Source organism: Rothia sp. 32237D007AR, from assembly GCF_053544675.1.
In genome coordinates this window covers 173,014-224,962 of sequence record NZ_JBPPUO010000003.1, presented here as the reverse complement: position 1 = coordinate 224,962, position 51,949 = coordinate 173,014, and the positions used below count along the sequence as shown (strand labels likewise).

Sequence of the window (51,949 nt, the reverse complement as noted above, 5' to 3'; positions counted from 1 at the left end):
TTGTATGGGCGGGTGTTTGCGGTGGTGCGGGGGTTGGTGTTTTTGGCTGCGGGTGGGACTTTTGAATAAGCCTCTACTTCTTCTCGAGATAAAACAACCAAGTTTGAGGCTTGGAAAGCTCAGTACGAGAGCGCTAAAAAATCCAAAAATAATGACGATTTCATAGCGCACCATACTCTTGTCTACAAGACAGAAATTCCTGTGTGGGCAGCACTAGAAATTTTGTCCTTTGGAACCCTAATTCACTTTTATCTTTTGATGAAGGTAGAAGACCAAAATGATGTGGCAAGAAAGTTCGGGGTTCGACAAGGCACCAAGTTTGGCTCCTGGCTACTTGCAATCATGGATTTAAGAAACGACTGCGCTCATGGCGCAAGAGTTTTCAATAAGAGCATGAAGAGAAATGTATCTGTTCCTCCAAACTCTTACTTCAAAATATATCTAAAGCATATAGATAAGACGCTCCCAGCCGACAAAGTTTACATGCCGTGTGTCTTACTTGCCCACATGCTTAGATGCCATGAATCTGGAACTAATTGGCACAACACGTTCAAAACACAGGTTAAAAAGCTACCCCAAATATATTTGAAAGAGCTATCTGAACCGCTTATTACTGCCGAACGTAACATGGGTTTTCCTGGCAACTGGCAAGAATTAGAAATCTGGAATAACTAATATTCCACAAAGGTGGAGGAGCTGAGCCACTAGAGATTGTGGGACATCTTAGAGAGCAAGCTCTCCGCCACCTGCTCCACACCCAGGCGGTACTGTGCAGAATCACGATCTGCACGACGCACATCCGTTAAATCAAGGACAGCCCTACTCTGTTCCTCTGGAATCTTAGAGTTAGCAATCCACAGAACCGGCACAACGTTCTTACTGTCTAACACAGACAAGTCACTTATTTGCTTTACCCAGCGAGGCGTCACCAAAGCCAAGCCAACATGAGGTAGCTGCTCGTCAGCGTCCGCCCCAAAGGTATCGGCCAGGCCTGTCGAATCATCATCAAAGATGAGCTCAACATTCAAACCAGATAGGCCCTCAACAGCATCAGCAACGTCTTCAGCAAAGCCACGAATATTCCCTGCTAACGCAGAGCCCCCATCAGCCGCAGCGAAACTAGCAACGACACGCAGGTCAACATCGCCAGTGTTCTTAGAGGGCTCAAGCTCTGCCCGTGGCTCAATCGCAGTTGCGCGCGCTCTGTTCATCAGCCCCTGCCACAAACTAGCGTCCCATAAGGCGGCCAAGGGAAGTGCCCATATGTTCTCACCTAAAGGCACAGGCTGAGCCACATTACAAACGACGAAACCCCGAGCTACCCTGTCACCATACAATTCTTGAAAGGCCTTTAGCCCCTTCAAGAATTCAGGTTTTACACGCGCAGAAGCTTTCACTTCCACAGCAATGAGAGAGCCCGCAGAATCACGCAAGACTACATCGACCTCAACGTCCTTGTTCTTAATCCGCTGTCGCCAATGGAATATCTCCACACTACGCTCAGCCCATCCAGCATGGGCGCGTACCTGCTGCATGACCAGCGTCTCGACCAGGCGCCCTCGTACATCTGCATCAACTAACTGTGCATCACTCGTACTCACCAAAGACCGGGCGGATAAAGCCACATCTGCGGGGAAAAACTTAGCTGAAGACCGCAGAGACCTCTTTGAAGCCCGGTGTAGGTTAGGAACCTCATAGATTAAGAAACGTTTTTCGAGAGCGTCGAGATAAGAATCAACTGTGCGGCGATCCATTGAGAGTTCTCTGCCCATTTCAGAGATATTTAGCTCTGAAGCAGGGTGCCTTAAAACATAAGCCAAAATCTCGTGTGCACGCACCTGATCAAACGACTCACCTGGCTTTACCCGCTGAGTTAAGATGCTTCTTATACCCTCGTCAATAGCCAGCCCTAAAGTAGAGGTCGCTGAATAACCAGCAAACCGACGATACTGGGGCATACCTCCTAGAACAATCGCATCAGATTCAATATCCAGAGGTTGTACTTGTTCCCCTGTAATCGGATGTGCATCAAATAGTGCATCTATCACAGACCACGGCTGCTGATGGGGAGAGCTGATTTCTGCCTCACTCAAAGGCTCTAATGATACTCGTAAAGCCCTGCGTGCCAGAGGGTCAGTGCCGCCAAAGCCGCTTTGCCCGATGCTTGAAGAACCGGTAAGAACCAGACGAATTGAGTCCTGGTTCTCATCGAGAACCTGTTTCACAGCAACCGGCAGCTCAGGGACCAGCTGAGCTTCGTCGATTGCGCAGGGCCACTCTAAACCACGGAGCCAACCCACTGTATCAGCCTCAACCACTGCTCGCAGACCGGTATCAGCCATGGAATAAACTGCCTTGAGGTACCCCTCATGAACTAGTTTATTCACCAAGCTTGTCTTCCCCACAGCGCGAGCGCCTTCGATAATTACGACAGGCGCAACAGAAAGTAAGTCAAGTATCTTGGGCTCAAGGAATCTGGTATAGAAGGTCATAGGTCAAATTGTACATTCGATGTACAAAATTTTGTACATCGAATGTACAAGTTGTTAAAAGTACGGTGCTTTCCTACCGCACCTCGTACCCAGCCGCGCGGATGGCGTCCTTCACTTCCCCAATGCTTACTTCGCCGAAGTGGAAAATTATAGCTGCACACTAGGCTTCCGCGCCGATCTCAATGACGGGCGGGAAGTACCAGGCCAAGGCAGTTCTCGACATGGCCCAGGACTACCAGCCCTCTTCCCAGAAATAGAGTAAAAACAGCAGTCAGAAAAGCTAAAAAGGTACTAAAGACCAGTAACAAAGCTACAACTCGTCGCTCACGCACCGAACATACGCGTGGCACAGATGGGCTAACAGACGCAAAGCGGAGTATCTATGCTTTCCAGGCAAAGTCTCTCCACAACAGCCTGCCCATCAAAGACCTTGAAAAAGCATTTAGCCGTCTAGCTACAGAGAAGCGCTAAAACCATGTAAGTTTTATTTTCGAAAGTTAGCTGGGAGAGGTAAGGCAAGCCAGGCTCACAGCGAAGCTGTTGGCTCGATGAAGTGAGCGAGTGTGAGCGCGCGAGCACACAAGAGCGAACGAAATCCGCCGTCAGACGGGGAGTGCCCCCCGTGATCCAGCTAGTTCATCAAGATTGTCTTCCCCACTGTACGAGCACCCTCTATAACCACGACAGGCACAACAGCAAGTAAATCAAGTTTTTTAGGATGAAGGAGTCTGGGATAGAACGCCATAGATCAAGTTGTACATATGCGCAAGATGCCAGCTGAGCAGTTTGTCGAGTTCATGCTCGATATAAACTGCTAGATGGGCTCTGTACGGTTTACTCGTAGTGGGTCCACATCTTTAGCACATGGATGGTGTGTTCCTCTTCGAACACGTCATACACAAGTCTGTGCTGAACGTTGATTCGTCTGGAATACAAGCCCGCCATGTCTCCAACGAGTTTTTCGTAGCGTGGAGGGTTCTGCCAAGGGTTTTCAGCAATTACCTCTAGCAGCTTCTGAGCCTTAGGTTGTAAGCCAGAACGTTTAAGTTTGAGTGCATCCTTTTGCGCTTGCTTGGAGTAAATCAGTTTCCAGCTCACCAAGGAAGCTCCGTGCTGCCTTCGCTCAGAGGCTCCTTGCGAGCCTGCTGGATACTTTCTCGGATTTCAGGGATAGAGCTGAGGTATAGAGTTTCTTGGATAGCCAGCCAATCATCTTCGCCAATTAACACAGCGTTACCTCGCTTTCCTGCAATGGTGACAGGGTGCGAGTCAGCGTTGACCTGGTCAACCAACTGGTAGAGATCGCTACGGGCATTAGTTACTGAAATCGTAGTCATACCCCAATAATACGGAATTACGTACGCCTCAGCAAGAGGGTATCTGCTTGGCTTTCACCACCATGATGGAGTTTTTCTATCAGCCAAAGGGTATTTATATTCTTAATAGACGCTAAACGGATGCAGGTTTTATTTTCGAAATTTGGCTGGCAGAGGTAAGGCAAACCAGGCTCACAGCGAAGCTGCTGGCGCGGGGCTGGCGTGAATCGCCTGTGAGCGCTAGCGAACCGGCGAGAGGGTCGGCAGCGAGCGTGAGCCTGGTGTGTCTTACTTGTCTTCCCCTACCGCACTTCGTACCCAGCCGCGCGGATGGCGTCCTTCACTTCTCCGATGCTTACTTCGCCGAAGTGGAAGATGGAAGCGGCCAGCACAGCGTCCGCCCCGGCCTCGATAGCGGGTGGGAAGTGCTCGGCGGCGCCCGCGCCGCCCGAAGCAATCAGGGGCACCGACACAACGGAGCGCACCGCACGAATCATGGGCAAATCAAAACCGGCCTTAGTGCCGTCGGCATCAATGGAGTTCAGCAGGATCTCCCCCACCCCACGCTCAGCGGCCTCCGCAGCCCACTCCAGCAGATCAAGGCCGGTGGAAGTACGCCCGCCGTGGGTGGTCACCTCATAGCCAGAAGGGGTGGCATCCGACTTCTTGGCATCGGCAGAGAGCACCAAAACCTGGGAGCCAAACCGCTCGGTAATCTCGTTGATCACCTCAGGGCGGGCAATCGCCGCAGTATTGATAGAGGCCTTATCGGCGCCGGTGCGCAGCAGGCGGTCAACGTCTTCAGCGGTGCGCACTCCCCCTCCCACGGTCAGCGGGATAAAGACCTGCTCGGCGGTGGAAGCGACCACATCAAAGGTGGTCTGCCGGTCAGAAGAAGAGGCGGTAACATCCAGGAAGGTCAGCTCATCGGCGCCCTCAGCGTTATAGCGTTTGGCCAGTTCTACCGGGTCACCGGCGTCGCGCAGGCCCTCAAATTTGACGCCCTTGACCACGCGGCCGGCGTCCACATCAAGACACGGAATAACACGAATGGCAACACCCACGGGTGCGCCCCCTTTCCTTGAGTTTAAAAAATTAAAGCGGCGGCGTCCACCCCAAGATAGACAGGGTGAGGACGCCGCCGAGAAACTTTACAGGCGGGCAGCCTGAATAGCGGTCACAAGAATACCGCGGCCACCAATCTCGTAGAGAGAGTCCATGACCTTATTAGCGGCCTTACGCTGCACCATGGAGCGCACAGCAACCCAACCATCACGGGAGAGCGGGGAGATAGTGGGGGCTTCCAGGCCGGGGGTGAGCTTAGTAGCGGCCTCAAGGTTAGCTTCTTCGACGTTGTAGTCAATCATCACGTACTGGCGGGCAATGAGCACACCTTGCAGGCGGCGCTGCAGACGCTCCAGCCCAGTGTGGTCTTCAACGCCGGGGCGCTTAATGAGCAGAGCCTCAGAGCGCATAATCGGCTCACCAAAGGGTTCTAGGCCAGCAGCGCGCATGGTGTTGCCGGTTTCGACCACATCGGCGATAGCGTCCGCAACACCCAGGCGAATCGAGGACTCAATCGCACCGTCTAGACGCACCACCGAGGCCTTGATACCGGAGCGTTCCAGGTAGTCAGTGAGCAGGCGCTTGTAGCTGGTGGCGATGCGCTTACCTTCTAGCTCAGCAGGGTCAGCGAAAGTACCAGCGGGCCCGGCTAGGCGGAAGGTGGAGCGGGCAAAGTCAAGGTTGAGGGCTTCTTCGGCGTGGGTGCCTGAGTCCATGAGCAGGTCGCGGCCGGTGATACCCACATCCAGGGTGCCTTCACCCACGTAGACGGCGATGTCACGGGGGCGCAGGTAGAAGAATTCGACCTCATTTTCTTGGTCGACGAGTACTAGTTCACGGGAGTCGCGGCGCTGGAGGTAGCCGGCTTCGGTGAGCATGGTTGAGGCAGCCTGAGAGAGCATACCTTTGTTGGGGACTGCAACACGCAGCATATGTTTTTCCTTTGCGGTGATGATGTTTTAGAGGTACTTGTAGATATCTTCGGGAGTCAGTCCCTTGGCGATCATCATGCACTGCAAATGGTAAATCAGTTGTGAAGCTTCTTCAGCGAATTCGGCGTCGGACTGGAATTCAGCGGCCATCCAGACCTCTGCGGCTTCTTCTACGATTTTCTTGCCGATAAAGTGCACGCCCTTGTCAAGCTCCGTCACGGTGCCCGAGCCCTCAGGGCGGGTTTCAGCCTTCTCGGTCAGTTCTGCGAATAGGGTTTCAAAGTTCTTCACAGTCTCTAGATTACCTCTCTTTGCGCCCCTGGCGGGGTTACCGCGCAGGGGCAGGTTTCACGTTCTAGCTCACAGGCCTAGAGTCCGCGCAGTGCCACCACTGTTTCGAGGGCGGCGGCCATGGCCTCGTAGCCCTTATCTTCAGTGGAGCCGGGCAGGCCAGCGCGGTCGATGCCTTGCTCTTCGGTGTCGCAGGTCAGCACGCCAAAACCGACGGGGGTTTTAGTGCTAATAGATACCTGGGTCAGGCCGCTGGTGGCGGCGTCACAGACATATTCAAAGTGTGGGGTGCCACCGCGAATGACCACGCCCAGGGCGACCAGGGCGTCGTATTTGTCGGCCAGGGTGGCTGCGGCGACGGGCAGTTCGAAGGTGCCGGGTACGCGCACGATGGTCGGTTCGATACCGGCGTCCGCTGCGGCGCGGCGGGCGCCATCAAGCAGGCCGTCCATGATTTGGGTGTGCCAGGACGCCGCAATCACGGCGACTTTCAGACCTGCAGTGTGGGTGGGGTTGAGTTGGGGGGCGGGTGCTCCTGCTCCGCTCATGGTGTTCTCCTTAGGGTTGGGTTCGGGGTGGGTACCAGCTAATTCAGAAATGACCACAAACTAGATGGGTTTTTCTGGCTCAGATGGTACCTAGTTGAGGATGTGGCGCATGCGGTCGCGTTTGGTAGCTAGGTAGCGCTCATTTTCGGGGCGGGGGGCGATCACATCAGGGACAAGACCGGTTACATGCACGCCTAATTCGGTGAGGGCTTCAGCTTTTGCCGGGTTGTTGGTCAGTAGGCGGATGCGGGTGAGCCCTGCCGCTTTTAAGATGGCGGACGCCTGGGTGTAGTCTCTGGCGTCGGCGGGGAAGCCTAGGTGTAGGTTAGCGTCGAGGGTGTCGTCCCCGGCATCTTGTAGGGCATAGGCGCGTAGCTTATTGACCAGGCCGATGCCGCGGCCCTCATGCCCGCGTAGGTAGAGCACGGACCCGCCGAGTTCTTGGACGGTGGCTAGGGCTTTTTCTAGTTGTGGGCCGCAGTCACAGCGGTAGGAGCCGAGTAGGTCACCGGTGGCGCATTCGGAGTGGATACGGACGAGGTGGTCCTGGTCTTGGTCCCTGGAGGTGGTGGGGTGCCCGTCCGCGCTGACGGCGGTAGCTAGCATGTGTTCGGTGCCATCGGCAAAGGAGTACCCAGAGACAGCGAATACACCGTAGGGGGTGGGAACTAGCACCGGCTCACTGCTAGCGGTGAGAATGTTTTTATCGTTCACTCTCATGCTCCTGCAGGTAGGCTACCAGGTCAGCGATGGATATCATGGGCAGCTTGTGTTCGGTGGCAAAGGCCCGTAGGGCGTCAAAGCGCATCATGGTGCCGTCGTCGTGGACGATTTCTGAGATTACGCCTACCCCTGAGAGGCCCGCTAGGGTGGTGAGTTCGACGGCGGCTTCGGTGTGGCCGGGGCGTTGGCGCGCTCCCCCGTCTACGGCCCGTAGGGGTAGCACGTGGCCGGGGCGGGTCAGGCACCTTGCGGTTGAGGTGGGGCTGGCAAGAACCTGGACGGTGCGGGCCCGGTCGGCGGCAGAGATGCCGGTGGTGACCCCTTCGCGGGCGTCGCAGGTGACGGTGTAGGCGGTGCCTTTGGCGTCCTCATTGACTGCGACCATGGGTGGTAGCCCCAGGGTGTCGGCTCGGGCGGCGCTCATGGGGGCGCAGATAACACCTGAGGTGTAGCGGATGGTGAAGCCCATGAGTTCGGCGGTAGCGTGTTCGGCGGCAAAGATAATATCGCCTTCGTTTTCGCGGTCTTCGTCATCCACCACAACCACTGCCCCGCCCTGGGCAATGTGGGCCACAGCCTGCTCGATGGAATCAAGGGCGGTGGTAGGCTGCTGCCAGGTGCCGGTGCCCCCGGCTGGGGTGGTACCTAGCCCGGCTGGTGAGCCTGAAACAGCCAGGATGCGCTGCACATACTTAGCCAGGGCATCAGTTTCGAGGTTGACGGTATCGCCTGCGGTTAGCTTACCGAGGGTGGTGGCTTCTAAGGTTGCAGGGATGAGGCCTACCTCGAACCAGTGGGTATCAGCGTGCGGGTGGGAGACAGCGGTAACGGTCAGTGATGCCCCTGAGACTGTGATAGAGCCCTTTTCGGTCAGGTGTGCTGCCATATCGTGGGGCACGCGTACGCGCACGGTACGCCAGGATTCGTGGTCTTCTACCTTTACCACGGTGCCTAGCCCGTCCACGTGCCCTTGGACCACGTGCCCATCAAAACGGCCACCGGCTGGCATGCAACGCTCTAGGTTCACGCGGTCCCCTGGTTTTAGCTGCCCCAGGTTGGTGCGGCCTAGGGTTTCACCCATCATGTCGGCGGCAAAATAGCCCGGTGCGAGTTCACGCGTGCGGGTGGCTGTCAGGCAGACCCCGTTGACGGCTAGGGAGCCGCCGTGTTCAAGGTCGTCAATGAGCGGGCCTGCTTTGATGGTCAGGACGGCTGATTCAGCCTGCCCTGAGCTATCCACCACAGGTTGAAGAGATTCTACGGTGCCAACGGCGGCAATGATTCCGGTAAACATGAGGTCCTTAGGTGAGATGGTGAGGCCGATAGACGCAGCCCCGCGTGTTGGCGTGGGGCTGGCACGAATCATGTCCAGCGCCCCGGCGCGAGACATGAGAGGGTCACACGCGGCTGCGTCTATCGGGCGCACCTTGTCGAGTTTCTATTCGTTTGCTGGCACAAGCCGGGTGCGGACGTCCGCCCCCAGGGTTTGCACTGCCGGGTGGTAGGTGAGGTGGTCAAGCTGCCAGCGCCCTGCCTGGCTCAGGCTGGAGATTCCCAGCTCCCCCAGGGCTGGTTTCCCTGCCCCGAGGAGTAGTGGGGCCCGGTACCAGTAGAGTTCATCGACCAGGTTAGCCCGTATTAGGGCGGTGATGAGGGTGGGCCCGCCTTCTACCATGAGGTGGCTAATACCCCTGGCGTGCAGGTCAGTGAGGGCCTCAGCTAGGTCGCGGGTGCGGTAGTGCAGGGCTTGCCCGGCCTGGACGGCCTGGCCCAGGTGGCTACCTGCGGGCAGGGGCCTTTCCCCGACCACCACACGCAGGGGCTGGTTTTCTGCTAGCTGCCCGGCATCCGTCCGCGCGGTGAGCTGGGGGTTATCAGCTTCTAGGGTGCCGGTACCAACCATGATGGCATCAGCCCGGGCGCGCAGGGTGTGCCCGTCGGCGCGGGCTTCAGCCCCGGTAATCCATTGACTGCTGCCATCGGCTGCAGCAATGTAGCCATCGAGGGAGCTAGCAATTTTTGCGGTGATGAAAGGGCGCCGCCCAGTTGCTGCTGCAAACCAGCGGGCGTTGAGGTCGTAGGCTTGGCTCTCTAGCAGACCCCCGCGCACGTCTATGCCCTGTGAGCGCAGGTAGGCTGCTCCCCCGGCGGCGTGTTCTGTGGTATCTGAGTAGGCGTAGATGACCTGGCCGATGCCTGCTTGGGCGATGGCTTGGGAGCAGGGGCCGGTGCGTCCGGTGTGGTTACAAGGTTCGAGGGTGACATACATGCGGGCCCCGCGCACATCGATGCCGGCTGCTTGAGCTTGTGCGAGGGCGTGGGCTTCGGCATGGGGTGTGCCTGCGCCTTGGTGCCAGCCGGTAGCCAGGTGCTGCCCGGCACTGTTGACGATAACTGCCCCGACGAGAGGGTTGGCTCCGCGCACCCCATGGCAGGCGGCTGTGAGAGCCAGGGCCATGGCTTGGGTGTCTGTGAGGGTTTGCATGGGTTAGCGGATGTCTACAGTGGGGTCGGGGAAGGCAGTTTCTACTTGGACCTTATGAGCTTCTTGGTTGCGGGTGCGCCACCAGATGAAGAATCCGGTGAGGGTGAAGGCCCCGTAGAAGAGGTACATGAAGGCGCTGGCGTAGTAGCCTGCTGACCAGAGCAGGGGTACACCGACGATGTCTACGGCCACCCAGACCAGCCAAAATTCGACCCAGCCTTTAGCCATACCGTAGGTGGCCAGCAGGGAGCCGGTGAAGATCCAGGCGTCTGACCATACGGGTTCGTAGGAGCCGAGGGCGCGAAAGATGGGGGTGAGTAGGCCGGTGCCTAGGAGCATGAAGAGGATCATGAAGATTCGTTCGCGTCCGCTAGCCCATTGGGGGATCACTGCTGCCTGACTGGTGGTGCTGTCTTTGCGGGTTTGGTTCCAGCGGTACCAGCCCCAGATGGAGACGGCGATGAACATGATCTGCCGCCCGGCTTGCCCTAGGAGGTTTGCGGTGCCGTAGGTGGAGCCGAAGAGGGTACCGAGGAAGACGGTGAGTAGAAGTAGGTTCCCGATGATGCCCATGGGCCAGGCCCAGACTTTGCGGCGCATACCGCCGAGGGCTGATAGTAGACCAAAAATGTTGCCAAGGACTTCGCGCACCAGTAGGGATTGGTTGTCACCAATCGCTATTTGAGCGTCGAAGAGCCACCGCAAGAATTCCATGAAAAAACTCCCAAAGCTAGTGGCTCCGGGAGAACAAATCGAGGGTGCCCAGCCGTGGCTTGGCCCGCGCGCGTTCAGAAGTGAGGACGCACGTGGGCCAGGCTGGCGGGTAGGGCAGGTGCCAGGTGGCACCGTACGGTTTGCTCGTGCTACCTTCCATCCAGACTGTACTGTCGGTACAGGAATTTCACCTGTCAGGTCCTTGGCTCTGGTGAGCTGAGGATTAGCGGACTATCACCGCCGGTTCGGATTTTCACCGGGTCCCGGAGCACGAAATTATTGATACAAAAATTATGGCATACCCAGGGCCGTCACCGCATGTTCCATCCACTGGGTGGAGTTTTTTCTAAAGTGTGTCAGCTCCTGCTCAACAAAAGGTAATACCTTGTCATAACCGACCGTAAAGCCTTTACCTGCCCCTGCTGGTAGTTGAGCTACTACTTTCAGGTCCTGCTGGGTGAGGGCTTGTAGGTTGCTTTCTTCTACTTCGTTAGGGGTGGCTGGCCAGGCGCCGATGATAATGCCCTGGGCTTTTATGCCGCGCTGGTACAGGTAGGACTGGGTGAGGGCGGTATGGTTGAGGGTTCCTAGCCCTGCCCTGGCGATGATAAAGGTGTGCGCCTGCGGGGGTAGAAGTTCTATCAAATCAGCCTGGTTTTGGCTGGCATAGCCTGCCCCTGTCTCTAGGGGTTCAGCCAGGTCTACGGTCACTCCCCCAGCACCCTCTACCAGCACATAGTCGTACTGGTCAGCTAGCTCTTCAACCTTTGCCCGGTGCTCTTGCAAAGGCGGTAAGGTTTTCCCTTCGCGTGCCGCTGCAGCAACCGGTGCCATGGGGTGGAGCATGCGGGCACCCTCATAGGGTGTGGCCCCTGAGAGTGCGGCAGCGTACTGCACATCACCTATCTCCTGGGGGCGCACCCCGGTTTGGGCGGGCTTATAGAGGGCAACCGTCTTACCTTGGTTGATGAGGGTAGCAGCCAGGGCCGCAGTTGCTACGGTCTTACCAACATCAGTATCAGTGCCAACAATATGGATAATTTTTCCGGCGCTCATTCTTATTTCCCTTCACCGGTGCCGATGCTCAGCTCGTAGGCTGAGCGGAAGGAGAGCAGGTCAATCCACTGCGGTTCACCCTCATGGTGCAAGGTGAGGCCCTTTTCTTGGGCCCACCGGCCCCACTCGTTGATCAGCCAGGTCGATTCAGATTCTGCCAGCAGGGCACCGAGGCAGCGGTGCAGCCCCCACCCGAAGGAGAGGGAGGTATCTGGCTTATCGGGGTGAGCGGGGCGTCCAGAGAGTTGGACCAGTATTTCTGAGTCGGCCGGGTAGGTGTGCTCCCCTACGGTTGTTTCTTCTGCGACCACGCGCCGCCAGGTGGGAACCGAGGACTGGGTTTCAAGGACGCGGCGCACCAGCAGGTTAGCCTCTTCGGCATCTGCGCATTGGGTGAGGGTGATGTCTTTTTGCCCGGTCAGTGCGTAGTACATGATGCTGTTGATGAGCAAGGTGGTGGTAAATTGCCCGGCAACGGTTAGGAAGAAGGCCAGGGAAACTACCTCGGCCTCACTTTTTCCTAGGTCAAAGAGCTTGCCGTAGAGGGAGCTGGTGTCGCCCTGGCAGTGGGTGACCATCTGGCGGAGGGTGCGGTGGAGTTGTCCGACGCTGTGGGCTAGTTCTTTTTGGCGCTCGCTATCAGGCCAGCCCCAGAAGAGTTCGAGGGCATCTAGCGAGTGCACCCATAGGGTCTGGTCATCGAGGTTGATGCTGTGGCGTACTTCGGGTTTAACGCCGGTGAGTTCCCACATGAGCATGGTGGGCACCTGGTGGGAGAGTTCGTGAAAGGCGCGGGTGATCTGTTGGGGCTCTGTGCTGGTGGTAGCAAGGCGGCGGGCGACGGCGCAGCGTACTGCCCCTTCTTGTGCCCGCACGCGCGCCGGTGAGAAGAAGGAGGCTACGGTAGAGCGCACCTGCCGGTGGGCGCTGCCACTGGCGCTGGCCAGAACGGGTGGTAGCTCAAACTTGTAGCTCAACAAGATACGTAAGGACGCTGGGCTCAGGTCTACTGCTGCGGTCAGGGCGTTGGCGGGGATGAAGGTATCTGGTGCCCCTAGAATTTCTTTGACGTCTTCGGGGTCAGAGACCAGGGTGAGGGGTGTGCTGGCCTGGGTGAGACCGTAGTCGTCTTTGAGCTGGTGGAAGGGGCAGGTAGGTTGTGTTGTCATTGCGTATTTTCCTTACAGGGTGGTGGTTTCTAAAAGCTCGGTCACAAGGGCGAGAGCCTTGTTCAGAGTGGTCTGTTCTGTATCAGCGCAGGCGGTAAAGCGTAGGCGGCTGATGCCATCGGGTACTGCCGGTGGGCGGAAGCACCCTACCGATACTCCGGCAGCGGCGAGTTGGCCAGCTAGTTTTGCTGCCTGCTGTGAGCCTGCGGTGAGGGGTAGAGATTGCACGGCCCCGCTGCTTTGTTGCAGGTTCAAGGCGGAGCTAATCTTGTGGGCCTTGGTGAAAAGCTGGTGGGTCAGGTCGGTGCCTTCAGCCTGGATAATGCGGGCAGCCTGGTAGGCTGCGGCGGCGTTGGCTGGGGCTAGGGCTGTGTCGAAGATGAAGGTTCGGGCGGTATTGACGAAGTAGTCCCGGAACTCGGTGGGCCCCAGTAGCACCCCGCCCATAGAGCCTAGAGCCTTGCCTAAAGAGCTGGTAATCAGCAGGTTATTGGCCCCGGAGATTCCTTCCTGGCGGCAGATACCTGCACCTGCCCCTAGAACACCGAGGGAATGGGACTCATCAACTACCAGCACAGCCCGGTATTCGGTGGCTAGGGCTAGTAGCTCCCTCACCGGGGCGCTATCACCGAGAACAGAGAAAATGCCCTCAGTCACAATGATGCTGGGCTTTTCGCCCTGTTCTTCTAAGAGGTTGCGCAGGTGCACCAGCTTATTGTGCTCAAAGAAGGTCACTGAGGCTGCCGAGAGCCGGGCCCCATCGTGTAAGGAGGCGTGCACATGCTCGTCCATGAGCAGGCTGGTTCCGGGGCGGCCAAGGGCTGCTAAGACAGCTAAGTTGGCGGTGTAACCGGCAGAGAAAACTAGCCCGCTTTCTGTTCCGGTAAGCTGCGCCAGGGCGTCCTCTGCTTGCTGGTGGGCGGTGGTTGTGCCTGTGACGACGCGGGAGGCGCGGGCTGAGGTTCCCCACGTGCCCAGGGCGCAGTGGGCAGCTTCAATGACCCGGGGGTCTTTGGATAATCCCAGGTAGTCGTTGGAGGCCAAATCGCACCAGAGAGGGCCAGTAGGGTGAGCAGTACGTTCTATGCCCCTGCGCGAGCGCACCCGGGCTGCCTGGGTGAGGAGGGGGCTCAGGGCGTGAGGCTGGTTCATTGTGGGTAGACCTCCTTGATGGCTTCTACCAGCCCGCCGGTGAGGTGCGCGAGTTCTTCTGTGGTGCTGATGTAGGTGGGCATGGTGTAGACCAGGTTGCGGAAGGGCCTGACCCAGACTCCGCGTTCGAGGGCAGCTTGGATGATTGCTCCTGTCTTGACTGGTTTTTTGAGTTCGATGACGCCGATGCCCCCGAGGGTGCGTACATCGTGGACGGGTTCGAGTTGGCGGGCTGGTTCTAGGCCGGTGGCTAGGGCTTGGGAGAGCCTGGGGACGTTTGTTTCCCAGTGGCTTTCGGTGGGTACGGCTGCGGTGAGTAGGTCGAGGGAGGCTGATGAGACGGCGCTTGCTAGGGGGTTGCCCATGAAGGTGGGCCCGTGCATGAGGGCCTTGTAGCTGGAGGTGCTAATGACGTGGGCGACATCGGTGTGGACGATCACGGCGCCTTGGGTCATGTAGCCGCCGGTCATGGCTTTACCGACGGTCATCACGTGGGGGGTGACGTTGGCCCAGTTGGCGGCGAAGAGTTTGCCGGTGCGTCCGAAGCCGGTTGCGATTTCGTCGAAGATGAGCAGAAGTTGGTGTTCTTCGGCCCAGGTTTTGAGGCGGGTGAGGCATTGGGGGTGGTAGAAGTGCATGCCTCCGGCTCCTTGGACGATGGGTTCGACGATGATGGCGGCGCACTTGTGGGCTTGGGTGGCGATGTATTCTTCGGCGGCTTGGTCCCAGGCGGTTTGTTGGGTTTGGTCTACGGACCAGGTGTCGGTGGTGGGGTTGTAGGTGGCTGCTGGGGGTTTGGGCAGGAAGTATTGGCTTTGGACGATGTGGGTGAAGTCTTGGTGCATGCTCCCTTGGGGGTCGGAGACTCCCATGGCTCCGATGGTGTCGCCGTGGTAGCCGCCGCGTAGGGCGATGAAGCGGCCTTTGTGGGGGCGTCCTAGGGCGTTTTGGTATTGGATGGCTAGTTTGAGGGCTACTTCGACTGAGACGGAGCCGGAGTCTGCTAGGAAGATGTGGTCTAGCCCTGCGGGGGTGAGGTCGCGTAGTTTTTCGGCTAGGGTGATGGCTGGTTGGTGGGTTAGCCCGCCGAACATGACGTGGGAGAATCGTTGGATTTGTTGGGTGAGGGCCTTGTCTAAGTGGGGGTTGGTGTAGCCGTGTACTTGGCACCACCAGGAGCTCATGGCATCTAGCCCCTGGTAGGTTTTGCCGTGTTCGTCTTGGAGGGTGAGGGTGCTGCGGTGGGCGGCGGTGACGGCGTAGAGGGGGCGGGTGTTGAGGGGGGCGTAGGGGTGCCAGAGGAGGTTTCTGTCGCGGGTTACTAGGTTTTGACCTGGAAGAATATCATTTTTGAACACTGTTCAAATATTGCATACTTTGAGCCACTTTTGCCACATCTGAGAATTTCAGCACCTCATGGGCGAGTCATTTTCTGACACAAACCAGACAAGAGACCCCATAGCCCACCAGAGAAGAAGCACGCACGCTAAAGTCGAACAGGGGTTAGAGTCAGCCCAACCCACAGGCTGGGCCCCTCATAACCAGCTATCATCACCGACCAAACGCACCCGAGGTACCCATGCCCACCCACCGGCCCCCAACAGCCACACCCACCCCAGAGCACCAGCTCACCCAAGAACTCGACCAGATGCCCCTCACCGGCAAACACGCCAAACTCCTCGGCATCACCGGAATCGGCTGGTCACTCGATGCCATGGACGTTGGCCTGCTCTCCTTCGTCATCGCCGCACTGGGCGTCCACTGGCAGCTCTCCAACCAGGACGCCTCCCTCCTCGCCTCCATCGGCTTCATCGGCATGGCCATCGGGGCAACCGTCGGCGGCAAACTCTCAGACACCTTTGGCCGCCGCCACATCTTCGCCATCACCCTACTCATCTACGGTGTAGCCACCGGCCTCTCAGCCCTGGCCACCACCTTCACAGCCCTCCTGGCTCTGCGCTTCCTCATCGGCCTAGGCCTGGGTGCTGAACTGCCCGTAGCCTCAACCTACATCGCAGAATTCTCACCCCGGCGCGTGCGCGGGCGCATGGTCGTTCTCCTAGAAGCCTTCTGGGCCATCGGCTGGATCCTGGCAGCACTCATCGGAACCTACATTGTGCGCGACTCAGAAAACGGCTGGCGCTGGGCCCTTGCCATCGGTTGCATCCCCGCCCTCTACGCCCTGGTCGTGCGCCTGGGCCTACCAGAATCAGTGCGCTACCTCATCAGCAAAAACCGCACCGCAGAAGCCCAAGAAGTCATCAACTCTTTCGCAGCCTCTAAGCCCCTAGCCCTGAAAGAAAAAACTCGCCCCCAGCCTGCAAACCCACCGGCAACCACCGGCCAGCTGACGGCAGAAGCAAAGGCCACTTCCCTCTGGTCACCGGCCCTACGCCGCCGCACCGCCGCCTTCTGGGCCATCTGGTTCTGCATCAACCTCTCCTACTACGGTGCCTTCATCTGGATCCCCTCCCTGCTCGTCCAGCAGGGCTTTAGCCTCATCACCTCCTTCACCTTCACCCTAATCATGACCTGCGCCCAGCTACCTGGCTACGCAGCCAGCGCCTGGCTGATTGAACGATGGGGCCGACGCAGCACCCTAGCTATCTTCCTCACCGGCTCCGCCCTAGCCGCAGCCCTCTACGGGGCCTCCCATGAAACCACCATGCTCATTATCAGTGGCTGCCTACTCTCCTTCTTCAACCTGGGTGCCTGGGGTGCCCTCTACGCGGTAGGCCCCGAACTCTACCCCGTGCACCTGCGCGGCTCAGGCACAGGCTCCGCAGCCGGTTTTGGCCGCCTAGCCTCCATCATCGCCCCGCTGCTGGTGCCCTTCCTCATGCCCCACATCGGCATCCCCGGCCTCTTTGGAGTCTTCGCCGCAGCCTTCATCACCGCCGCAGCAGCCACCCTGCTCCTACCTGAAACCCGCGGCAGAGAGCTCACCTAAAAGAGCCACCAGCCCAACAAGAGCAGAAAAGCAAACAGGGGTTCCACCCAAAGTCGCTAGACTAGGGTGGAACCCCTATTAATACCCCTGGCATCACACTGCCCTGGCACCACGAAAGAACGCTATGACCGAGCTAAAACCCGCCAACATTCAAAAACGTGACACCACCTTCAAACAGGAACACGGCGCCGTAGCCCACCTCGTCAAACGCAAGCCCCAGCAGGCTGTCACCCGCGCTGTCAAAGGCGCCCAGAAACTCCTAGAAGAAGGCCAGAGCAAACAAGCTCTGAACGTACTCACCCTCACCAAGCCCGTCCTGGTGGCAGGTTCAGAGGACGCAACCCTCTACTACACTATGCTGGCAACCATCCACCGTTCCATGGGTAACGAGCAGGCAGCAGAACGAGCCCAAGAGCAGCTCACCGAAGGCTAACTACAGCTAGCTCTACGGCTAACTACGGCCAGTAAGTCGCTGAAGCAACTCCTTCACAAAAGCCTCATTATCAGCATCCCCTGCAGCGGCATAGTGCTCAGCAGAACGCACCAAATAGCCCTGCGCGGCGTCCGCGTCCCCTTCCTGGGCTGTCACCAAGGCCAGAAGCTGGTAAGTCTCACCCAAGAAAGCATGATCCTCAAGCTCCTGGGCCAGATCAAGGGCCTCCGTCAGGAGCGGGCGGGCAGCGTCCGTATCACCGGTAGCCAGCAGCCCCTGAGCCTGAGCATTACGCACATGCATCAGCTGAACCTTATGCCCACCGGACGCATACAGCTCATAGGCCTGGGCAAGGTAGGTTTGGGCCGCAGCCTCATCTGGGGCCTGCCGGGCAAGACCTGCCAGAGCCACCAGGTTATGAGCCTGCCCCTCAGCATTGCCTTGGGCCTCATAGCCGCGCAAACCCCGATCATACCAGGTTTTAGAGCGCTCAAAGTCGCCGAGCTCAGCGTGAAGAGAACCCACCTCAGTCGCAAAATCTGGTAGCTGCTCAGCATCAGGCTTAGCATCAGCTAGCAGGGCATGGGCACGGAGCACATCTTCCAAGGCAGGGCCAGCATGGCCCATATCCCGCTTGACCTCACTGAGAATTTTCAGGGCCAAAATCTGCCCAAAAATCTCCTGGGCACTCTCAAAACCGCCCGCAGCAGTTTCAAGGGCAGGTAAGGCATCAGCAAGCTGCCCGGCAGCAATCAGTTCCTGGGCGCGAGCAAGTTCACGGTCGGCCTCTTCAAGGGGTGTAAGTTTCTCAGTCATATCTTCCTAATGGTGGTGGGTGGACGCAGCAGCCCGGCGCAGGCCCGCAATAGCAGCTTCAACATCATCGGCCCCATAGACAGAAGAGCCAGCCACAAAACAAGTAGCCCCAGCCTCAGCTGCACGCACAATAGTTTCTTCAGTGATACCACCATCGACCTGCAAAATCACATCAGCCCCGGAGCCCTCAAGAGCGGCAGCAGCCCGCCTAATCTTCGGCACAGTAACATCAAGGAAGGACTGACCGCCAAAGCCCGGCTCAACGGTCATTAAAAGCAACATATCAATCTCGCTGAGCATATCCAGGTAAGGCTCAACACCGGTAGCCGGGCGCAAGGCCATACCAGCCTTAGCACCACTCTCACGCAAGGTACGAGCCAGCTTAATAGGGGCGATAGCGGCCTCGGCGTGGAAGGTTACCGACTCGCAGCCCACCTCAGCGTAGGCAGGGGCCCAGCGGTCAGCGTCCTCAATCATCAGGTGCACATCAAAGGGAATGGGCGAGACCTCTTTCAAACGCTTGACCACCGGTAAGCCCCAGGTCAGGTTGGGCACAAAATGGCCGTCCATCACGTCAATATGGGCGGCATCAGCAGTTGAGATAGCGGCCAGTTCCTCCCCCAGCCGAGAAAAATCGGCACTCAAAATGGAAGGGTTAATTAGGCAGGTCATAGGCGCTCCGTTCATAGTCAACTCCCCCACCACCTTACACTGACTCCCACCGGAAAAGCGGTTAGAGCATAAGGGCTATCACACCTTAATATCCGAGCCTCAGCAAGCTGAGAAAAGGTCTCAAAAGCTAGAATTTACTCATATTTATTCAAAGGTTAGGAAAATTATGAACTCGGTTCTGCTTGCGGTCCTGGTCATGCTCATCCTCTCCGCAGCACGCGTACACGTCGTCCTCGCACTCTTTATTGGAGCTCTCGTAGGTGGTCTTGTAGGCGGGCTGGATGGCACCATGGTCGCCTACCAGGAGGGCCTCTCTGGCGGTGCTATGCTAGCGCTCTCCTACGCCCTGCTCGGCGCCTTCGCCATGGCAGTTTCAAGCTCGGGCCTGCCCCAGCTCATCGCCAATGGCATCATTAACAAGGTTGGCTCAGAAAGCACGGCGGCCAACCAGCGCATCGAATTTACCGTCAAATGGGTGCTGCTAGCTGGAATTCTAGCGATGTCGGTTATGTCCCAGAACCTCATCCCGGTTCACATTGCCTTCATCCCGCTCATCATTCCGCCCCTGCTAGCTGTCTTCAACCGCTTCAAACTGGATCGACGCCTGATCGCCTGTGTGCTCACCTTCGGTCTGGTCACCACCTACATGTACGTTCCTGTAGGCTTCGGTGCCATCTTCCTGAACGACATTCTGCTGGGCAATATTGAGCGCGCCGGAATGGACACCAGCAACATCGACGTCATGCAGGCCATGGGCATCCCTGCCCTGGGCATGGTTGCAGGTTTGCTCATTGCTGTCTTCTTTAGCTACCGCAAGCCCCGCACCTACCAGGGGTTCGAAATCACCCCCGCAGAAATTGCACCTACCCAGGTCAGCCGGTTTAAGATTATCGTCGCTATTGTTGCTATCATCGCCACCTTCCTGGTGCAGGTCATTATGCAAACCATAGGCACCGAAGCTAATTCCCTACTCGTAGGTGCCCTGGTGGGTCTGACCATTTTCATGGTGACCGGTGCCGTCAAGTGGAGAGAAGCAGACGACGTTTTTACCGCCGGTATGCGCATGATGGCGCTGATTGGTTTCATCATGATTTCAGCCCAGGGTTTTGCCGCTGTTATGGACGCCACCGGGGACGTTGACCCATTGGTCACCACCGTCTCAGACCTCTTTGCTGGTAACCAGTCCGTTGCAGCTATGGCCATGCTCGTTGTTGGTCTTCTGGTGACCATGGGTATTGGTTCTTCCTTCTCAACCCTGCCCATTATCACCACCATCTATGTGCCCCTCTGCCTGGCCCTAGGGTTCTCACCCCTGGCCACTGTTTCTATCATCGGTACCGCTGGTGCCCTGGGTGATGCCGGTTCACCGGCCTCAGATTCTACCCTGGGCCCCACCGCTGGTTTGAATGTTGATGGGCAGCACGATCACATCCGTGATTCAGTGATTCCCACCTTCATCCACTACAACATCCCCCTGCTGATTGCTGGGTGGGTAGCGGCTATGGTTCTCTAATCAGCCCAGCCCTACCACTGGCCACCAGTTGAGTGCACCAGTTGAGCGCTCGACACAATAAAACGGTGTGCCCCTTTTCTTGGGGCACACCGTTTCTTTTTTCAGGCTCTATTAGCTCAAGCCCAATGCCCGCTGTTCTAGCTAGGCTTCGCGATAGCTAGTTCTTACGGAAAAGGGCGAAGAACATGGCATCAGTGCCGTGAACATGCGGCCAAAGCTGAGCGGTACTCGCCCCATCAGCTAAGGTTACCCCCTTAGGGGCTTCCGGGGTGAAGGCCGGGTCACGGTCACCGGCCAGGACGGAGGCACCCAACTCATCGACCCGGGCAACTGCCCGTAAGGCGGCCCCGGAATCCAACAAGGTCACATCGACCTTCCGGAGAATATCGTGCACAATGCTCTGGGTTTCTGCCGTGTGCGGTGAACAAGTCACATAGGCAATCAGGCCGCCGGGGCGGGTGACCGAAGCAGCAGCTGTAAAGAGCTCAAGCTGTAGAGGCAGCAACTCAGCAATATCGCGGGGGCTCTTGCGCCAGCGGGCCTCAGGGCGGCGGCGTAATGCGCCCAGGCCAGAGCAAGGAACATCAACCATCACACGGTCAAAGAGCACACCAGCAGGCATGCTCTCAGGCAGGTTCTTCCCCTCAGCCAGGGTGCGGGCAATCTGGCGCCCGTCCCCAGCGACCACCGAGTAAGAGCCCGCCGGTAGCGGGGCCAAGGAGCGGCGTACCAGTTCGGCCCGGTGCTCAGCAGCCTCATTAGCCAGCAGGCGGGCACCGCGCTGTACACCCAGGGCACCCAGCAGGGCAGCCTTACCACCGGGGCCAGCACACAGGTCAAGCCAGTTGCTGTCGCTGCCCTCAAGCGGAGCAGCAGCCAGAGCCCGGGCAACCAGCTGGGAGCCGGCGTCCTGGGCACGAACCACACCATCACGCACCGATTCGAGCCGGGCCAAATCTCCTGCCGAGTAGAGAGCTGAGCCTTCTACCAGCGGGCCGTCCTTAGCACCTGCGGCGTAAGCCTCATCCAGGTTACCCACACCGGGTAGAGCCACCAGGTTCACCACGGGCGAGAGATTATCAGCATCCAGCAGAGCCTCAACCTCACCGGGGGTACGCCCGTGCGCTGCCAGGGCCTGGCGGAAAGAACGAACCACCCAAGCAGGGTGAGACTTCTCCAAAGCCAGGCGGGTCAGCTCGTCGGGGGCCTCTTCAGCGATGAGGGCATACCAGCTCTCCGGGGTGCGCTCAGAAACCCTGCGCAACACAGCGTTCACAAAGTTAGCCGGGCCAGTTCCAATAGCGGCACGAGCCAGAGCAACCGTCTGGTTGAGTGCCGCATGGTCAGGCACCCGCATGGCCAGCAGCTGGTGCACGCCCAGGCGTAGCACCAGCAGAATCTTGGTACCAATCTTCTCTACCGGGCGGTCCACACAATGAGCCAAAATCGCATCATAGGTGCCCTGGTTCCGCAAGGTGCCGTAGGTGAGCTCAGTGGCAAAACCAGCGTCGCGGGCATCAAGCCGGGCAGCACGAATAGCCTTGGGGAGCACCAGGTTAGCGTAGGAGTCCTCTAAGGCAACAGCACTCAGCACCTCAAAGGCAACAGCACGGGCACTATCTGCGGTGCGGGCACGCTGGGAAGGAGCAGAAGCCGAAAAAGCCCTATCTTTGACCGATTTGCGGTTACGCTCATGCCCCTTGGCGTTACGGCGGGTCTCTCCCCCACCGCCGCGCTTAGCCTCAGGCTCACCACCGGGGTTGCGGTTCCCACGTGAACCGCGGGGATTGGGGGTTCCCCCGCCCTGCCCCTGCTGGGGGCGGTCATCACGCTTACGGGCCCCACTTCGGCCTTGGCCAGCCCGGTTAGCACCAGATTTATTCGCCCCGGCACGGCCCTTACCGCCGTGAGGGCGCCCGCCTGTGCCGTGTCCGCCTGCATTCATGCTCATACCAGCACCACTTTCTGTTCTGCCAGGGCCGCACCCTGACCGCGCGCCCAGTCGGCGGCATTCATCATTTTCTTACCCGCAGGTTGCACCTGGGTCAGTTCGAGGGCACCATCAGCGCAGGTGACAGCCACTTTCTTACCAGCCCAAAAGAGAGTGCCAGGCTCCCCCACAGGCTCAGCATCCAGGGCCTTGACCATACCCAGTTTGAAGCGGGCACCATCAAGTTCTGCCCAGGCACCAGGCTCAGGAGTCACCCCGCGCAACTGGGCGATAATATCAGCAGCAGGGCGAGCGAAATCAACCTTACCGTCAGCAATAGTGAGCTTAGCGGCATGGCTAGCTGGGCCGGTTTGTACAGTACCGGTAGCCCCGGCCGCAATATCGTCAAAGGTTGCAGCCAGCAGAGCCCCACCGGTTGAAGCCAGGCGGTGCAGCATATCCCCGGCAGTGTCCAGCTCCCCCACCACAGCTGATTCTGAGCGGAAGACCGGGCCAGTATCTAACCCGGCATCAATGCGGAAAGTGTTAGAGAAAATCTCCTTCTCCCCTGCCATCAGGGCCCGCTGCACAGGTGCAGCCCCACGCCAAGCAGGAAGCTGAGAAAAATGCAGGTTAATCCACCCTAAGGGCAGCAAATCCAGGGCACTTTGCGGCAAAAGGACGCCAAAAGCCACCACCGCCGCAATATCGGCACCCAGGTAGGCGACAGCGTCCGCAACCTCATCAGACCAGCGGTTAGCCTTGATAATAGGCAGACCCAGCTCCTGGGCACGGGCTGCCACCGGGGAGGCAGTAAGCACCCGCTTACGCCCGACGGGAGCGTCCTCACGGGTCAGAACCCCCACCACCTCATAGCCTGCCTCTAGTAAACCGTTCAGGGGTGCCACGGCAACCTCAGGGGTGCCAGCGTAGAGAACCTTCATGCTTCGCCTTTCCATTACACGTCAACAAACCAGCAGGTTTAGATACCAAAAGCACCAGGCTTTTGAGCGGTACGTTTTTGAGCGGCAGTCTGCTGAGCCCCGCCCGGCTGGGTGCCTACCGCACCGAAGGAACCACCCAAGGCACCAAAACCAGAGGAAGTCTTTGCAGCGCGCTCCCCCTGCACCGCAGCAGCTACCTGGTTATAGTCCGCCTGACGGATCTTACGCCAAATATTCTTCTTATCTTCACCCTCAACCCGGTCGATATACATCATGCCCTCAAGGTGGTCAGTTTCGTGCTGAAGCATACGAGCAAAAAGCCCCTCACCCTCATAGACCACAGGCTCACCCTTACAGTTCACCCCGGTCACACGGGCCCACTTCTTACGCGGAGTAGCAGCAGATAAGCCCGGCACAGACAGGCAGCCTTCACCGCCCTCCTGGGGTTCTTCCCCCACCTCAAGCACGGGGTTAATGATGTGCCCCTCCCGGCCATCAATATTGCCGAAAGTAAAGATTCGCTTAGAAATACCCACCTGGGGCCCGGCAAGACCAACACCCTCAACGTCATGCATGGTTTCAAGCATGTCAGCCACCAGTTTTTCAAGGTCAGCATCGAATACGGTGATGTCGTCGCACTTGGTACGCAGCACAGGGTCGCCTACGGTGCGAATGGGCAAAATAGTCATGCTTCTCTTTCTCGTCAGTGAGGTTAGGACGCCGCCGCGTCAGGAACATCTGTACCGGCAGCTAGCGGGGGCGGCACCACCGGCATCAGGGAATCTTCAGGGGTTTCTGAGAGGTCACGGTTAAGATCCCAGACCCGTTTGAGGGCACAAAACTTGTACCAGTTACGTTCAAGCACCTGAGGGTTGGCCTGTTGCGGCACCACCTGAGTTTCTCCCAGGGCAACGCCCATCAGAATACTGGCACCCCCATGCTTCCAGGGCTCCCAGCTGCCATGTTCAGCATCAATGAGGGCTTCTTCTGCCTTGACCCCGGCCACCAGTTGCATCACAACCTTATCGTCAAGGGGTTTAACCCTGCCTTTACGGTCGGTGCCCTTAGTCTTGTAGTCGATAATGCAGGTGTGCCCGGCAATATCAGCCACTAAATCGAGGGTGCCAGCGTAGCCAACAGTCTCGTTCCAGATCGTGACCTCAGTAGCCAACGGTTGGGGCCGGTAGAGGTCCCACCACTCATCAAACCGGTCAGCATAGGCCTGTTCCCCATGGGCAATGAGATTCTCCCGGTGCCCTTCTACTTCGTGGGGCTGGCCCATAGCGCGCAGGGCCACCTGCTCAGCATAGTTATGGACGCGATCGCCCCGCGCCGCCGCTGCATCACGGTAGCGTTCTGAGGCGGCAGCAGCGTCCCGAATGACCGCAAATTTAAGCCCCGCTGAGCTAGAGGCCCGGTAGGAACGCTGATCTTCAAGGGCAGCCCTAGCAGCCATATAGCCGTGCCAGCCTGAAAGGTCATGAGCCTGCTGCCCAATCACCGTGGTAATAGAAGGAACAAGTAGCTCCCCACCCAGTGTGCGCGCGTACATGCGACCGTGGTCGGTTGCTGACGCTAGCATGGGTGTGGTCACGCGCTCGTCCTGACGTCGGGGGAAAATCGAAAAGCGCCAAGCCTTCACAGCTTACCGGGCGCTCTATCGATTATACGCACCAGGCCCCTATCGCACGAGAGGCCCAAGGGGTTAGACCGCTTACCCTAGTCCCACTGGCGGGCCCCAGCCTCAGCAGCCCCCATAGACTCAACAATCTGCTGAACCCGGGCATTAGACTGCTGGGCGTAACCCTCATCAAGGCAGTTACTCTCAGGACGGCTGGGGGAGGTAACGCAGTAACGGTAGGCCGGGGTATCAACGATAGTGCTAGAAACCCACCGCAAATCGCGCACCTGCCAGTTGCCGTCCGCGTCCCGCTCAAAAATGGGGTTAACCATGATGCCCTCATTATTAGCCACATAGGTGGGTGAAAGCTCGGTGAGGTTATTCCCCATGCCGTAAACAATCCAGGTGCCCTGATAGTTTTCGATAGGCTGCACAGCGTGGGCGTGCTGGCCCACAATCATGTCAAATTCACCTGAATCAACCAGTGCATGGGCCACCTCTACCTGCTGGGCGTTAGGCTCATGCACATACTCATCACCGGCGTGGATATTAGCAATTACCAGGTCAGCACCCTGCTGGCGGGCACGGGTTGCCTTGGCAATCATGGTCTCAGTGTCGAGCATATCGACCTGCCAGTCAGCCTCTGGCAGGTTGCCGTTGAGACCATAAGTTCCGGTGATAATAGCAACCTTAGCCCCGTTTTCGGTAGTAAAAATATCGGGCTGGCTTGCCTCTTCTTCAGTGAGGTTGGTGCCGGTGACGCCCATACCGGCGGCCTCAACAGCCCGGTAGGTTCGCTCCAACCCAGCAGTTCCCCTATCAATGGAGTGGTTAGAGGCGGTCATGCAGACATCCCAGCCAGCCTCAGCGGCGGCCGTGAGAATCTGCGGGGGCACGTTAAAAGCCGGGTAGCCAGAAGGCTGCTCATCGGGGGCGCTGACGGGGGTTTCCATCTGACAAACAGCAAGATCAGCCCGTTCAATATAGGCTTTTTGTTCTGCCATGAGGGGGCCAAAGTCCATACCGTCTTTACCTTGGGCGGCCGCATCGGCTTTAGCCTGAGCCCAGAGCATATTGTGCATGAGGAAGTCCCCGGTAAAGAGCAGGGAAACACAGTCGTTCTCACCGCAGGCACCACCGGCTGCTGAGGCGGTTAGGGCCCCTGCACGGCTGGCCTGTGCACCCTCGTCTGTGGTCACCTGGGTCTGTGCGCCCTGCTGGGTGGTTGCGTCCGCCCCGCCCTGCCCTGGCACCTGGGGGTTGCCTTCCTGCGCCCCGCACCCTGCTAGGGCTAGGGCAGATAGGCAGAGAAATGAGAGCAGGTGTCGGCGCATGGTGGGGTCCTTTAGTTGGGGGATTTATCAGCTCAGTCTACCTAAAAGCCCCCTGGGGCAGGCGTTTATTACTTGATGGTGAGCTGTAGGGGCTTGAAGAACCTGGTCCCTGCTTCTCTCCCCCTCCCCCGCCAGATTCTGCGGGTGCACGAAAAAGCCCCCCAGCGTAGAGCTAGGGAGCTTTTCTGTGTGCGCGATACTGGGATCGAACTAGACGGAAGGAAATTTTCCGAGCTGGCGAGGAAATAAAAATTTCCTGGAGTGGTCACTGGTGAGAACCAGTGGCCACAATGCCCGCATACCATGCGTGCGCGATACTGGGATCGAACCAGTGACCCCTTCCATGTCAAGGAAGTGCGCTACCGCTGCGCCAATCGCGCGTGGAGGTGAGGACGGGACTCGAACCCGCGTACACGGTTTTGCAGACCGTTGCCTAACCACTCGACCACCTCACCACACGCTCAGACCTAAGCCTGAGATGCGAAAACGAGTTGTTTTCGTGAGAGCGGTTGACGAGACTTGAACTCGCGACATCCACCTTGGCAAGGTGGTGCTCTACCAACTGAGCTACAACCGCAACTCGCATTACTATACACGGTGTTGAATGAACTTTCAACCAGATCCCTTCCCCAGACCACCCGCCTCAGCAGCAACGCTCTCGCACCAGACGGCCTCGCACCAGACGGCCTCGCACCCGGCGGCCCGTTCCCCAGGCTTGTTAACTCGTGAGCGTGCGTCATATCGCCCAGCGTGCGGCAGGCAAGTGCACGCTGGGCGATATGACGCACGCTCGGTAAAGCTCTTGAGCTTGATTCTAAGAAACAGGCTTCAAGCCATGGCGCATGAGCAAATCCTTAAGAACCTCAGGGTGCCGAGTGAGGTCACTCCACCTCACACGCACCACAGTGTAGCCAAGTTGTTCAAGTTCCCTTTGCCGCAGATGCTCCTGCTGTATTACTTCAACTGGCTCACCGTAGGTTCCGTCATATTTCACAGCGCCATCAACTTCTAAGATGAGCATCAGCTCCTCCCACAGGAAATCTGGCCGATAGACCCTGCCTTTCACTACACATGCAGCCTGTTCTTTCGGCCGGGGAAAATTCCAATCAATTATGTGATTTCTAGCGATGGTTTCAGCAGGAGAAGCAGCATGTCTACTCATTCGTTGTGCAACGCAACGTGCTCGAGCAGCCCCGCGCCCTGTCACCTGGGTGAGTGCCTGCTGGAGTGCTGCTGATGAGCAAAGTTTGCTGTGAAGCAGGTAGTCAACGATGCACAATGCTTCAATCAGAGGTAGAGAACGGGCACAGTCCACCGCCGTCTGGGCTGGGTCAGTCAGATAAACCCCGTGATGAAGTAGCGCACTGCCGCATTCTGCTGGCCGGTTAGAAAAAATCTTATGGTGGGGCACCCTTGACCTGATATGTGCCGATGGCACACTAGCCCAGATCTGCCCGGGCAGGTTGAGCAAGGGCGCGCCCCAAAAGAGTGCCGCTGATGAATGGCTCAGCACATAGCCTGGGTGGTTTTTGCTAAAGGCATAGTGGCGAACTTTTAGTTTTTGTTCTGGGTTCAGGGTGGCCCATTCTTGGGTTAAGCAGTAGCTGTTGGGGGCGATTTTGGTGTAGGTGCCTTGTGCACAGTAGGTGCGGACGCGTGTGTGCGAGATACCTTGTGCGGCAAGTTCTTGTGAGGTTTTGACCCTCTTGTTTAGTTCTTCCATAGCGCTATTGTGAAACCTGATGCAGCAGGTATGGTTTATTTCTAAACATTTCAGCGACACTGTGGATAACCCCTGTATTTTTCTGAAAAGTCTTGGGCTGAAACCAAAGTTTTCCACACTCTGATGGCTACCTCTTCTTAGCGAGCGTGCGTCATATCGCCCAGCGTGCGGCAGGCAAGTGCACGCTGGGCGATATGACGCACGCTCGCAGGGTGAACCCCCGTTTTCAGTCAAATACTCGGGATTCTGGGCAGCGCCTACTTGGAGAGGGCAAGAGAAAAGCCCCGGTTCAGTGAACCGGGGCTTGCCTGGAGCGGTTGACGAGACTTGAACTCGCGACATCCACCTTGGCAAGGTGGTGCTCTACCAACTGAGCTACAACCGCAGATGCAATTATTTGCAGTGGATTTTCATCCAGTGCGCGATACTGGGATCGAACCAGTGACCCCTTCCATGTCAAGGAAGTGCGCTACCGCTGCGCCAATCGCGCATAACACTCGTGAGAGTGTTGCGAGCGGTTGACGAGACTTGAACTCGCGACATCCACCTTGGCAAGGTGGTGCTCTACCAACTGAGCTACAACCGCATTGTGTTTCAGTTCCTTTGGGGAACCGAACCAACGAGAAAATACTTTACACACTTTTTGAGGCTCTGCCAAATCGGGCAGCACCTTCTTGTAAACCCTTTTTTACCGCGTATTTTCGGGGTTTTTGCCGCAAGTTCTGGGTTTGACCCAAAATTTTTCTTTTATGCCTTGCACCACATTATCCTGGGGTGCGTAGACTGGGCAGAAAGTTTTCTATCGAATGTGGAGTTGGTATGCACCCCCAGCTATTAACCGAACGCTTTACCTTGCGCCCTTTACGGGAGGCTGACGCAATAGCAATCAACCAGGCCTGCCAAGACCCGGATATTCAGCGTTTTTGCCTGTCTGTTCCGCTCAATTACACAGAGCAAACAGCCCGCGATTTTATTGCTTATACGCATCAGGCCGGTGAGAGTGGGCATGAGCTGGTGTGGGGTATTGATGCCAGCGGTGTATTGGCTGGCGTGGTGAGCCTCTTTAACGTCACAGATTCTGCTGCGGAGGTGGGGTACTGGTTAGCGCCAGGTAGTCGCGGGCAGGGGCTGATAACTGAAGCCCTGGGAATGGTTGCGGGGTTTGCGCTGGACCCTCAGGGGCTTGGTCTTGACCGGCTGATTTGGAAGGCCTTGGTGGAGAACGGTTCTTCTGAGCAGGTGGTGCGCAGGGTTGGTTTTACTGATTTTCGTACTCTTCTGAAGAGTGAACCAGGCCGCCCCTTAGAGGACGGCTCTGTCCCCCTGCTCGATGTTCGGGCTGCGGAGCTGACCCGGGATCGTTGGGCTGAGTTGGGGTTCCCCGGCTAGGCTGCCTCGCTGAGCGTCCCTTGGCGGGCTAGGGCGGTCAGGCGTGAAATCGCGCGGAAGTATTTCTTTTGGTAGCCGCCGGCCATCATCTCTTCGGCAAAGACCTGGTCAAAGGGCACCCCGGAGGCGATGATGGGCAGGTCCTTGTCGTAGAGGCGGTCAGCGAGTACGACGAAGCGTAGGGCTACTGCCTGTTGGGTGATGGTGGTGACCTTGTGCCAGGCGATGGCGTCGATACCGTCGATGAGTTGGCGGTAGCGGGAGGGGTGTACGCGGGAGAGATGGTCGATGAGGGTTTCAAAGTCGTCGATGGCGACAGTTCCTAGAGTCCCGAAGCGTTCCTCAACAAGGTTTTCTAGGTCGGTGTCTGCTACGGGTGCAGGTGCAGCTGGTAGGCCGCGGTGGCGGAAGTCTTCCCCATCGACGCGGAGAACATCAAACTGGTCGGCCAGCACCTGGATTTCGCGTTTGAAGTCGGCAGCTGCGAAGCGGCCTTCACCTAGGGCGCCGGGCAGGGTGTTGGAGGTGGCAACAATTTTTACACCGGCTTCGGCTAGTTCGCGCATGAGGCGGGACATCAGGACGGTGTCACCGGGGTCATCGAGTTCAAATTCGTCGATGCAGACCAGCTTGTAGTGGGAGAGCGCTTCAAGGGTTTTGCGGAAGGTGAGGGCGCCGACCAGGTTGGTGTATTCGACGAAGGTGCCGAAGGCTTTAGGGCCTTCCACCATGTGCCAGAGGGAGGCCAGCAGGTGGGTTTTACCCACGCCGAAGCCGCCGTCTAGGTAGAGCCCTGCCTTGGTGGCGTCCTTTTTCTTGCCGCTGCCAAAGAGTTTCGAGAAGAACCCTCCCCCGCTGGCTGACCCGCTACGGTTGATGGTTTCACCGAAGACGCGCAGGGCGTCCACGGCTGCTTGTTGGGTGGGCTGGGCGGGGTCGGGGTGGTAGGTATTGAAAGACACTTCACCGAATCGTTCTGAGGGCCGGAACCCTGAGAGTAGTTCGTCGGCTGAGACGTGGGGGGTGCGGTCGGTGAGGTGGGTATAGGTTGCCACGGGCGGTCTTTCACTTGGGCGCGGCGGTGCGCTGGTGCTGGGTACACCCACAGTCTAGTAGCTGGCGGGGAGGGTTACCCAATCTTGCGACAGGTCTTAGTGGCTGACTGACTTTAAGCCGGTTGGCTTGTTCACAGATTGCTTTATCAGGCGGTGGGCGGACGCCGGTGGGCGGCTTCTCGTTTTAAGCTGGTAGGTGCAGACCGGTCATTGAGTGAAAGGATGAGAGCTGATGGCTAAGGCAAAGAAGAAGGGGGCAGCTACTGCTGCCCTGGCGCTGTTGCAGCAGTCGGGCACCGCTTTTGAGGTGCGCGAGTATGAGCATGTTGATGGTGAGACGAACTTTGGGTTGGAGGCTGCACAGAAGCTGGGCCGCTCACCTGAGCAGGTTTTTAAGACTCTCATGATTACTCATGAGAAGGATTTTGCGATTTGTGTGGTGCCGGTCGGTGGCAAGCTGAATGTGAAGGCTGCGGCGGCGGCTTTGGGTTGGAAGTCAGCGAAGATGGCTGCCCCAGATGTTGCAGAGAAACGCACCGGCTATGTGGTTGGTGGGATTTCGCCCTTGGGGCAGAAGACGGCTCACCCTACTTTGGTGGATGAGACGGCCCAGTTATTTGACACGATTTTGGTCTCTGGTGGTCGCCGTGGGCTAGATGTTGAGCTAGCTGCCGACGATTTGGTCGCCCTGACGCAGGGGGCTTACGCCGATATTGCGGCTGCTTAGCCAGTTGGTGACGGTCTCGAACCAGCGTTGGGGGTCTACGTTCCATTCGCGGGTGTGAGGGGCCTTGTCAAAGGGCACGAAGTCCACCAGGGCTGAGAGCTCTGCTAGGGCCTGGGAGGGCTGGTGGGGTACGTAGGTGTCATCGACCGAGTGCATGATTAGGGTGGGCACGGTGATGTCGTCTGCCCGGTGGGGCCAGGAAATCTGTTGCAGGCTGATGGGTTCTTTCAGCCCGGTGAGGGTGCTGAGGGCAGGGTGGGTAATCATCTGCACCCCCAGCTGGCCGATGCGCAGAGGAATCTTGTTCAGGTGGGTGTGGTACTGGATGAGCTCAAGCCAGTCCAGGGCAGGGCCATCGAGTACCAGGGCTTCAATAGCCCAGCGGTTGCGGGCTAAATCGGCGGTCTGCATGCAGATGGACCCGCCCATGGACCACCCAAAGAGCACCACGCTGCGAGCGCCGTGGGTGAGGGCGTAGTCGATGGCTATTTCGACGTCTCGCCATTCGGTGAAGCCTAGCCCGTAGCGGCCGTCTTCGCTGGCGGGTGCTTCGCGGTCGTTGCGGTAGCTCATGTGTAGGCTGGTGAGACCTAGTGCCTGGGTGGCGTGGAGTGCGCGGAGGGTTTCGGCGCGGGTTGCGCCCATGCCGTGGACCATGATGGCCCAGGTTTCACTCGGTTGTGTGCCCTGGTTTTCTTCGCTTTTTTCTTCGCTTGATTCTTCGTTTAGTCTGGCGGCGGGGTGGATCACCCAGGCAGGGGCTGGGCCTACCGGTAGGGAAAGCTCAATGTCCTCTGCCTGGTAGCCGGCCATGGCCGGGCCTGTGGCGACTACTCCGGTCAGGCGTCCGCGCTTAATGTCGGTGATGTCGCCCCGGTAGATTTTTTCGATGCTTCGCACCACGGTTTTGTCCCCTGGTAGGTAGGAGGTTAGTTCCCCTAAAAGGGCGAAGCCTGCCCCTCCTGAGAAGTAGAAGCCGTAGTGCCCTGGGGCTAGGGTGTAGTCGGTGGCGTCGATGCGGATGCTGGTGGGCTGCTGGTCTTGGTCTATATCGGCGCTCTTATAGCCCAGGGAGTGGACGCGGACGTCCTCAACTGGGGCTTTGGGGGGAACCACAACTTTTCGGGCGAAGTGGGTGGCGACCCCTGCTGCGCCTAGGGCCGCTGTGCAGGCCAGGGTCGCCCCGGCGGCGCCGGCGGCACCAGCGACGGTGGCCAAGGTGAGGGTGCGGGCAGAGGTCTTACGTGCTGCGTGCTCAATAGCCATAGTGCCCAGTGTACGGGAATAAGTGCCTCTTGTGCCTGCTTATACTGGTGAACAGATACCGCTGTGATGAAAGCGAGCAAACCATGAGTGATTCTCTGCCTGGTCTTGGTGCTGTCACTAAGAATTGGAAGGAGGTACTGAACCCAGATGAGTACGCTGTGCTGCGTCAAGGTGGTACGGAGCGGGCTTTTACCGGCCAGTATTGGGATACGAAAACTGAGGGTGTGTATGCGTGTAGGGCCTGCGGTGCTGAGCTTTTTCGTTCTACGGAGAAGTTTGAGAGCCACTGTGGTTGGCCTTCTTTCTTTGAGCCGCTAGCTGCTGACCGGGTGCGCTATGTTGTGGACCGGTCTATGGGGATGGTGCGCCGTGAGGTGCGCTGCGCTGCCTGTGATTCGCACCTGGGGCATGTGTTTGAGGGTGAGGGGTACGATACCCCCACTGACCTGCGCTACTGCATTAATTCCATTAGCCTCAGGCTCCACGAAAAGCCTGTGGAATCGTAAGGTAAAACTTGCGCACTCTCCTAGCTCCTGAGGGGTTAGGTGCCTGTGTAGCCCCATGTGGCTGGGTAAAGCTGGCATAATGGGGAGGTAGTTTTTCCACCGGAAGGGAGTTTTATGGTGGCGCAACCTGAAGGGGGAACAGGTGCTCATTTTGTTTTACCCGAAGGGGTAACTATTCCTGAGCTGGTCTATCTGGACGAGCCTGAGGGCGGGACCCCCAGCGTCATTAATACTGAGCGTGGCCTGCGGCGTGTTGCCGATATTTTGGCGGCCGAGAGCGGCCCGGTTGCGGTTGATACTGAGCGAGCTTCTGGTATTCGCTATGGTCAGCGCGCTTTTTTGGTGCAGCTCAAGCGCGGGAATTCTGGGGTGATTCTGATTGACCCCGAAAGCTTTGATGATCTTACCCCCATTAATGAGGCCCTGGCTGGGGCTGAGTGGGTGCTTCATGCTGCCACCCAGGATTTACCCTGTTTAGCTGAGATTGGTATGTACCCTGATGCGCTCTTTGATACTGAGCTGGGCGGACGCCTGGCGGGGTTTGAGCGCGTGGGGCTGGGCTATATGGTGGAGAACCTGCTGGGCTATAAGTTGGCTAAGGAGCATTCTGCGGTGGACTGGTCCCACCGCCCTTTGCCTACTGCCTGGCTAAATTATGCGGCTTTAGATGTTGATGTTCTGCTTGATTTGCGCGATGCGGTGGAAGAAGAGCTGCGCGCCCAGGGCAAGCTGTCCTATGCTCTTGAAGAGTTCCGGTATGTCTGTGAGCACCCGGAGCGGGAAGAGAAACCCGACCCCTGGCGTAAAACTAAGGGTATTCGTGATGTGAGGACCCGCCGCCAGCTCACTGCCCTGCGCAACCTCTGGTATGAGCGTGAGCACCTGGCACAGAAGAAGGATCTTGCCCCTAAACGGCTGCTACCTGATGCCTCTTTGATTACTGCGGCCCGGCTGATGCCGCGTACTGTTCCTGCTATTTTGCAGATCCCTGGTTTTCAGACGCGGGCTTTGAAACGGGAGGCCCCTCGGTGGTTGAAGGCCCTGGCTGAGGCTAAGAAGGAGGCTGATCCGGTACCTTTTACCACCCCTGCCTCTGGCCCTCCGCCGCTCAAGGCTTGGGAGGTTAAGCGCCCTGAGTCTGCCCTTTTGATTGCTGAGGCTAAGCCTGCGGTGCTTGCTGTGGGTGAGCGCTTGAATATACCGCAGGAAAATGTTTTAGCCCCCGATGTCTTACGCCGGTTGTGTTGGGATCCGCCTGCTGGGTCGTCTCTGGAGGAAATAAAGGGAGCCCTGCTTGACCTGGGGGCGCGCCAGTGGCAGATTGAACTCATGGCCTCTGACCTGGCTGATATTTTTGCTCGGGTCAGAAATGTATCGAAGAAATAAGGTTGGATTATGTGCACTAACTGTGGTTGTCAGAAGGAAAAGAAGGACGCCCCCACACCGGCGGAACAGGCTGGGGCCGGTGAGCGCGGGCTAACTCGCCGCCAGGCTGTTGCTGGCACGGCGGGGCTAGGTGCCGGTGCTGCGCTGCTGACTGCCTGCGGTGGTTCGGGTGAGTCTGAGAGTTTGACCGCTAGCGATGGCCGCCCGCCCAAGCCCACCGATATGGCTGCTGTTGAGGATGTCCCGGTCGGGGGCGTTATTCAGGCGAATAATGACGGGGTGACCGTGATGATTACCCAGCCGACTGCGGGCACCTTCCACGCCTTCTCATCGGTATGCACCCACCAGGGCTGCCAGCTCAACGCCCAGCAGGAAAAAACTATGGTCTGCCCCTGCCACACGTCCTTATTCTCTTTAGAGGACGGTTCGGTGCAAGGCGGCCCGGCTGAAACTGCCCTGCCTGAGTTCACAGTTGATATCAAGGACGGCCGGATCTGGGTTTCCTAGGATAAAAAGTTACGGGATTGGCAGCCTCACGCTCGCTGTGAGCCTGCCAATCCCGTTCTAGACATACCTTACGGTGCCTTCATTGTCACCTAGCTGATGTGCTTAGGTTTTTCCCCTTCGGTGCGGGCAAAAGGAACCATGTTCCCAGCAAGCTGAGCCAGAATATCGGCACTGATTTTTTCAGGGGTCAGCCCAACCTCTTCGAGGATTTCTTCTCGTTCGGCGTGCTTAATGAACTCAGCTGGCAGGCCAAGTTCGTTGAGGGCGGTGTCAATGCCCGCTGCTCGCATTTCTTGGCGGATGCGCGAACCTACCCCACCTGCCCGCACCCCGTCCTCTAGGGAAACAACGATGCGGTGTTCACCGGCAAGGGTGAGGACGCTGGCAGGGACGGGCATAACCCAGCGGGGGTCAATGACGGTGACGCTGACTCCCTGCTCGGTAAGCAGGGCTGCGGTATCAAGAGCTAGGCGGGCGAAGGCACCCACGCCGATCAGGAGCACATCACGTTGGCCGCTCTCTGCATTGGGTTCGCCCTGGCGGGCTAGGACGTCCGTACCGTCAGTTAGACGTTCCAGGGCAGGGATGTCGGTGCCCACTGAACCCTTGGGGTAGCGCACCACGGTGGGGGCCTGGCACATTGACACAGCTTCACGCAGTTCTTCGCGTAGGGTTGCAGCATCGCGGGGGGCAGCTAGGTGCAGGCCAGGGATAAACTGGAGCATGGCCAGATCCCACATGCCATGGTGGGAGGCCCCATCGGGGCCGGTGATACCGGAGCGATCCAGCACGATAGTAACCCCAGCCTTGTGCAGGGCAACGTCCATGAGTAGCTGGTCAAAGCCGCGGTTAAGGAAGGTGGCGTAAAGAGCAATGACAGGGTGCTGGCCCCCGTAGGCTAGACCGGCGCTCATAGCCACCGCATGCTGCTCGGCAATGCCTACGTCAATGACGCGCTCAGGGTGGGCTGCGGCCATAAGGTTAAGCCCAACAGGGATGAGCATGGCGCCGGTAATGCCAACAATATCCTCACGTTCATCAGCGATATCTTTAATTTCTTGGGCAAAGACACTGGTCCAGGAGGTTCCGGAGGACTGAGCCAGGGCCTGGCCGGTGCCAGGGTCAATCACACCCACCGCGTGGAACATGTCGTCCTTATTGCTGACTGCGGGGGCGTAGCCGTGCCCCTTTTCAGTAATGGCGTGCACGATAACGGGGCCACCAAATTTTTTGGCTGATTCGAGGGCTGTTTCTACAGCCTCTATATCGTGCCCGTCAATGGGGCCCACATACTTCATGCCAAGATCTTCAAAGATGCCGCCGGGGACCATGACGTCCTTAATTCCGGCTTTCATACCGTGCAGGCCGCGGTAAATCATCTGCCCCACTGAGCCACCCTTTTGTAGCTTGGTACGGGCAGCCGCCAGGGTGCGCTCATAGCGCGAATCTAGGCGCACCTTATCCAGGCGGTTCTGCAATTCGTGTTGCAGGGCAGCTAGCTGGTTGGCGAAGCCACCGACGGTAGGGGCATAAGAGCGGCCGTTATCGTTGACCACAATAATGACCTTACGGTTCTTATCTGCCGCGATGTTGTTAATAGCCTCCCAGGCCATGCCGCCGGTGAGGGCACCGTCGCCAATGAGGGCCACCGTGTAGCGGTCTTTTTGGCCGGTGAGCTGGTAGGCGCGAGAAATACCGTCTACCCAAGAAAGAGAGGAGGACGCGTGAGAGGACTCCACAATATCGTGTTCAGATTCTGCGCGTTCAGGGTAGCCAGCGATACCGCCCTTTTGGCGGAGAGTCCCAAAATGGTGGCGGCCAGTGACCAGCTTGTGCACATAGGACTGGTGGCCAGTATCAAAAACAATGGAATCGTGAGGGGAGTTAAAAACCCGGTGGATACCCATGGTCAGCTCCACAACACCCAGGTTAGGGCCTAGGTGCCCGCCGGTGCGAGAGACATTATTAACGAGGAACTCACGAATCTCTTGGGCAAGCTCGGTGAGCTGCTCAGAATCTAGAGCGTTCAGATCACTTGGCTCACCGATAGTTTCTAGTAGTCCCACGATTACTCCCCCCGTTCACCGGCTAGTTGCGCCCCAACGTCCTTGTAGCTGTGGGCCACGCTCACCGGTTAAAAGTCTCTTGTGTTGCAATTAAATAACTTTACCCCTTTCAGTGCAGGTTTAGCGATTCACACTATGAACAGGGGCGTGGCGCTTGTGTTTCAGTTTGGTTTTCTCACGCGTGGCGTTTTTCAAGATTGTTTGAGGATGGATTCCCCGCCCCCCGTGGGCAGGGAAGAAACCCGACCTTTACCCCCGCTTCTTCTGATCCTGAATATATCGACGCACGGTCTGTTCGCTCACATGCCCCACCGACCCGTAGTAAGTAGACGGCGACCAGAGACCTGACCCCCAGAATTTTCTCCCCTTGAGTTGGGGGAAGGCTGTGAAAATATGGACAGCTGAGATGCTTTTGAGTCTTATACCTCCCGGCGATGCTCAACCTGCGGACATACCGCAAAGAACAACCGTTCCAAAGGTATGTTCATCTGCCGCTTATGCGGGTTTGTCGCTAACGCTGATATGAACGCTGCGATTAATATCAGGGACAAATATCTTCTCTCTACCCTGTAGGTAGAGCAGGGTGTTCGTCAATCACCTGTATGGATAGGTGTGCTGCTCGTAGAGTGGTGCCTATGTCCAAGCTGCGCCTCTTGTGGGCGTAGCAATTGACATATATTTATGAGCCGCTATTATCAGTGTCCAGCAGCTCACGCGTGCACCGACACAAGAAAGACGGTCACAGCGAGCTGAATCATTACCATGCTAGTTCCCTCAACTAGCCCCGCATGAATGGATTTCTTCTATGACCGCAGCAATTGAATGGGTGAACAGTATTATCTGGTCACCTGTGCTGGTATATCTCTGTCTGGCTGCTGGCGTGTATTTCACCATCCGCACCCGCCTGCTCCAGATCCGTCAAATTCCCACCATGATTCGGGCAACCTTCAAGGGCGAGCCCTCCCCCGATGGCGTATCGTCTTTCCAGGCCCTGACCATGTCATTGGCCGGGCGAGTCGGTACAGGTAACATCGCCGGTGTTGCTACAGCAATCGCTTTCGGTGGCCCCGGCGCTGTCTTTTGGATGTGGACCGTAGCCTTCCTGGGCTCATCTACCTCATTCATCGAATGTGCCCTCGGCCAGATTTATAAGGAACGCGATAAGGTCACCGGCGAATACCGTGGTGGCCCCGCCTACTACTTCGAAAAAGCCTACCGTCACACCAAATACGCCGGCCTTTTTAAGGTCTACGCCTCCATCTTTGCCTTCGCTACCGTCCTAGCCTGTGGTTTCTTCCTCCCCGGTGTGCAAGCTAACGGTATTGCAGCTTCCATACAGGGTGCTGTACCGGAGGTCCACCCCTGGATGACTGCCACCGGTATCACCATTCTGCTGGCCTTCATCGTCATCGGCGGAGTCAAGCGCATCGCCACCTTCGCCTCTGTAGTAGTACCCTTCATGGCCATCATCTACATTGTGCTCTCCATGATCGTAGCCTTCATGAACATTCACATGCTCGGTGAGGTTATCAACCTGATTTTCTCCTCCGCTTTTGGTCTTCACGCAACCTTCGGCGCTATCATCGGCTCCGCTGTTGAATGGGGCGTCAAGCGCGGTATCTACTCCAACGAAGCAGGTCAGGGCACCGGCCCCCACTCAGCAGCAGCAGCCGAAGTTCGCCACCCCGGCGCCCAGGGCTTCGTCCAGGCCATGGCCGTCTACATCGACACCCTCTTCGTTTGCTCCGCTACCGCCTTCTTGATCCTTTCAACCGGCATGTACCGCGTCTATGAAGGAGGGGCCTCAGATACCCCCATCTTGGCTGAAGGCTCCGGCAACCTGGCCGAGGGCGTCACCGTTGGCCCGGCTTTCGCCCAGTCAGCATTTGACACCTTCATCCCCGGTGCAGGCCCCATCTTTATCGCAGTATCGCTGGGCTTCTTCGCCTTCACCACAATCGTGGCCTACTACTACATGGCAGAAACCAACCTGCGCTACCTCACCCGCAAACTGCACAACAAGACCCTGGCAGATGTTCTGCTGCGTCTGCTGCAGCTCATGGTTCTTAGCGCAACTGTCATTGGCTGCGTCAATACTGCCGGTGCCGCCTGGACCCTGGGCGACATTGGTGTAGGTCTGATGGCCTGGCTGAATATTGTAGGTATTTTGGTGGTCCAGAAGCCTGCTCTGAAGGTCCTCAAGGACTACGAACAGCAGCAGAAGCAGGGCCTTGACCCCTTGTTCGACCCCCGCCCTCTGGGCATTAAGAACGCTGACTTCTGGGAGACCTACTATGACGTAAAGACCGGCGCTATCCCGATCCAAAACACCAAGTAAGCACCCGGTAAGGTTTTAGCTTGACAGGCGCCCTGCACAACCCTCGGTTGTGTGGGGCGCTAGTGCGTGTAGGGTGGGGGCATGAGCACTCTTCATCCCTCTCCTCTAGGCGGCCAACGCCCCACCAGGGAGCAACTTCACGACTTCGTCAATGGCACCCTAGACGATAGGCTCCCCACCCCAGGCACCCCCTTGCGGCTTCTCATCGTAGGCATCAATCCGGGCTTGTGGACCTCCGCTGTGAATGCCCCTTTCGCTTTTCCCGGCAACCGCTTCTGGCCCTCTCTCGATAGGGCCAAGATCGTGAGCCCCAGGGTGGACGCCTCACGCGGCTTAAGCGATGAAGTAGAGGAGCAGCTAGCTCACCTGGGTATCGGTATCACCAACCTGGTAGACCGGGCCACAGCCCGGGCTGACCAGCTCACCGCCCAGGAATTGCAGCAGGCCCTGCCCCGCCTGATTGAACTCACCCACCTCTACATGCCTCAGGCTGTTGCCATTGCGGGCATCACCGCCTACCGCACAGCCTTTGGTGACAAGAAAGCTCAACTGGGGCAGCAAGACACAACCCACCTTGAAGGGTGGAACCCGGCGAGCCAGCTCTGGGTGGTCCCTCAGCCCAGCGGTTTGAACGCCCACGAAAACATTGATTCTCTAGCCGATAAATGGCGGCAAGTCTGGGACTCCACCCAGCCACTCACCTAGCACTCCCCCCCTATCTTTCACCCCCGACCGTCCTTTGTCTTAGAAAGGGACCAGATTACTCCCAAAATCCTTCATGCCTTGCCATACTTCAAGTAGTCACCTGGTCCTAACTCATAGACACCACACAAAAAAGTCTGTGGCCCCCACTGAAAAGTGGGGGCCACAGACTGTCAACCTGCTAGCGCTCTAGAACTTAGGAGCCGCGCACCAGGTTACGCAGAACGTACTGCAAAATACCGCCGTTACGGTAGTAGTCAGCTTCACCGGGGGTATCGATACGAACAACAGCATCGAACTCGGTGACCTTGCCGTCCTCTGCAGTGGCAGTGACCTTAAGGGTCTTAGGGGTAGTGCCCTCATTCAGTTCGGTCAGACCAGTAATATCGAAAGTTTCGGTACCGGTCAGGCCCAGTGACTCGTGAGACTCACCAGCGGGGAACTGTAGGGGCACAACGCCCATACCAATCAGGTTTGAACGGTGGATACGCTCAAAGGACTCAGCAATAACTGCCTTCACACCCAGCAAGGTGGTGCCCTTAGCAGCCCAGTCACGAGATGAGCCGGTGCCGTATTCCTTACCGCCCAGAACAACCAGCGGGATACCGGCGTCCTGGTAGTTCATAGCAGCATCGTAGACGGTGGACTGTTCGCCGCCCTGGGTGAAGTCGCGGGTGTAGCCGCCTTCAACACCATCAAGAAGCTGGTTCTTGATGCGAATGTTAGCGAAAGTACCACGAATCATGACCTCATGGTTACCACGGCGAGAACCATAGGAGTTGAAGTCCTTACGCTCAACACCGTTCTCCAGCAGGTACTGACCAGCAGGGGTATCTGCTGTGAAGGAACCAGCCGGTGAAATGTGGTCGGTGGTGACCGAGTCGCCCAGCTTAAGCAGCACGCGAGCGCCCTTAATATCCTCAACGGGGGCGATATCCATGGTCATCCCCTCAAAGTATGGGGGCTTACGCACGTAGGTGGACTTTTCATCCCACTCGAAGGTGGAGCCGGTGGGGGTGTCTAGGGACTGCCAGCGCTCGTCACCGTCAAAGATGGTGCTGTATTCCTTGGTGTACATCTCGGTATCGACTGATTCGTCGATGATTTTCTGTACTTCTTCGGGGTCGGGCCAGATGTCCTTGAGGTAGACGTCCTTACCGTCAGCGTCGATGCCGAGGGCGTCCTTCTCAAAGTCGAAGTCCATGGTTCCGGCCAGGGCGTAGGCAATGACCAGCGGCGGTGAGGCCAGGTAGTTCATCTTCACATCTGGTGAAATACGGCCTTCGAAGTTACGGTTACCGGAGAGTACGGCGGTGACGGAGAGGTCTTCGCCCTGGATAGCCTCTGAGATTTCAGGTTCCAGGGGGCCGGAGTTACCGATACAGGTGGTGCAACCGTAGCCGACTACGTAGAAGCCGAGCTTCTCAAGGTCAGGTAGCAGCCCTGCCTTTTCGTAGTAGTCGGTGACGACCTTGGAGCCGGGGGCAATAGAGGTCTTGACCCAGGGCTTAGCGGTCAGGCCCTTGGCGGCGGCGTTGCGGGCCAGCACACCTGCAGCCATCATGACAGAAGGGTTGGAGGTGTTGGTGCAAGAAGTAATCGAGGCGATGGAGACCGCGCCGTTCTTGAGCTCAAACTCGCGGCCATCGGCCATGGAGACCTCAACAGACTTGTCGGTTTCCCCGTCCTTGGCGTAGTTCTTGATGTCTGATGCGTACTGGTTCTTGGCCTCTGAGAGCAGGATGCGGTCCTGGGGGCGCTTGGGCCCTGCGATGGAGGGGACCACGGTGGAGAGGTCCAGTTCCAGGTACTCGGAGTATTCGACGTCAGCGGCAGGGTCGTGCCAGAGGCCCTGTTCCTTGGTGTAGGCCTCAACCAGAGCGACTTGCTCTTCGCTGCGGCCGGTTAGGCGCAGGTATTCGAGGGTTTTCTCGTCGATGGGGAACATGGCGGCGGTCGAACCGAATTCGGGGCTCATGTTACCGATGGTTGCACGGTTGGCTAGGGGCACCTGGCCTACGCCTTCACCGTAAAATTCAACGAATTTGCCCACAACGCCGTGTTCGCGCAGCATCTCGGTGATGGTAAGGACGACGTCGGTTGCGGTGGCGCCGGAGGGGATGGAGCCGGTGAGTTTGAAGCCGACGACGCGGGGAATCAGCATGGAGACGGGCTGGCCGAGCATTGCTGCTTCAGCTTCGATACCGCCAACACCCCAGCCGAGGACGCCCAGGCCGTTGACCATGGTGGTGTGGGAGTCGGTGCCTACGACGGTGTCGGGGTAGGCGCGCAGTACGCCCTCTACTTCGCGGGCCATGATGGTGCGGGCCAGGTATTCGATGTTGACCTGGTGCACGATACCCATGCCAGGGGGGACGACCTTGAAGTCGTCGAAGGCGGTCTGGCCCCAGCGCAGGAACTTGTAGCGTTCACCGTTGCGCTGGTATTCGATGTCCATGTTGCGGGTGATAGCGTCGGCGGTGCCGAAGGTATCGATTTGCACGGAGTGGTCAATGACCAGTTCGGCAGGGGCCAGGGGGTTAATCTTTGAGGGGTTGCCGCCTAGTTCTTTGACGGCTTCGCGCATGGTGGCAAGGTCAACGATGCAAGGGACGCCGGTGAAGTCCTGCATGATGACGCGGGCGGGGGTGAACTGGATTTCGGTATCGGGTTCCGCAGAAGGATCCCAGTTGGCTAGGGCCTTAATGTGGCCTTCGGTGATGTTGGCACCGTCTTCGGTGCGCAGAAGGTTTTCAAGGAGAACCTTCAGGGAGTAGGGCAGCTTCTGTGAGCCTTCTACTGCCTTTAGACGGAAAATTTCATAGTCGGTTCCGTTGACGGAAAGTACGTCTTTTGAACCGAAGCTATCCACAGTGCTCATGTGTGGGACTCCTCTCGACACTGTCTTGCGATTGGCTCGTGCACCGGCTGGTACCGCCGCGTTTATAGTGCGGGTGGGTGGTGCTTATTGCTGATCCGGTGGGTACGAGGCCATTGCTTTTCAGTGTACCGGGTATCACGTTGTTCACATATTTTGAGGACGGGTCGTAAGCAAATGTTTCGTTTACTTCTTTATAGGCGCGGACGCCCGCCCCACCTGAGGCGCGATTTTTCGGCTTCGGCAAGGAAAATATGCCGTTAATATATTGCACCCGACACCAGAGAAATAGGATAGAGATTATGACAGTACGCCCCCAATCCCACCAGCCAGCCCAGCCCCACCGGGTAGCCGCCTCCCTGAACGTAATTTTTCGGTGGCTTACCATTGGCGTTGCCGTACTCTTTGCTCTATCGCTCTCAGTAGCCTGGGTTCTACCCGAATCGGTATTCAACAGCTTTGCTTCCCCGCTGACCTGGACTGTTGTCCTTTCTTTCTGCATGGGCCTGGTTTCTCTGCTGGGTGTTGGTATCACAGAGATATTCCGCAGTCAGAGCGCCCCTACGAGCAGCCCTCAGATGCTAGAGGCAAAGCCGACCCCGGGCGTCCGCCTGTCTCTTACCTTTTGCGTGCTCGGGCTGGTACTAGCTATCTACTACGGCCTACATGTTTTCTGGTGGGACCCAATGGCAAGGGCTCCGGGCTACACCCTCAGCGAGATTTACAGCCTGCTGAAGGAGTCTCAAGAGTTTAACCTCGCTGTCGTGATGGTGTGGGGCCTTATGGCTGCGTTGCTTTTAGCAGCTCTGCCGAACGTGCACGAGTGGTTGCGGGGCATGGCCTCTTACAGCACAAAGCGAGCTATCGGCTTCTGCTCTCTTGCTGTAGCTGCCGCTTGCTTCCTGCTCTCCCTGGGTTGGGGCTGGCATATGGGCATGGGCCTGGCTGATACCTTTATGACCAGCGGTGCTGACCACTCCCCTACAGCTGTTCCATTCGGTGTGGCCGTCCTAGGTCTCGGGGTGCTGGGCGTCTACGGGCTCTTTGTGCCTGCTCGCACCTGCTAAAGCCACTAGCTAACCTGCCAGCAGGCCCCTTTCACGGTAGAATAAACGAACCTATGTTCGAATTCCAAGGAAGAGGTCTCGATGGCTCGCCGCACCACCGCGCACGATGACTACCCCACCGACGTCGTGGAAAATATCGTCGATATCGACGTGACCAGCGAGATGGAAACCAGCTTCCTGGAATACTCCTACTCGGTCATCTACTCCCGTGCTCTGCCCGACGCCCGCGATGGCCTCAAGCCCGTGCAGCGCCGCATCCTCTACATGATGCAGCAGATGGGCTTGCGCCCAGAGAAGGGCCACGTCAAGAGTGCCCGCGTGATCGGCGAAGTCATGGGTAAGCTGCACCCCCACGGTGACGGCGCCATCTACGATGCTATGGTGCGACTGGCCCAACCCTTCTCTATGCGCCTACCAGTGGTCGATGGGCACGGCAACTTCGGCTCCCTGGACGATGGCCCGGCGGCCTCCCGCTACACCGAGGTTCGCATGGCCCCGGCAGCCCTGGCTATGACCGCCAACCTGGATGAAGATGTCGTGGACTTCGTACCCAACTACGACAACCAGTTCATGCAACCGGCCGTCCTGCCTGCTGCCTACCCCAACCTGCTGGTCAATGGCTCAGCCGGTATTGCCGTGGGTATGGCCACCAACATGGCCCCACACAACCTGCGCGAGGTCATTGCGGCAGCCCGCCACCTGCTCGATCACCCCGATGCCACCCTCAAAGACATCATGAAGCTGGTGCCCGGCCCAGACCTTCCCTCCGGCGGCACCATTGTGGGCACCACCGGCATTAAAGACGCCTACGAAAAGGGCCGCGGCATCTTCAAGACCCGCGCCAAGGTCTCCATCGAACAGGTCACCGCCCGCAAACAAGGCATTGTGGTGACCGAGCTGCCCTACCTGGTTGGCCCTGAGAAGGTCATTGAAAAAATCAAGGACGGCGTCAACTCCAAAAAACTACAGGGCATCTCTGACGTTGTAGACCTAACCGACCGCAAAAACGGTCTACGCATGGTCATTGAAATCAAGAACGGCTTCAACCCCAAGGCCGTGCTGGCTGCCCTCTACAAGCACACCCCGCTGGAAGATTCTTTCGGCATTAATAACGTGGCCCTGGTTGAGGGCCAGCCCCAGACTCTGGGCCTGCTCGATCTGCTGCACGTCTACGTCAATCACCGCCTGGATGTCGTGCGCCGCCGCACCAACTACCGCCTGGGCAAGCGCCGCGACCGCCTGCACCTGGTTGAAGGCCTGCTGGTGGCCATTGTCGATATTGACGAGGTTATCCAGATTATTCGCTCATCAGATGAAACCGCCCAGGCCCGTGAGCGCCTCATGCAAATCTACGATTTGAGTGAGGTGCAAGCCAACCACATTCTGGAGCTGCGCCTGCGCCAGCTCACCAAGTATTCCCGCATCGAACTTGAGGCTGAGCGTGATGACCTGTTAGCTGAAATTGCGTCCCTTGAAGAGATTCTTGGCTCTGACGCTAAGCTCCGCGCCCTGGTCTCAGAGGAACTGCAGCAGGTTGCCGACCAGTACGGCACCGACCGCCGCACCAAGATTGTGACCAAGGACGAGCTAGCCGACGCGGTTGCCGCCCTCTCAGCCTCCGCCTCCAAGGCCAAGAAGGAGGCCGGCCTCTCCCTGGAAATTGCGGACGATCCCTGCTGGGTTCTGCTCTCCACATCAGGGCAGCTGGGGCGCACTAAGGGGGTTAAAGGCCAGCGCCAGCCCCTGCTTGACCCAGGTAAACGTATCAAACACGATGCTTACCTCTCCCTGGTGCCTACCAGTGCCCGCGGTGAAATTGGTGCCGTTACCTCAACGGGCCGCCTGATTCGTGTACCTGTCATTGATCTGCCGGTTCTTGAAGAAACAGCAGGTGCACCCCAGCTCGCCAGCGGGGTTAAGGCTACGGACGTCATCACCCTAGCCCGTGGGGAAAAGCTGGTAGGTTTGGCTCCGCTCAACTCCATTCTGGCCCTGGCCACAGAACGCGGCGTGGTCAAACGAGTCAACCCCGATTACCCGCTCAATGCCACCGAGTTTGAGATTATGAAGCTCAAACCCAAGGATTCTGTGATCGGCCTGGCGGTCTGCGACTCCAACGATGCGCTCCTTACCTTCATCACAGAGCAAGCCAAGCTGCTTACCTTTGATGCGGCTAAGGTGCGCCCCCAGGGTCGTACCGGTGGCGGCATGGCGGGCATGAAGGTAGCCGAGGACGATAAGGTTATTGCTTTTGGTGTCACCGCACCGGGTACGGACGCCCAGGTCGTTACCATCACTGACGGCGGCGAGGAAGGAGCTACCGCCAAGGTCACTGAACTTACCGAGTTCCCCCAGAAGGGGCGAGCAACCGGTGGTATGCGCGCCCACCGCTTCCTCAAGGGCGAATCTTCCCTAGCCCTGGCCTGGGTGGGTGTTGGCCCGGCTAAGGCAGTTTCGGCCGCAGGTGTTGCCCGTACCCTGCCCACTGAGTTCGGCCCCCGTGATGGATCCGGGGTGCTACTAGCCCAGGGCATCGACGCTATTGGCCCCAACTACCAGGAGCTGACGTCCCCGGCTCCGGCATCAGTTACAGCAAAAGAACCCACCAACCAGCCTGAGACTCAGGCAGAGGGTAAGGATCAGGCAGAGGGTAAGGCTCAGGCAGAGGGTAAGGCTCAGGCGGAGGGTGAGATATCGGCCGAGGTGGAGGAGAACGCTCTCTTCTAGCCGGTAAGACCCACATAAAAGCCCACCTAGTTCTTTCCCTGCACGGGATTGTACTAGGTGGGCTTTTCTCTGTGTACCTATCGAAGCTTGACCACGGTATCGCAGGCGGTGATGTCTTCGGTCCGGTGTGAGACCAGGACGACCGCAGGTAGCTTGGTCTTACCCGAAACCTTCTGGCCGGGGGTGCCCTTGGTGCCTCGGGCAACCTCGTTAATGAGGGCCACGGCGGCTGGGGCGTCCAGGTGAGCGGTCGGCTCGTCCATCAGTAGCAGGGGCGAATCAACCAGTAGGGTGCGGGCAATGGCGATACGCTGACGCTGACCACCGGAGACATAAGAACCACCAGCTCCCACTAGGGTCTGCAACCCGGCAGGTAAGGAGCGCACAAAATCGCCGAGGCCTACCCGGTTGAGCACCTCGTACATTTCCTCATCGGTGGGGCGCTCATCGGCTGAACGGGCAATCGCCAGGTTATTGGCGATAGTGGATTCAAAGATATAGGCCGATTGGGGGCACCAGGCCGCGTAGCCGCGCAAAGACTGGGCGTCAAAGGTGCGGCCGTTGACCCGAATCTGGCCCTGCTCAACGGGGAGGAAGCCCAAGAGGGTAGCAAGAGCAGTGGTCTTACCGGAGCCTGAGGGGCCGGTGATACCCAGCCATTGCCCTGAAGAGACAGACGCTGAAAGCCCGGTAAAGACAGGCTGATCCATATCGGGCCAGCGGGTAGCTAAAGACTCAAGGTCGAGAGTGATGGAGCTGTGAGCAGCCCGGTTCTTAGCCCCAATACCGGGGTCCCCCAGGATGTCTCTGATTTCGCCAGCACCGGCGTCCGCGCTCTCATCTGCCGCAGCGGTATCGACAGTGTCGAAGTGAGACCGGGTGCGGGCTACTAGGGTGGCAAAGGCCGGCCAGCCGCGTACAGCTTCTAGGTGGGAGGCAGTGGTCTCAAAGAGGCCGGTCATCATCAAAATGACGATAGCGGCAGTCGGGGCAGTCACGTTACCGGCTTCAACGGCAGGCCAGATACTGGCAATCACAGCCAAGGCGGCACCCCACCAGGTCACAACCATTAGACCCTGGCCCACACCGATAGCGCGGGAACTTCTCAGATAGGAGGACTGGGCGTAGCCGTCCTGACGTGACACAGCCAGAGCAACGGTCTGGTCTAGGCCGTTATTGTGCAGGTCGGTAGCAGCATCTAGGGCTGAGACGCCTAAGCGCAGCATGGCTGAGGTTTCGCCGCGGGCGACGGCATCAGCACGCTGATCTGCCCGCAAGACTATTGCCGGGAGAATACAGGTGGAAACCACCACCGCAATTGCCACCGGTAGCAGGGCCTGCGGGGTAGCCCAGGCAGTCACACCCAGCACCAGCAGCATGACAATCAGGTGGGAGGCAACGGGTAGAACCACGCGCGGGATAGCGTCGCGTAACTCATCAATATCGCCAACCAGTCGGTCAAGGATCTTGTCGCCACGGAGCAAAGAGCGCACTGAGAGTACACTGCGGCCAGCGGCGTCCCAGGCACGCACGCGCAGGGTGTTAGCTGCCTCTAGCACCAGGTTATGGGTGCGCAGGCGCTCGGCATAGCGGGAGGTGGCCCGGCCTAGACCAAAGAAGCGCACGCCGGTCACAGCCACCAGCAGGTACATCATGGCTGGCTGCTCAGCAGCGCGCACAATCAGCCAGCCAGAGAGGGCGGTGAGGCTGACAGCAAAGACCACGGTGAGTACCGATAGCAGAATCGGCAGGGCCATATCGCGTTTGGTGATGCCGGTGAGCTCCCCCAGGTGTCGCAGGGTTTTAAGGACGCCCGCAGAACCGACCTCTCTTGGCTCAGGTGAGGTGGGGGGCTTGGTAGCTACCGCAGGGGCTGAATCTTCGAGTTCGCCGGTGGCTACAGCATCGGCCAGGGTTGCTAGGGCGTAGCCGCCCAGGCCGGCTGCGTTCTGGGGCGAGAGGTCCCAGGTGAAGCCGTGGGCCTTGGGGGTGGCCTGGAGCAGGTTGTTGGTGGCAGTAGCAAGGGCGGTGTCGTGAGTGACGATAATGAGGGTTGCCCCGGTCTCCTGCAGGGCGGCTAGGGCGACGTTTACCTTGGCTGCTGAGACTGGGTCAAGGTGGGCTGTGGGTTCGTCGATGAGCACAGTGACGCGCTCTTCTTGTGCCTGTAAGGTGGCAACTCGTGCCAGGGCGCGGGCGATAGCTAGGCGGCGCATCTGCCCGGCAGAAAGTGCCTCAGGGGGGAGGTTAGCGAGGTCAGCTAACCCTACCGAGCGGAGGAAGGAAGTGAAGTAGTTCCGGTCTTCCTCGGTGAAAGAGACTGCATCATCGAGCAGGGTTGAGGCATAGTTGATGCCTTCTAGAGCGCCTTCGCCGCGGGTGACGGTGGCGTAGAGGGCAACCTCAGCCAGGGCGGTGGGGGCAATGAAGGTGGGTGATTGGCTAATCCAGACGGTGGCGCCGGTGCCTGATACGAGGCCAGAGACGTGTACTGGTTCGGTAGTGCCGGTGGGTACCAGGTCGTTGCGCAGGGCCCCGCCGAGGACGGAGAGCAGGGTGGTTTTGCCGCAGCCTGAGGGGCCGGTGATAGCGGTGGTGGTGCCGTGTCGTAGGGTGAAACTGACACCGGTGAGGGTGCGCTCGCGCCCAGGGTAGGCCACGGAGAGCTGACGGACCGAGAGGCGGTCACCGCCGGGGGCGACAGTGGCGTGTGGGATGGGCTGGTTGATGATGGTCTCGGCACGGCGCAGGGCTGCAACGCCGTCCTCAGACTGGTGGTAGGCGGTTCCCACATCACGCAGGGGCTGGTAGCACTCAGGGGCCAGGAGTAGGGCGAAGAGAGCAAGGTCTAACCCCAGGTTTCCTTCAACCAGGCGCAGGCCAATGAGCACAGCAACCAGGGCCACCGAGATAGTGGTGATGAGTTCCAAGGCCAGGGAGGAAAGGAAGGCTGACCGTAGGGTGTACATGGTGGCTTTGCGGTAGCGCTCCCCTAGATCCCCTAGTGCTTTTGACTGGGCGCGTGAACGGCCCAGGCCCACCAGTACAGGTAGGCCCTTGACCAGTTCGACGATGTGATCGGAGAGGCGCAGCAAATCGCGCTGGGCGCGGGCGGTATCTTCTGCGGTGGTACGGCCAATGAGCACCATGAAGAGGGGAATCAGCGGCAGGGTGCAGAGAATGACCAGGGCTGATACCCAGTCGTAGAAGGCAATGAAAACGAGAAGCAGGGTGGGCACTACAGCTGTTGAGACAAATGCTGTGAGGGTTTTGGTGTAGTAGTCATCTAGGGCGTTAAGACCACGGGAAAGAAGCACGGCGGTGGCACCGGTGCCGTCGGGGGTGTCAATACCACCGGTGGCAAGGACGCGGCGAATCAGTTTGCGGCGGATGGTAGTTTTAGCCCCCGCTGCTGCCTGTTGGGCGTAGAAGCTCAAAGACCAGTCAGCTGCCGCACGAACCACAAGTGCAAGGGCGCCGGTGATTGCCAGCGAAAGTAATCCCGGTTGCATGAAGGGGGTGGCGAAAAAGATGCCGGTCAGTTGGGCTTGGCCGTTTCCGGCGAAGACGGCAAGCTGCTCGGCGTGGGCAGACTCGTAGGTTTTGCCCTCGTAGAACACCGCGTAGGTCATGCGGGCTAGCAGGGTGATGGCAGTGCCCAGCACTGCGGCAAAGACAATGAGAGCCAGTGTTTTGAGGGCGGTAAGCACCGCGAAAACGGTGAGGTTTCTCTTGGCGTGGGGGCCCAGCGGGGGCCGCTTGCTCGTTCTGGGAGCAGTCATTCTCAATAGTGTCCTTGGTGCCGCGAACAGTTTGTTCACTATTCTAGTGGTAACTTTCCAACCGGGTAGACCCAGGTTCATGAGCTGGGCCGTGGGTATGAGCACATCTGCCCACCCTGAGTAGGCGAAAGGACGCCGGGAACTACTCCCGGCGTCCTTATCTTTGATGTGCCTTGGGCTCTGGCCTATGCCTTGTGGGCGCTTGTGCGAGTGGCACGGGTAGCCAGCTCGGTGGCGTCATGGGCATCAGGGATGCTTTCAACGCGCAGGCGCTTGCGGAAGACCCAGTAGGTCCAGCCCTGGTAAACCAACAGAATCGGGATGCCGAAGAGAGCAACCCAGCTCATCACGCTCAGGGTGTACTCGGAGCTTGACGCGTTGGCGATGGTGAGGTTGTATGCCTCATCTAGGGTGGAGGGCATGACGTTGGGGTACAGGGCCAAGAAGATAGCTAGTACGCCTAGACCGATGAAGGCTGCAAAGCCGGTGAAGGCCTTGCCCTCCTGCTTGCGGCTGGCAAAGAACCAGCCGATTAGCAGAGCGAGGACGGCAAGTGCTGTGAGGGTGTAGGAGATACCGTTACCGGTGGTCACCTGCATGTAGAGAACCCAAACCACAACGGGCAGTACCAGTACCGGTGAGAGCTTGGTGAGGGCCGCACCTGCACGGTGGCGTACCTCGCCGTCAGTCTTTAGGGCGATGAAGGCCAGGCCCATGACCAGGGAAACACCGACCATGGCTAGGCCACCCATCACTACGGCGGGGGTCAGCCAGGCGAAGGCACCGCCTACGCGGTCACCGTTAGCGTTGACGGGCAGACCGGTTGAGGTCAGTGCCAGCAGGGCACCGACCAGGAAGGCGATGAAGAAAGAACCGACCGAGATGGCTACGGTCCAGCCTGCAATCCACTGCTCGGAGTCCTTCTTGCCGCGATATTCGATAGCTACTGCACGGAAAATCAGGGCTAGCAGGGCAAGGGTTAGCGGAATGTAGAGGGCTGAGAAGAGGGAGGCGTACCAGAGGGGGAAAGCTGCGAAGGTAGCAGCGCCAGCGGTAACAACCCACACTTCGTTTCCGTCCCAGACAGGGCCGATGGTGTTCAGTAGGAGGCGGCGTTCTTTCTCATTCTTGGCAAAGATGCGGCTCATGAGCATACCTACGCCCAGGTCGAAGCCGTCCAGAATGATGTACCCCACCCAGAAGAAGCCGATGACTGCGAACCAGAGAGTCGGCAGAAGAGGCTGGTCAGCAAAAAGCTCAAACATGTGTGTAAGCCCCTTTCTTAGTAGGCGAACGCGAGTACGTCGCGGTCGTTCTTCTCGTCAGTTGTGTGTGGGTCTTCAACCAGCTCGGGCATAGATGCCACCACACCGGCCTTGACGTACTTGGCGAGCAGGTAGACTTCCACGACCATGAGGATGCCGTAAATCAGGCCCAGAGAAATGAGCGAGAAGAGAATCTCGTAGCCAGATACACCGGGTGAGACGGCTGCTGCGGTGAACATCATCAGGGCGGGGTTGCCGTCGGGGTTGGGGGCAACGACGAAGGGCTGGCGGCCCATTTCGGTGAAGATCCAGCCGGTGGCGTTGGCACCGAAGGGTGCCAGGATGCCCACGATAGCTAGGTTAGTGATCCATTTGGCTTCAGGTACGGTACCTTCACCCTTCTTGCGGG

General features: G+C 58.2%; 43 protein-coding genes, 6 tRNA genes, 2 pseudogenes and 1 riboswitch (1 of these 52 cut by a window edge). Of the genes and pseudogenes, 14 read left to right on the top strand and 37 right to left on the bottom strand.

The features are described from left to right. Positions 1–96 precede the first annotated feature (96 nt). Positions 97–675, top strand: a pseudogene (locus ACED87_RS03770) (Abi family protein); the annotation flags it as partial. A 29-nt stretch (positions 676–704) separates the two neighbouring features. Here the strand turns inward: ACED87_RS03770 and ACED87_RS03765 are convergent. The 15 genes from ACED87_RS03765 to bioA form a co-directional block, all read right to left on the bottom strand. Continuing rightward, a complete protein-coding gene (locus tag ACED87_RS03765) occupies positions 705–2,492 on the bottom strand; it encodes an ATP-binding protein (protein WP_449082842.1) in 1,788 nt (595 codons plus the stop codon). Positions 2,493–3,326: 834 nt separating this feature from the next. After that, entirely contained in the window at positions 3,327–3,590 is a 264-nt protein-coding gene (locus ACED87_RS03760) for a Txe/YoeB family addiction module toxin (RefSeq protein WP_449082840.1), read from the bottom strand. Next, positions 3,587–3,829: a type II toxin-antitoxin system Phd/YefM family antitoxin gene (locus ACED87_RS03755; protein ID WP_449082838.1), complete on the bottom strand. Its 243-nt coding sequence runs from the start codon at positions 3,827–3,829 to the stop codon at positions 3,587–3,589. The genes ACED87_RS03760 and ACED87_RS03755 overlap by 4 nt, the downstream gene beginning before the upstream one ends. A gap of 281 nt (positions 3,830–4,110) precedes the next feature. Next, a complete protein-coding gene (gene hisF, locus ACED87_RS03750) occupies positions 4,111–4,872 on the bottom strand; it encodes an imidazole glycerol phosphate synthase subunit HisF (RefSeq protein ID WP_449082836.1) in 762 nt (253 codons plus the stop codon). 87 nt (positions 4,873–4,959) lie between these two features. Next, complete coding sequence (gene hisG, locus ACED87_RS03745; protein ID WP_449082834.1) at positions 4,960–5,805, bottom strand: ATP phosphoribosyltransferase; 846 nt, start codon at positions 5,803–5,805, stop codon at positions 4,960–4,962. A gap of 27 nt (positions 5,806–5,832) precedes the next feature. Then, positions 5,833–6,096: a phosphoribosyl-ATP diphosphatase gene (locus ACED87_RS03740; RefSeq protein ID WP_449082832.1), complete on the bottom strand. Its 264-nt coding sequence runs from the start codon at positions 6,094–6,096 to the stop codon at positions 5,833–5,835. Between the two features lie 77 nt (positions 6,097–6,173). Further along, positions 6,174–6,644: a 6,7-dimethyl-8-ribityllumazine synthase gene (gene ribH / locus ACED87_RS03735; protein ID WP_449082830.1), complete on the bottom strand. Its 471-nt coding sequence runs from the start codon at positions 6,642–6,644 to the stop codon at positions 6,174–6,176. 90 nt (positions 6,645–6,734) lie between these two features. Continuing rightward, positions 6,735–7,358, bottom strand: coding sequence for a GTP cyclohydrolase II (locus tag ACED87_RS03730; protein WP_449082829.1), 624 nt, complete (start codon positions 7,356–7,358; stop codon positions 6,735–6,737). Continuing rightward, positions 7,348–8,661, bottom strand: a complete 1,314-nt coding sequence (gene ribB, locus ACED87_RS03725; RefSeq protein WP_449082857.1) for a 3,4-dihydroxy-2-butanone-4-phosphate synthase — start codon at positions 8,659–8,661, stop codon at positions 7,348–7,350. The genes ACED87_RS03730 and ribB overlap by 11 nt, the downstream gene beginning before the upstream one ends. A 144-nt stretch (positions 8,662–8,805) precedes the next feature. Continuing rightward, on the bottom strand, positions 8,806–9,852 hold the full coding sequence (gene ribD, locus ACED87_RS03720) for a bifunctional diaminohydroxyphosphoribosylaminopyrimidine deaminase/5-amino-6-(5-phosphoribosylamino)uracil reductase RibD (protein WP_449082827.1): 1,047 nt from the start codon (positions 9,850–9,852) through the stop codon (positions 8,806–8,808). Positions 9,853–9,855: 3 nt separating this feature from the next. After that, positions 9,856–10,566: a nicotinamide riboside transporter PnuC gene (gene pnuC, locus ACED87_RS03715; RefSeq protein ID WP_449082825.1), complete on the bottom strand. Its 711-nt coding sequence runs from the start codon at positions 10,564–10,566 to the stop codon at positions 9,856–9,858. A gap of 143 nt (positions 10,567–10,709) precedes the next feature. After that, positions 10,710–10,841, bottom strand: a riboswitch (FMN riboswitch). Positions 10,842–10,857: 16 nt separating this feature from the next. Next, complete coding sequence (gene bioD / locus ACED87_RS03710; protein ID WP_449082823.1) at positions 10,858–11,622, bottom strand: dethiobiotin synthase; 765 nt, start codon at positions 11,620–11,622, stop codon at positions 10,858–10,860. Between the two features lie 2 nt (positions 11,623–11,624). Further along, the gene (locus ACED87_RS03705; protein ID WP_449082821.1) at positions 11,625–12,791 is read right to left on the bottom strand and encodes a cytochrome P450; all 1,167 of its coding nucleotides are present in this window, start codon (positions 12,789–12,791) and stop codon (positions 11,625–11,627) included. A 12-nt stretch (positions 12,792–12,803) separates the two neighbouring features. Beyond that, entirely contained in the window at positions 12,804–13,943 is a 1,140-nt protein-coding gene (locus ACED87_RS03700; protein WP_449082819.1) for an aminotransferase class I/II-fold pyridoxal phosphate-dependent enzyme, read from the bottom strand. Continuing rightward, positions 13,940–15,301, bottom strand: a complete 1,362-nt coding sequence (gene bioA / locus ACED87_RS03695) for an adenosylmethionine--8-amino-7-oxononanoate transaminase (RefSeq protein WP_449082818.1) — start codon at positions 15,299–15,301, stop codon at positions 13,940–13,942. Before bioA ends, ACED87_RS03700 begins: the two co-directional genes overlap by 4 nt. 221 nt (positions 15,302–15,522) lie before the next feature. On the opposite strand from bioA, the gene ACED87_RS03690 reads away from it, so the two are divergent. Then, entirely contained in the window at positions 15,523–16,893 is a 1,371-nt protein-coding gene (locus ACED87_RS03690) for an MFS transporter (protein ID WP_449082816.1), read from the top strand. 124 nt (positions 16,894–17,017) lie between these two features. Further along, a complete protein-coding gene (locus tag ACED87_RS03685; RefSeq protein WP_449082814.1) occupies positions 17,018–17,326 on the top strand; it encodes a hypothetical protein in 309 nt (102 codons plus the stop codon). 18 nt (positions 17,327–17,344) lie between these two features. Here ACED87_RS03685 and ACED87_RS03680 read toward each other — a convergent pair whose 3' ends face one another. Further along, complete coding sequence (locus tag ACED87_RS03680; RefSeq protein ID WP_449082812.1) at positions 17,345–18,142, bottom strand: hypothetical protein; 798 nt, start codon at positions 18,140–18,142, stop codon at positions 17,345–17,347. A gap of 6 nt (positions 18,143–18,148) precedes the next feature. Beyond that, positions 18,149–18,814, bottom strand: coding sequence for a ribulose-phosphate 3-epimerase (rpe, locus tag ACED87_RS03675; protein ID WP_449082855.1), 666 nt, complete (start codon positions 18,812–18,814; stop codon positions 18,149–18,151). A gap of 166 nt (positions 18,815–18,980) precedes the next feature. Between rpe and ACED87_RS03670 the strand changes: the two genes are divergently transcribed. After that, positions 18,981–20,327 carry a Na+/H+ antiporter family protein gene (locus tag ACED87_RS03670; protein ID WP_449089616.1) on the top strand — a complete coding sequence of 449 codons (1,347 nt, stop codon included), beginning with the start codon at positions 18,981–18,983 and terminating at the stop codon, positions 20,325–20,327. 157 nt (positions 20,328–20,484) lie between these two features. On the opposite strand, the gene ACED87_RS03665 is transcribed toward ACED87_RS03670, so the two are convergent. The 12 genes from ACED87_RS03665 to ACED87_RS03610 all read right to left on the bottom strand — a co-directional run bounded on the left by ACED87_RS03665 (position 20,485) and on the right by ACED87_RS03610 (position 28,465). After that, on the bottom strand, positions 20,485–22,278 hold the full coding sequence (locus ACED87_RS03665; protein WP_449089615.1) for a transcription antitermination factor NusB: 1,794 nt from the start codon (positions 22,276–22,278) through the stop codon (positions 20,485–20,487). Further along, a complete protein-coding gene (locus ACED87_RS03660) occupies positions 22,275–23,201 on the bottom strand; it encodes a methionyl-tRNA formyltransferase (RefSeq protein WP_449082807.1) in 927 nt (308 codons plus the stop codon). Before ACED87_RS03660 ends, ACED87_RS03665 begins: the two co-directional genes overlap by 4 nt. A gap of 38 nt (positions 23,202–23,239) precedes the next feature. After that, positions 23,240–23,890: a peptide deformylase gene (gene def / locus ACED87_RS03655; RefSeq protein WP_449082805.1), complete on the bottom strand. Its 651-nt coding sequence runs from the start codon at positions 23,888–23,890 to the stop codon at positions 23,240–23,242. Positions 23,891–23,913: 23 nt separating this feature from the next. Further along, entirely contained in the window at positions 23,914–24,795 is an 882-nt protein-coding gene (locus ACED87_RS03650) for a cytochrome (RefSeq protein ID WP_449082854.1), read from the bottom strand. Positions 24,796–24,920: 125 nt separating this feature from the next. Further along, positions 24,921–26,156, bottom strand: coding sequence for a CapA family protein (locus tag ACED87_RS03645; RefSeq protein WP_449082804.1), 1,236 nt, complete (start codon positions 26,154–26,156; stop codon positions 24,921–24,923). A 308-nt stretch (positions 26,157–26,464) separates the two neighbouring features. Then, positions 26,465–26,536: transfer RNA gene (locus ACED87_RS03640), tRNA-Val, on the bottom strand. A 1-nt stretch (position 26,537) separates the two neighbouring features. Beyond that, positions 26,538–26,611 (bottom strand) — tRNA-Cys (locus ACED87_RS03635). A gap of 49 nt (positions 26,612–26,660) precedes the next feature. Further along, a tRNA-Gly gene (locus ACED87_RS03630) sits at positions 26,661–26,733 on the bottom strand. A 237-nt stretch (positions 26,734–26,970) separates the two neighbouring features. Continuing rightward, on the bottom strand, positions 26,971–27,996 hold the full coding sequence (locus ACED87_RS03625) for a DUF559 domain-containing protein (RefSeq protein WP_321104046.1): 1,026 nt from the start codon (positions 27,994–27,996) through the stop codon (positions 26,971–26,973). A 192-nt stretch (positions 27,997–28,188) separates the two neighbouring features. Next, positions 28,189–28,264, bottom strand: a tRNA-Gly gene (locus ACED87_RS03620). 33 nt (positions 28,265–28,297) lie between these two features. Then, a tRNA-Val gene (locus tag ACED87_RS03615) sits at positions 28,298–28,369 on the bottom strand. Positions 28,370–28,392: 23 nt separating this feature from the next. Beyond that, positions 28,393–28,465: transfer RNA gene (locus tag ACED87_RS03610), tRNA-Gly, on the bottom strand. 233 nt (positions 28,466–28,698) lie between these two features. Between ACED87_RS03610 and ACED87_RS03605 the strand changes: the two genes are divergently transcribed. Then, on the top strand, positions 28,699–29,268 hold the full coding sequence (locus ACED87_RS03605; RefSeq protein WP_449082803.1) for a GNAT family N-acetyltransferase: 570 nt from the start codon (positions 28,699–28,701) through the stop codon (positions 29,266–29,268). Here ACED87_RS03605 and zapE read toward each other — a convergent pair. Beyond that, entirely contained in the window at positions 29,265–30,323 is a 1,059-nt protein-coding gene (zapE, locus tag ACED87_RS03600) for a cell division protein ZapE (RefSeq protein WP_449082802.1), read from the bottom strand. The two genes, ACED87_RS03605 and zapE, sit on opposite strands and share 4 nt — an antisense overlap. A 232-nt stretch (positions 30,324–30,555) precedes the next feature. Between zapE and ybaK the strand changes: the two genes are divergently transcribed. Further along, positions 30,556–31,050 carry a Cys-tRNA(Pro) deacylase gene (ybaK, locus tag ACED87_RS03595; protein ID WP_449082801.1) on the top strand — a complete coding sequence of 165 codons (495 nt, stop codon included), beginning with the start codon at positions 30,556–30,558 and terminating at the stop codon, positions 31,048–31,050. Here the strand turns inward: ybaK and ACED87_RS03590 are convergent. Next, positions 30,988–32,316 (bottom strand): alpha/beta hydrolase family protein, encoded by a 1,329-nt coding sequence (locus ACED87_RS03590; RefSeq protein ID WP_449082799.1) that lies wholly within the window; start codon positions 32,314–32,316, stop codon positions 30,988–30,990. The genes ybaK and ACED87_RS03590 overlap by 63 nt on opposite strands. An 83-nt stretch (positions 32,317–32,399) precedes the next feature. Here ACED87_RS03590 and msrB point away from each other — a divergent pair, with 83 nt between their 5' ends. The 3 genes from msrB to ACED87_RS03575 all read left to right on the top strand — a co-directional run bounded on the left by msrB (position 32,400) and on the right by ACED87_RS03575 (position 34,715). Next, complete coding sequence (gene msrB, locus ACED87_RS03585) at positions 32,400–32,822, top strand: peptide-methionine (R)-S-oxide reductase MsrB (protein WP_449082797.1); 423 nt, start codon at positions 32,400–32,402, stop codon at positions 32,820–32,822. Positions 32,823–32,936: 114 nt separating this feature from the next. After that, entirely contained in the window at positions 32,937–34,208 is a 1,272-nt protein-coding gene (locus tag ACED87_RS03580) for an HRDC domain-containing protein (RefSeq protein ID WP_449082795.1), read from the top strand. Positions 34,209–34,217: 9 nt separating this feature from the next. Then, on the top strand, positions 34,218–34,715 hold the full coding sequence (locus ACED87_RS03575; protein WP_449082793.1) for a Rieske (2Fe-2S) protein: 498 nt from the start codon (positions 34,218–34,220) through the stop codon (positions 34,713–34,715). 89 nt (positions 34,716–34,804) lie between these two features. Here ACED87_RS03575 and dxs read toward each other — a convergent pair whose 3' ends face one another. Both dxs and ACED87_RS03565 read right to left on the bottom strand, forming a co-directional pair. Continuing rightward, positions 34,805–36,781, bottom strand: coding sequence for a 1-deoxy-D-xylulose-5-phosphate synthase (gene dxs / locus ACED87_RS03570; protein ID WP_449082791.1), 1,977 nt, complete (start codon positions 36,779–36,781; stop codon positions 34,805–34,807). A 249-nt stretch (positions 36,782–37,030) separates the two neighbouring features. Beyond that, a complete protein-coding gene (locus ACED87_RS03565; RefSeq protein WP_449082852.1) occupies positions 37,031–37,189 on the bottom strand; it encodes a transposase in 159 nt (52 codons plus the stop codon). Positions 37,190–37,207: 18 nt separating this feature from the next. Between ACED87_RS03565 and ACED87_RS03560 the strand changes: the two are divergent. The 3 genes and pseudogenes from ACED87_RS03560 to ACED87_RS03550 form a co-directional block, all read left to right on the top strand. Beyond that, a pseudogene (locus ACED87_RS03560) lies at positions 37,208–37,354 on the top strand (zinc ribbon domain-containing protein); the annotation flags it as partial. A gap of 232 nt (positions 37,355–37,586) precedes the next feature. Continuing rightward, positions 37,587–39,119, top strand: a complete 1,533-nt coding sequence (locus ACED87_RS03555; protein ID WP_449082789.1) for an alanine/glycine:cation symporter family protein — start codon at positions 37,587–37,589, stop codon at positions 39,117–39,119. 81 nt (positions 39,120–39,200) lie between these two features. Beyond that, positions 39,201–39,824, top strand: a complete 624-nt coding sequence (locus ACED87_RS03550; RefSeq protein WP_449082787.1) for a mismatch-specific DNA-glycosylase — start codon at positions 39,201–39,203, stop codon at positions 39,822–39,824. Between the two features lie 193 nt (positions 39,825–40,017). On the opposite strand, the gene acnA is transcribed toward ACED87_RS03550, so the two are convergent. Next, on the bottom strand, positions 40,018–42,702 hold the full coding sequence (gene acnA / locus ACED87_RS03545; protein WP_449082785.1) for an aconitate hydratase AcnA: 2,685 nt from the start codon (positions 42,700–42,702) through the stop codon (positions 40,018–40,020). A 299-nt stretch (positions 42,703–43,001) separates the two neighbouring features. Here acnA and ACED87_RS03540 point away from each other — a divergent pair, with 299 nt between their 5' ends. Further along, positions 43,002–43,766, top strand: a complete 765-nt coding sequence (locus tag ACED87_RS03540; protein WP_449082783.1) for a hypothetical protein — start codon at positions 43,002–43,004, stop codon at positions 43,764–43,766. Between the two features lie 81 nt (positions 43,767–43,847). After that, the gene (locus tag ACED87_RS03535; protein ID WP_449089614.1) at positions 43,848–46,493 is read left to right on the top strand and encodes a DNA gyrase/topoisomerase IV subunit A; all 2,646 of its coding nucleotides are present in this window, start codon (positions 43,848–43,850) and stop codon (positions 46,491–46,493) included. A gap of 77 nt (positions 46,494–46,570) precedes the next feature. Here ACED87_RS03535 and cydC read toward each other — a convergent pair whose 3' ends face one another. From cydC to ACED87_RS03520, 3 genes are all read right to left on the bottom strand, one after another. Continuing rightward, positions 46,571–50,275, bottom strand: a complete 3,705-nt coding sequence (gene cydC / locus ACED87_RS03530) for a thiol reductant ABC exporter subunit CydC (protein ID WP_449082779.1) — start codon at positions 50,273–50,275, stop codon at positions 46,571–46,573. 185 nt (positions 50,276–50,460) lie between these two features. Continuing rightward, on the bottom strand, positions 50,461–51,540 hold the full coding sequence (gene cydB, locus ACED87_RS03525; protein WP_449082777.1) for a cytochrome d ubiquinol oxidase subunit II: 1,080 nt from the start codon (positions 51,538–51,540) through the stop codon (positions 50,461–50,463). Between the two features lie 17 nt (positions 51,541–51,557). Then, positions 51,558–51,949: the 3' portion of a cytochrome ubiquinol oxidase subunit I gene (locus tag ACED87_RS03520; protein WP_449082775.1), read on the bottom strand. The gene runs 1,180 nt beyond the window's last position; the window shows 392 of its 1,572 coding nt (coding positions 1,181–1,572); the start codon falls outside the window, past its right edge — the gene reads right to left on this strand; it ends in the stop codon at positions 51,558–51,560.

Excerpts from the sequence above, each read along its gene's own strand:
- ribB (WP_449082857.1), bottom strand. The coding sequence starts at position 8,661 with ATGTTTACCGGAATCATTGCCGCCGTTGGCACCGTAGAATCTCTTCAA.
- cydC (WP_449082779.1), bottom strand. The coding sequence starts at position 50,275 with ATGACTGCTCCCAGAACGAGCAAGCGGCCCCCGCTGGGCCCCCACGCC.
- ACED87_RS03765 (WP_449082842.1), bottom strand. The coding sequence starts at position 2,492 with ATGACCTTCTATACCAGATTCCTTGAGCCCAAGATACTTGACTTACTT.
- cydB (WP_449082777.1), bottom strand. The coding sequence starts at position 51,540 with ATGTTTGAGCTTTTTGCTGACCAGCCTCTTCTGCCGACTCTCTGGTTC.
- ACED87_RS03755 (WP_449082838.1), bottom strand. The coding sequence starts at position 3,829 with ATGACTACGATTTCAGTAACTAATGCCCGTAGCGATCTCTACCAGTTG.
- ACED87_RS03580 (WP_449082795.1), top strand. The coding sequence starts at position 32,937 with ATGGTGGCGCAACCTGAAGGGGGAACAGGTGCTCATTTTGTTTTACCC.
- ribD (WP_449082827.1), bottom strand. The coding sequence starts at position 9,852 with ATGCAAACCCTCACAGACACCCAAGCCATGGCCCTGGCTCTCACAGCC.
- rpe (WP_449082855.1), bottom strand. The coding sequence starts at position 18,814 with ATGACCTGCCTAATTAACCCTTCCATTTTGAGTGCCGATTTTTCTCGG.
- ACED87_RS03575 (WP_449082793.1), top strand. The coding sequence starts at position 34,218 with ATGTGCACTAACTGTGGTTGTCAGAAGGAAAAGAAGGACGCCCCCACA.
- ACED87_RS03660 (WP_449082807.1), bottom strand. The coding sequence starts at position 23,201 with ATGAAGGTTCTCTACGCTGGCACCCCTGAGGTTGCCGTGGCACCCCTG.
- ACED87_RS03665 (WP_449089615.1), bottom strand. The coding sequence starts at position 22,278 with ATGAGCATGAATGCAGGCGGACACGGCACAGGCGGGCGCCCTCACGGC.
- ACED87_RS03680 (WP_449082812.1), bottom strand. The coding sequence starts at position 18,142 with ATGACTGAGAAACTTACACCCCTTGAAGAGGCCGACCGTGAACTTGCT.
- ACED87_RS03645 (WP_449082804.1), bottom strand. The coding sequence starts at position 26,156 with ATGCGCCGACACCTGCTCTCATTTCTCTGCCTATCTGCCCTAGCCCTA.
- def (WP_449082805.1), bottom strand. The coding sequence starts at position 23,890 with ATGACTATTTTGCCCATTCGCACCGTAGGCGACCCTGTGCTGCGTACC.
- ACED87_RS03555 (WP_449082789.1), top strand. The coding sequence starts at position 37,587 with ATGACCGCAGCAATTGAATGGGTGAACAGTATTATCTGGTCACCTGTG.
- ACED87_RS03605 (WP_449082803.1), top strand. The coding sequence starts at position 28,699 with ATGCACCCCCAGCTATTAACCGAACGCTTTACCTTGCGCCCTTTACGG.
- bioD (WP_449082823.1), bottom strand. The coding sequence starts at position 11,622 with ATGAGCGCCGGAAAAATTATCCATATTGTTGGCACTGATACTGATGTT.
- ACED87_RS03550 (WP_449082787.1), top strand. The coding sequence starts at position 39,201 with ATGAGCACTCTTCATCCCTCTCCTCTAGGCGGCCAACGCCCCACCAGG.
- acnA (WP_449082785.1), bottom strand. The coding sequence starts at position 42,702 with ATGAGCACTGTGGATAGCTTCGGTTCAAAAGACGTACTTTCCGTCAAC.
- ACED87_RS03690 (WP_449082816.1), top strand. The coding sequence starts at position 15,523 with ATGCCCACCCACCGGCCCCCAACAGCCACACCCACCCCAGAGCACCAG.
- pnuC (WP_449082825.1), bottom strand. The coding sequence starts at position 10,566 with ATGGAATTCTTGCGGTGGCTCTTCGACGCTCAAATAGCGATTGGTGAC.
- ACED87_RS03535 (WP_449089614.1), top strand. The coding sequence starts at position 43,848 with ATGGCTCGCCGCACCACCGCGCACGATGACTACCCCACCGACGTCGTG.
- ACED87_RS03540 (WP_449082783.1), top strand. The coding sequence starts at position 43,002 with ATGACAGTACGCCCCCAATCCCACCAGCCAGCCCAGCCCCACCGGGTA.
- ACED87_RS03685 (WP_449082814.1), top strand. The coding sequence starts at position 17,018 with ATGACCGAGCTAAAACCCGCCAACATTCAAAAACGTGACACCACCTTC.
- hisG (WP_449082834.1), bottom strand. The coding sequence starts at position 5,805 with ATGCTGCGTGTTGCAGTCCCCAACAAAGGTATGCTCTCTCAGGCTGCC.
- ybaK (WP_449082801.1), top strand. The coding sequence starts at position 30,556 with ATGGCTAAGGCAAAGAAGAAGGGGGCAGCTACTGCTGCCCTGGCGCTG.
- ACED87_RS03590 (WP_449082799.1), bottom strand. The coding sequence starts at position 32,316 with ATGGCTATTGAGCACGCAGCACGTAAGACCTCTGCCCGCACCCTCACC.
- msrB (WP_449082797.1), top strand. The coding sequence starts at position 32,400 with ATGAGTGATTCTCTGCCTGGTCTTGGTGCTGTCACTAAGAATTGGAAG.
- ACED87_RS03705 (WP_449082821.1), bottom strand. The coding sequence starts at position 12,791 with ATGACAACACAACCTACCTGCCCCTTCCACCAGCTCAAAGACGACTAC.
- ribH (WP_449082830.1), bottom strand. The coding sequence starts at position 6,644 with ATGAGCGGAGCAGGAGCACCCGCCCCCCAACTCAACCCCACCCACACT.
- ACED87_RS03700 (WP_449082819.1), bottom strand. The coding sequence starts at position 13,943 with ATGAACCAGCCTCACGCCCTGAGCCCCCTCCTCACCCAGGCAGCCCGG.
- ACED87_RS03670 (WP_449089616.1), top strand. The coding sequence starts at position 18,981 with ATGAACTCGGTTCTGCTTGCGGTCCTGGTCATGCTCATCCTCTCCGCA.